The 56,206-nt window shown below is 71.9% G+C and carries 54 protein-coding genes, 1 tRNA gene and 2 riboswitches (2 of these 57 running past the window's edge); of the genes, 15 read left to right on the forward strand and 40 right to left on the reverse strand.

The window, feature by feature from the left end:
* The 9 genes from FCL41_RS15135 to FCL41_RS15175 all read right to left on the reverse strand — a co-directional run.
* On the reverse strand, nt 1-398 hold the beginning of the coding sequence (locus FCL41_RS15135) for a TolB family protein (RefSeq protein WP_137064849.1). Its footprint begins 1,441 nt before the window's first position; the window shows 398 of its 1,839 coding nt (coding positions 1-398); the start codon lies at nt 396-398; the stop codon falls past the left edge of the window.
* Between the two features lie 76 nt (nt 399-474).
* Nucleotides 475-1,251: a type III pantothenate kinase gene (locus FCL41_RS15140; RefSeq protein ID WP_137064848.1), complete on the reverse strand. Its 777-nt coding sequence runs from the start codon at nt 1,249-1,251 to the stop codon at nt 475-477.
* 17 nt (nt 1,252-1,268) lie between these two features.
* Nucleotides 1,269-2,216: a carboxylating nicotinate-nucleotide diphosphorylase gene (nadC, locus tag FCL41_RS15145; protein WP_137064847.1), complete on the reverse strand. Its 948-nt coding sequence runs from the start codon at nt 2,214-2,216 to the stop codon at nt 1,269-1,271.
* A gap of 1 nt (nt 2,217) precedes the next feature.
* The gene (locus tag FCL41_RS15150; protein WP_170970183.1) at nt 2,218-3,900 is read right to left on the reverse strand and encodes an L-aspartate oxidase; all 1,683 of its coding nucleotides are present in this window, start codon (nt 3,898-3,900) and stop codon (nt 2,218-2,220) included.
* A gap of 26 nt (nt 3,901-3,926) precedes the next feature.
* A complete protein-coding gene (panD, locus tag FCL41_RS15155; RefSeq protein WP_137064846.1) occupies nt 3,927-4,343 on the reverse strand; it encodes an aspartate 1-decarboxylase in 417 nt (138 codons plus the stop codon).
* Entirely contained in the window at nt 4,343-5,287 is a 945-nt protein-coding gene (gene panC, locus FCL41_RS15160) for a pantoate--beta-alanine ligase (protein WP_137064845.1), read from the reverse strand. Before panC ends, panD begins: the two co-directional genes overlap by 1 nt.
* A complete protein-coding gene (locus FCL41_RS15165) occupies nt 5,284-6,207 on the reverse strand; it encodes a Rossmann-like and DUF2520 domain-containing protein (protein WP_137064844.1) in 924 nt (307 codons plus the stop codon). Before FCL41_RS15165 ends, panC begins: the two co-directional genes overlap by 4 nt.
* Nucleotides 6,208-6,358: 151 nt before the next feature.
* Nucleotides 6,359-7,366 carry a hypothetical protein gene (locus tag FCL41_RS15170; RefSeq protein ID WP_239021668.1) on the reverse strand — a complete coding sequence of 336 codons (1,008 nt, stop codon included), beginning with the start codon at nt 7,364-7,366 and terminating at the stop codon, nt 6,359-6,361.
* Entirely contained in the window at nt 7,305-8,468 is a 1,164-nt protein-coding gene (locus FCL41_RS15175) for a sulfotransferase family protein (protein WP_239021669.1), read from the reverse strand. Before FCL41_RS15175 ends, FCL41_RS15170 begins: the two co-directional genes overlap by 62 nt.
* A 41-nt stretch (nt 8,469-8,509) precedes the next feature.
* On the opposite strand from FCL41_RS15175, the gene FCL41_RS15180 reads away from it, so the two are divergent.
* Complete coding sequence (locus tag FCL41_RS15180; RefSeq protein ID WP_137064842.1) at nt 8,510-9,625, forward strand: glycosyltransferase family 2 protein; 1,116 nt, start codon at nt 8,510-8,512, stop codon at nt 9,623-9,625.
* Nucleotides 9,626-9,709: 84 nt separating this feature from the next.
* Here FCL41_RS15180 and FCL41_RS15185 read toward each other — a convergent pair whose 3' ends face one another.
* From FCL41_RS15185 to dacB, 11 genes are all read right to left on the reverse strand, one after another.
* Complete coding sequence (locus FCL41_RS15185; protein ID WP_137064841.1) at nt 9,710-10,309, reverse strand: hypothetical protein; 600 nt, start codon at nt 10,307-10,309, stop codon at nt 9,710-9,712.
* Nucleotides 10,310-10,319: 10 nt separating this feature from the next.
* Nucleotides 10,320-10,838, reverse strand: coding sequence for a DUF3180 domain-containing protein (locus FCL41_RS15190; RefSeq protein ID WP_170970182.1), 519 nt, complete (start codon nt 10,836-10,838; stop codon nt 10,320-10,322).
* Nucleotides 10,835-11,404 carry a 2-amino-4-hydroxy-6-hydroxymethyldihydropteridine diphosphokinase gene (gene folK, locus FCL41_RS15195; RefSeq protein ID WP_137064839.1) on the reverse strand — a complete coding sequence of 190 codons (570 nt, stop codon included), beginning with the start codon at nt 11,402-11,404 and terminating at the stop codon, nt 10,835-10,837. Before folK ends, FCL41_RS15190 begins: the two co-directional genes overlap by 4 nt.
* A complete protein-coding gene (gene folB / locus FCL41_RS15200) occupies nt 11,401-11,772 on the reverse strand; it encodes a dihydroneopterin aldolase (protein WP_137064838.1) in 372 nt (123 codons plus the stop codon). Before folB ends, folK begins: the two co-directional genes overlap by 4 nt.
* A complete protein-coding gene (gene folP, locus FCL41_RS15205) occupies nt 11,769-12,641 on the reverse strand; it encodes a dihydropteroate synthase (protein ID WP_476739137.1) in 873 nt (290 codons plus the stop codon). The genes folB and folP overlap by 4 nt, the downstream gene beginning before the upstream one ends.
* Nucleotides 12,638-13,255 carry a GTP cyclohydrolase I FolE gene (gene folE / locus FCL41_RS15210; RefSeq protein ID WP_170970181.1) on the reverse strand — a complete coding sequence of 206 codons (618 nt, stop codon included), beginning with the start codon at nt 13,253-13,255 and terminating at the stop codon, nt 12,638-12,640. Before folE ends, folP begins: the two co-directional genes overlap by 4 nt.
* Nucleotides 13,252-15,333 (reverse strand): ATP-dependent zinc metalloprotease FtsH, encoded by a 2,082-nt coding sequence (gene ftsH / locus FCL41_RS15215; protein ID WP_138868072.1) that lies wholly within the window; start codon nt 15,331-15,333, stop codon nt 13,252-13,254. Before ftsH ends, folE begins: the two co-directional genes overlap by 4 nt.
* Before the next feature lie 169 nt (nt 15,334-15,502).
* Nucleotides 15,503-16,054 carry a hypoxanthine phosphoribosyltransferase gene (gene hpt / locus FCL41_RS15220; RefSeq protein ID WP_137064837.1) on the reverse strand — a complete coding sequence of 184 codons (552 nt, stop codon included), beginning with the start codon at nt 16,052-16,054 and terminating at the stop codon, nt 15,503-15,505.
* Between the two features lie 59 nt (nt 16,055-16,113).
* A complete protein-coding gene (tilS, locus tag FCL41_RS15225; RefSeq protein WP_137064836.1) occupies nt 16,114-17,088 on the reverse strand; it encodes a tRNA lysidine(34) synthetase TilS in 975 nt (324 codons plus the stop codon).
* 29 nt (nt 17,089-17,117) lie between these two features.
* A complete protein-coding gene (locus FCL41_RS15230) occupies nt 17,118-18,191 on the reverse strand; it encodes a zinc-dependent metalloprotease (protein ID WP_239021670.1) in 1,074 nt (357 codons plus the stop codon).
* A gap of 45 nt (nt 18,192-18,236) precedes the next feature.
* A complete protein-coding gene (gene dacB, locus FCL41_RS15235) occupies nt 18,237-19,619 on the reverse strand; it encodes a D-alanyl-D-alanine carboxypeptidase/D-alanyl-D-alanine endopeptidase (RefSeq protein ID WP_170970180.1) in 1,383 nt (460 codons plus the stop codon).
* A gap of 249 nt (nt 19,620-19,868) precedes the next feature.
* Between dacB and FCL41_RS15240 the strand changes: the two genes are divergently transcribed.
* Nucleotides 19,869-20,366, forward strand: coding sequence for an inorganic diphosphatase (locus FCL41_RS15240; protein ID WP_425325790.1), 498 nt, complete (start codon nt 19,869-19,871; stop codon nt 20,364-20,366).
* Nucleotides 20,367-20,428: 62 nt separating this feature from the next.
* Here the strand turns inward: FCL41_RS15240 and FCL41_RS15245 are convergent, their stop codons facing one another.
* The 8 genes from FCL41_RS15245 to FCL41_RS15280 form a co-directional block, all read right to left on the reverse strand.
* Nucleotides 20,429-20,983: a carboxymuconolactone decarboxylase family protein gene (locus FCL41_RS15245; RefSeq protein ID WP_137064834.1), complete on the reverse strand. Its 555-nt coding sequence runs from the start codon at nt 20,981-20,983 to the stop codon at nt 20,429-20,431.
* Complete coding sequence (locus FCL41_RS15250; RefSeq protein ID WP_137064833.1) at nt 20,980-21,864, reverse strand: SDR family oxidoreductase; 885 nt, start codon at nt 21,862-21,864, stop codon at nt 20,980-20,982. Before FCL41_RS15250 ends, FCL41_RS15245 begins: the two co-directional genes overlap by 4 nt.
* 45 nt (nt 21,865-21,909) lie before the next feature.
* Nucleotides 21,910-23,949, reverse strand: a complete 2,040-nt coding sequence (locus FCL41_RS15255) for an acyl-CoA dehydrogenase family protein (protein ID WP_137064832.1) — start codon at nt 23,947-23,949, stop codon at nt 21,910-21,912.
* A gap of 10 nt (nt 23,950-23,959) precedes the next feature.
* Entirely contained in the window at nt 23,960-25,333 is a 1,374-nt protein-coding gene (locus FCL41_RS17665) for a C40 family peptidase (protein ID WP_138868073.1), read from the reverse strand.
* Nucleotides 25,334-25,703: 370 nt separating this feature from the next.
* Nucleotides 25,704-26,786, reverse strand: coding sequence for a phosphatase PAP2 family protein (locus FCL41_RS15265; protein WP_239021671.1), 1,083 nt, complete (start codon nt 26,784-26,786; stop codon nt 25,704-25,706).
* Nucleotides 26,787-26,864: 78 nt separating this feature from the next.
* The gene (locus FCL41_RS15270) at nt 26,865-27,953 is read right to left on the reverse strand and encodes an ABC transporter ATP-binding protein (RefSeq protein ID WP_239021672.1); all 1,089 of its coding nucleotides are present in this window, start codon (nt 27,951-27,953) and stop codon (nt 26,865-26,867) included.
* Nucleotides 27,953-29,599, reverse strand: a complete 1,647-nt coding sequence (locus tag FCL41_RS15275) for an ABC transporter permease (protein WP_239021673.1) — start codon at nt 29,597-29,599, stop codon at nt 27,953-27,955. Before FCL41_RS15275 ends, FCL41_RS15270 begins: the two co-directional genes overlap by 1 nt.
* A 46-nt stretch (nt 29,600-29,645) precedes the next feature.
* The gene (locus FCL41_RS15280) at nt 29,646-30,704 is read right to left on the reverse strand and encodes a thiamine ABC transporter substrate-binding protein (protein ID WP_239021674.1); all 1,059 of its coding nucleotides are present in this window, start codon (nt 30,702-30,704) and stop codon (nt 29,646-29,648) included.
* Nucleotides 30,702-30,809, reverse strand: a riboswitch (TPP riboswitch). Its footprint overlaps the gene before it by 3 nt.
* Before the next feature lie 82 nt (nt 30,810-30,891).
* Between FCL41_RS15280 and FCL41_RS15285 the strand changes: the two genes are divergently transcribed.
* From FCL41_RS15285 to cls, 3 genes are all read left to right on the forward strand, one after another.
* The gene (locus FCL41_RS15285) at nt 30,892-31,845 is read left to right on the forward strand and encodes an alpha/beta hydrolase (protein ID WP_170970179.1); all 954 of its coding nucleotides are present in this window, start codon (nt 30,892-30,894) and stop codon (nt 31,843-31,845) included.
* A 79-nt stretch (nt 31,846-31,924) separates the two neighbouring features.
* Entirely contained in the window at nt 31,925-32,737 is an 813-nt protein-coding gene (locus tag FCL41_RS15290) for a hypothetical protein (RefSeq protein WP_137064827.1), read from the forward strand.
* A gap of 75 nt (nt 32,738-32,812) precedes the next feature.
* Complete coding sequence (gene cls, locus FCL41_RS15295) at nt 32,813-34,291, forward strand: cardiolipin synthase (RefSeq protein ID WP_239021675.1); 1,479 nt, start codon at nt 32,813-32,815, stop codon at nt 34,289-34,291.
* Between the two features lie 97 nt (nt 34,292-34,388).
* On the opposite strand, the gene FCL41_RS15300 is transcribed toward cls, so the two are convergent.
* Nucleotides 34,389-34,856, reverse strand: coding sequence for a hypothetical protein (locus FCL41_RS15300; RefSeq protein WP_137064825.1), 468 nt, complete (start codon nt 34,854-34,856; stop codon nt 34,389-34,391).
* 232 nt (nt 34,857-35,088) lie between these two features.
* On the opposite strand from FCL41_RS15300, the gene FCL41_RS15305 reads away from it, so the two are divergent.
* Genes FCL41_RS15305 through FCL41_RS15315 form a run of 3 tightly spaced genes read left to right on the forward strand, consistent with a single transcriptional unit; the run spans nt 35,089 to nt 37,775 of the window.
* Nucleotides 35,089-35,808 (forward strand): ATP-binding cassette domain-containing protein, encoded by a 720-nt coding sequence (locus FCL41_RS15305; RefSeq protein ID WP_170970178.1) that lies wholly within the window; start codon nt 35,089-35,091, stop codon nt 35,806-35,808.
* Nucleotides 35,809-37,143: a hypothetical protein gene (locus tag FCL41_RS15310; RefSeq protein ID WP_137064823.1), complete on the forward strand. Its 1,335-nt coding sequence runs from the start codon at nt 35,809-35,811 to the stop codon at nt 37,141-37,143.
* Nucleotides 37,140-37,775: a hypothetical protein gene (locus tag FCL41_RS15315; protein WP_137064822.1), complete on the forward strand. Its 636-nt coding sequence runs from the start codon at nt 37,140-37,142 to the stop codon at nt 37,773-37,775. The genes FCL41_RS15310 and FCL41_RS15315 overlap by 4 nt, the downstream gene beginning before the upstream one ends.
* A gap of 45 nt (nt 37,776-37,820) precedes the next feature.
* On the opposite strand, the gene FCL41_RS15320 is transcribed toward FCL41_RS15315, so the two are convergent.
* Together FCL41_RS15320 and FCL41_RS15325 are read right to left on the reverse strand one after the other, a co-directional pair.
* Nucleotides 37,821-40,364, reverse strand: coding sequence for a glycoside hydrolase family 65 protein (locus tag FCL41_RS15320; RefSeq protein ID WP_137064821.1), 2,544 nt, complete (start codon nt 40,362-40,364; stop codon nt 37,821-37,823).
* A complete protein-coding gene (locus tag FCL41_RS15325) occupies nt 40,364-41,131 on the reverse strand; it encodes an HAD family hydrolase (protein ID WP_137064820.1) in 768 nt (255 codons plus the stop codon). Before FCL41_RS15325 ends, FCL41_RS15320 begins: the two co-directional genes overlap by 1 nt.
* A 156-nt stretch (nt 41,132-41,287) precedes the next feature.
* On the opposite strand from FCL41_RS15325, the gene FCL41_RS15330 reads away from it, so the two are divergent.
* The 3 genes from FCL41_RS15330 to FCL41_RS15340 all read left to right on the forward strand — a co-directional run bounded on the left by FCL41_RS15330 (nt 41,288) and on the right by FCL41_RS15340 (nt 44,179).
* Entirely contained in the window at nt 41,288-42,889 is a 1,602-nt protein-coding gene (locus FCL41_RS15330) for a phytoene desaturase family protein (RefSeq protein WP_170970177.1), read from the forward strand.
* 74 nt (nt 42,890-42,963) lie between these two features.
* Nucleotides 42,964-43,767 (forward strand): SDR family NAD(P)-dependent oxidoreductase, encoded by an 804-nt coding sequence (locus FCL41_RS15335; protein ID WP_137064818.1) that lies wholly within the window; start codon nt 42,964-42,966, stop codon nt 43,765-43,767.
* A 21-nt stretch (nt 43,768-43,788) separates the two neighbouring features.
* Nucleotides 43,789-43,852: riboswitch (guanidine-III (ykkC-III) riboswitch) on the forward strand.
* A 12-nt stretch (nt 43,853-43,864) separates the two neighbouring features.
* Nucleotides 43,865-44,179 (forward strand): DMT family transporter, encoded by a 315-nt coding sequence (locus FCL41_RS15340; protein ID WP_137064817.1) that lies wholly within the window; start codon nt 43,865-43,867, stop codon nt 44,177-44,179.
* A 6-nt stretch (nt 44,180-44,185) separates the two neighbouring features.
* On the opposite strand, the gene FCL41_RS15345 is transcribed toward FCL41_RS15340, so the two are convergent.
* Nucleotides 44,186-44,635: a hypothetical protein gene (locus tag FCL41_RS15345; protein WP_175422355.1), complete on the reverse strand. Its 450-nt coding sequence runs from the start codon at nt 44,633-44,635 to the stop codon at nt 44,186-44,188.
* 46 nt (nt 44,636-44,681) lie between these two features.
* On the reverse strand, nt 44,682-48,059 hold the full coding sequence (locus tag FCL41_RS15350) for a pyruvate carboxylase (protein WP_137064816.1): 3,378 nt from the start codon (nt 48,057-48,059) through the stop codon (nt 44,682-44,684).
* 289 nt (nt 48,060-48,348) lie between these two features.
* Here FCL41_RS15350 and FCL41_RS15355 point away from each other — a divergent pair, with 289 nt between their 5' ends.
* Entirely contained in the window at nt 48,349-49,209 is an 861-nt protein-coding gene (locus FCL41_RS15355) for a hypothetical protein (RefSeq protein ID WP_137064815.1), read from the forward strand.
* A 92-nt stretch (nt 49,210-49,301) separates the two neighbouring features.
* Here FCL41_RS15355 and FCL41_RS15360 read toward each other — a convergent pair whose 3' ends face one another.
* Both FCL41_RS15360 and FCL41_RS15365 read right to left on the reverse strand, forming a co-directional pair.
* Complete coding sequence (locus FCL41_RS15360) at nt 49,302-49,943, reverse strand: TetR/AcrR family transcriptional regulator (RefSeq protein WP_137064814.1); 642 nt, start codon at nt 49,941-49,943, stop codon at nt 49,302-49,304.
* A 99-nt stretch (nt 49,944-50,042) separates the two neighbouring features.
* Nucleotides 50,043-50,423: an MmcQ/YjbR family DNA-binding protein gene (locus FCL41_RS15365; RefSeq protein ID WP_137064813.1), complete on the reverse strand. Its 381-nt coding sequence runs from the start codon at nt 50,421-50,423 to the stop codon at nt 50,043-50,045.
* 90 nt (nt 50,424-50,513) lie between these two features.
* Here FCL41_RS15365 and FCL41_RS15370 point away from each other — a divergent pair, with 90 nt between their 5' ends.
* Entirely contained in the window at nt 50,514-50,789 is a 276-nt protein-coding gene (locus FCL41_RS15370) for a glycine zipper domain-containing protein (protein ID WP_137064812.1), read from the forward strand.
* 18 nt (nt 50,790-50,807) lie between these two features.
* Here the strand turns inward: FCL41_RS15370 and FCL41_RS15375 are convergent.
* From FCL41_RS15375 to tmk, 4 genes are all read right to left on the reverse strand, one after another.
* Nucleotides 50,808-50,880, reverse strand: a tRNA-Thr gene (locus FCL41_RS15375).
* 115 nt (nt 50,881-50,995) lie between these two features.
* Nucleotides 50,996-52,555, reverse strand: coding sequence for an alpha/beta hydrolase (locus FCL41_RS15380; RefSeq protein ID WP_137064811.1), 1,560 nt, complete (start codon nt 52,553-52,555; stop codon nt 50,996-50,998).
* The gene (locus tag FCL41_RS15385) at nt 52,552-53,724 is read right to left on the reverse strand and encodes a DNA polymerase III subunit delta' (RefSeq protein ID WP_239021676.1); all 1,173 of its coding nucleotides are present in this window, start codon (nt 53,722-53,724) and stop codon (nt 52,552-52,554) included. Before FCL41_RS15385 ends, FCL41_RS15380 begins: the two co-directional genes overlap by 4 nt.
* Nucleotides 53,721-54,392, reverse strand: coding sequence for a dTMP kinase (gene tmk, locus FCL41_RS15390; RefSeq protein ID WP_137064810.1), 672 nt, complete (start codon nt 54,390-54,392; stop codon nt 53,721-53,723). Before tmk ends, FCL41_RS15385 begins: the two co-directional genes overlap by 4 nt.
* Nucleotides 54,393-54,474: 82 nt before the next feature.
* Here tmk and FCL41_RS15395 point away from each other — a divergent pair, with 82 nt between their 5' ends.
* Nucleotides 54,475-55,110, forward strand: a complete 636-nt coding sequence (locus FCL41_RS15395; RefSeq protein WP_137064809.1) for a class I SAM-dependent methyltransferase — start codon at nt 54,475-54,477, stop codon at nt 55,108-55,110.
* A gap of 7 nt (nt 55,111-55,117) precedes the next feature.
* Here FCL41_RS15395 and FCL41_RS15400 read toward each other — a convergent pair whose 3' ends face one another.
* A complete protein-coding gene (locus FCL41_RS15400) occupies nt 55,118-55,915 on the reverse strand; it encodes a hypothetical protein (protein ID WP_137064808.1) in 798 nt (265 codons plus the stop codon).
* 205 nt (nt 55,916-56,120) lie between these two features.
* Here FCL41_RS15400 and FCL41_RS15405 point away from each other — a divergent pair, with 205 nt between their 5' ends.
* A protein-coding gene (locus FCL41_RS15405) for a hypothetical protein (RefSeq protein WP_137064807.1) crosses the window boundary here: on the forward strand, nt 56,121-56,206 show its 5' end (the start). It continues 244 nt past the right edge of the window; the window shows 86 of its 330 coding nt (coding positions 1-86); its start codon is at nt 56,121-56,123; the stop codon falls past the right edge of the window.

A 56,206-nucleotide genomic window follows, 5' to 3' on the forward strand; every position in this document is an offset into this window, starting at 1 on the left:
AGGCGCACCTGGGCCTCGCCCTCGAAGGAGTCTCCGACCTCGCCGAGCACGTAGACGATGCGCTGGCCGTCGTCGCTGATGGAGAGGGTGCCGATCGGGGCGTCGCCGGCGACGAGCGGTGTCGTCACCCCGGTCGTCCGGTCGACGACGTAGAGCCGGTGGGTCGTGCCGGCGGCGCTGGTCGTGGTGCCGGTCCAGGCGATCCACCGGCCGTCGGCGCTGAGGTCCTGCCCCGAGGGGCTGCCTCCCTGGGTCACCCCGTCGGGCGGGGTGACCGGCACCGGGCCGGTGTCGGCGTGGGCCGGGGCGACGGTGGCCGGGGCGACGGCGGCCAGCGGTGCGGCGAGCAGCGCCCCCACGCCGAGGACGGACAGCCTGCGGACCCGACGACCGGTCATTGACCCTCCCCCAGTGGGGCGCCCAGTGGGCGCAACCCTTCCAGCATGCCGCGGCCGGGGCCGCGCCGCCAGAGGCTCAGCAGTTGCGCTCGTGCACCAGACGCAGGCCCTGCAGGGTCAGCCACGGCTCGTGGTCGGTGAAGCACTCGACCTCGTCGAGCAGCAGCGGCGCGTGGTGGCCCGTCGCGATCACCCGCACCTCCTCGGGTGACACGCCGAGCTCTCGGACCATCCGGGCGACCAGCCCGTCGACCTGGGCGGCGACGCCGAAGACCATGCCCGACTGGAGCGCCTCGACGGTGTTCTTCGCGATCGCCTGACGGGGACGCAGCAGCTCGACCTTGCGCAGCTGCGCACCGCGCCGGCCGAGGGCATCGAGCGAGATCTCGATGCCGGGCGCGATGGCGCCACCGACGTACTGGCCCTTGGGGTTGACCACGTCGTAGGTGATCGCCGTGCCGAAGTCGACCACGATGGCCGGACCTCCGTAGAGGTGGAGCGCGGCCAGGGAGTTGATGATGCGGTCGGCGCCCACCTCGCGGGGGTTGTCCATCAGCACCGGCACCCCGGTGCGTACGCCCGGCTCGACGACCACCGCACGCAGGTGCGCGAAGTGGGCGGCGAGCATCTCGCGCCACTCGTGCAGCACCGACGGCACGGTCGCACAGACGGCGATGCCGTCGACGTCGTCGAGGAGCCCTTCGTCGACGAGCAGGCCACGCACCAGCACCGACCACTCGTCGGCGGTACGCCGCTCGTCGGTGGCGACGCGCCAGTGCGCCACGACCTCCTCGCCGTCGAGGACACCGAGGCTGGTGTGGGAGTTGCCGATGTCGGCGGCCAGCAGCGTCATGGGGTCACTCCCCCCCCTCAGTCCTCGTCCAGGTCGAGCCCCAGGTCGAACACCTTCACCGAGTGGGTCAGCGCACCCACGGAGATGAAGTCGACGCCGGTCGCTCCCACCTCGCGGGCGCGCTCCAGGGTGAGTCCGCCCGAGGCCTCCAGCACAGCCCTACCGGCCGTCAGGCGCACGGCCTCGGCCATCGTCTCGTTGCTCATGTTGTCGAGCAGGATGCGCTCGCAGCCGACCTCCAGCAGGTCGCGCAGCTGGTCGAGGTCGGTCACCTCGACCTCCACAGGGAGGCCGGGGAACCGGGCCCGGATCGCCTCGAGGGCCGGCACGACGCCCCCGGCGGCGATCACGTGGTTGTCCTTGACCATCGCCATGTCGTTGAGGCCGAAGCGGTGGTTGACGCCGCCCCCCATCCGCACCGCGTACTTCTGCAGGGCACGCCAGCCCGGCAGCGTCTTGCGGGTGTCGAGGACCTGGGCGCCAGTGCCCTGGAGCGCGTCGACCCAGTGCATCGTCGCGGTGGAGACCCCCGACAGGTGCGAGGCGAAGTTGAGGGCGGTGCGCTCGGCGGTGAGGAGGCCGCGGGCGGGGCCGGAGACCCGCATCACGACGTCGCCCGCCTCCACGCGGGTGCCGTCGGGGACGCGGTCGGTGATGTCGACGGTGTCGCCCATGACGGCGTGGAAGACGAGGGCGGCCACGCCCAGGCCCGAGACGACGCCGGCCTCACGCGCACCGAAGACTCCCGAGGCCCGGGTCTCGTCGGCGATGGTGGCGGCGCTGGTCGTGTCGGTCTCGCCGGGTGGGACGTCCTCGAGCAGCGCCAGGGTGAGGTGGTTCCACAACGCCTCGACGTCGAGCCCGGCATCGGTCAGCTCGGCGACGAGGCCGGCCGGCACCTGGCCCAGGGTGATGGTGGGCAGGGTGACGGCGGGCAGCTCGGAGGCGGGGTTCGTTGTCGCCATCTCAGGCTCCCTTCACGACGGACGGATCGGTGGCCGGTGCGGCGACGAAGTGGGTGGTGGCGCGGCCGTCGACGAGGCGTACGTCGACGTGCCCCCCGCCGAAGCGGAGGTCGTCGCGCTCGGCGAAGTCGTCACGCCAGTGCGAGCCGCGGGTCTCCTCGCGCAGCAGCGCGGCGAGGGCGAGGGCGGTGCTGACGGCGACCAGGTTGGTGGTCTCCCAGGACGGCGTCGCCGGCGTGGCCGAACCCCGTTGGCCGAGCTCGGCGAGCACCTCGGCCGCGGCGACCAGGCCGGCGGCGGAGCGCAGCACGCCGACCAGGTCGGTCATCACGCCCTGCAGCTGGCTGCGAGCCTCGGGGTCGACGAGCCCGGGCACCCGGGCGTCCTCGACGGCGGGGGCCCAGGGTCGCAGCTCGGAGGGGAGCACCTCAGCGATCCGCCGCGAGAAGACGAGGCCCTCCAGCAGCGAGTTGGAGGCGAGACGGTTGGCGCCGTGCACGCCGGAGCAGGCGACCTCGCCGGTGGCGTAGAGGCCGGGGACGGACGTACGCCCCCACAGGTCGGTCGCGACCCCGCCCGAGGCGAAGTGGTGGGCCGGGGCGACCGGGATCAGGTCGGTGCTGGGGTCGACGCCGTGGAGGCGGCAGGTGGCGAGGATGGTCGGGAAGCGCTGCTCCCAGAACTCCGCGCCGAGGTGGCGGGCGTCGAGCCACATGTGCGGACGCCCGGTCTCCATCATCCGGCGGGTGATCGCCTTGGCGACGACGTCGCGCGGCGCCAGGTCGGCCAGCGGGTGCACCCCGGCCATCAGGCGGTTGCCCTCGAAGTCGACGAGGAAGGCGCCCTCGCCCCGGACGGCCTCGGAGATCAGGGGCTGCTGCCCCGTGGAGTCGGGGCCGAGGTACATCACCGTCGGGTGGAACTGGACGAACTCGAGGTCACGCAGCGCCGCGCCGGCCCGCAGCGCCAGGGCCATCCCGTCGCCGGTGGAGACGCTGGGGTTCGTGGAGGCGGAGAAGACCTGCCCGAAGCCGCCCGCGGCCAGGACCACGGCCCGGCAGCGCACCGCCCCGACGCCGTCGTGCTGCCCCTCGCCCATCACGTGCAGGGTCACGCCCGCGACCCCGCCGTCGGCGGCGAGCTGGAGGTCCAGGGCCAGGGCGTGCTGGATGACCTCGATCTCGGGAGCCGCGGCGACCGCGGCGATGAGGGCGCGCTGGATCTCCGCACCGGTGGCGTCACCGCCGGCGTGGGCGATCCGGTCGCGGTGGTGCCCGCCCTCACGGGTCAGCGACAGCTCTCCGTCGTGGTGGTCGAAGTTGGTGCCGAGCGAGATCAGCTCGCGCACCGCGTCCGGGCCCTCGGTGACGAGGACGCGTACGGCCTCGACGTCGCAGGCCCCCGCGCCGGCCACCAGGGTGTCGACCTCGTGCTCGGCCGGGGTGTCCCCCGGGCCCAGCGCCGCAGCGATGCCCCCCTGGGCCCACTGGGTCGAACCGGCGGCCAGCACGTCCTTGGTGACGAGCAGGACCTTGCCGACGCTGTCGCGCAGTCGCAGCGCAGCGGTGAGTCCGGCGATGCCCGAGCCGATGACCACCACGTCGGCCTCGGTGCTCCACCCCGGCTCGGGCGCGTCGAGGCGCCCGGGCAGCGCCGGGGCGAGGTGGGTCGAGGGAGGCGTCATCGCACTCGTGCCAGCTTGTCGATCGCTCAGTTGGCCACGAGGTCGCCGCGGACGAGGTCGTCCGCGCCGAACGTGTCCGCCGGGTCGGCCGAGGTGCCCATGATCCGGTTGTCCTTGTCGACGAAGACGACGTTCGGCTCGAACTCCTTCGCCTCGGCGGTCTCCATCTGGCCGTAGGCGATGAGGATCACCAGGTCGCCCGGGTGGACGAGGCGGGCGGCGGCACCGTTGATGCCGATGACGCCCGAGCCGCGCTCGCCGGCGATCGTGTAGGTCTCCAGACGCGCGCCGTTGTCGATGTCGACGATGTGCACGAGCTCGCCCGGGAGGATGTCGGAGGCCTCGAGGAGGTCCTCGTCGACGGTCACCGACCCCACGTAGTGCAGGTCTGCCTGGGTCACGGTGGCCCGGTGGATCTTGGACTTCATCATGGTGCGCAGCATCAGCTGTCTCCTTCAGTTGCGGCGGAAGCTGCGGCACGGGCGAGGTGACGCGGGACTCCCAGGACCAGGGGCATGTTGTCGATGAGTCGGGTGGCGCCGACGCGGGCGGCGACGAGCACCCGCGCGGGCGTCTCCTCGGTGATCTCCGCCGGCAACGGCGAGAGGTCGGGACGTCGGAACTCGAGGTAGTCGAGGTCCACGCCGTGCGCCTGGCGCAGCTCGGCACGCGCTGCCTCCACCGCGACGTCGAGGCCGTAGCGGGCCGCTTCCTGCGCGGCACGCAGGGTGTGGCTGAGCATCGCGGCGCGGCGGCGCTGCTCGGGGTCGAGGTAACGGTTGCGGCTGCTCAGCGCGAGGCCGTCGGGCTCACGCACCGTCTCGGCGCCGACGACCTCGACACCGGTGCAGAGGTTCTCGGCCATCTGCCGGATCAGCACGAGCTGCTGGTAGTCCTTCTGGCCGAGGACGGCGACGTCGGGACGCACCAGCCCGAACAGCTTGGCGACCACCGTCAGCACGCCACGGAAGTGGGTCGGGCGGCTCACGCCCTCCAGCTCGAGCGCCAACGGGCCGGGGTCGACGGTGATGGCCTCGTCGGTCTCACCGGCGCGCACGCCACCGGGGTAGACCTCGTCGGGCGACGGGGCGAAGACGACGTCGACGCCCTCGGCGGCGCAGACCTCCAGGTCGGCGTCGAGCGTGCGCGGGTAGCGGTCGAGGTCCTCGCCGGGCGCGAACTGCAACGGGTTGACGAAGATGCTCACCACGACGCGGCCGTTCGGGCCGACCTGGGCCCGCGCCTCACGCATGAGGCTGGCGTGGCCCTCGTGCAGGGCCCCCATGGTGGGGACGTAGGCCACGCGGGCGTCGCCTCGGCGGGCGTCGGCGAGCAGGCCGCTGAGCTCGGCGCGGCTGCGAGCCAGCGCCGGGGTGGGGTGGGTCATCGGATCTCCTGGTGCGGCGTACGTCCCTGGCCGCGGTCACTGCGCTCGGTGCCGGCCCGCTCGAGCATCGCCTGGATGCGGGAGGCGCGGATGGGCAGCAGTCGACCGTCGGTGACCACTCGGGCGAGGGTGGCGCGAGCGAGCGCGACGTACGAGTTGAGGGTCTGGGGTGCGTGGGCCGTGATGTCGGCCAGGTGGGCGGAGACGGTCTCGACGTCGCCGCGCACGATCGGCCCGGTGAGGGCCGAGTCGCCGGAGCGCAGCGAGTTGTCGAGGGCGGCCTCCAGCAGCGGGCGCAGTGTGCCGGCAGGATCGTCGGCGCCGGCGGCCCGCAGCATCTCCATGGCCTCGGTGACCACGGTGACGAGGTGGTTGGCGCCGTGCGCGAGGCCGGCGTGGTAGAGCGTGCGGTGCTGCTCGGGCACCCACATCGGGCTGCCCCCCAGGTCGGCGACGAGGCTCTCGGTGAGCTCGCGCTCGGCGGCCGGGGCGGTGACGCCGAAGACGCAGCCCGACAGCCGGGGCAGGTCGACGGCGGTGCCGGTGAAGGTCATCGCCGGGTGCAGGGCGATGGTGCGGGCGCCGACCGCGGTGGCGGGGGCGAGCACGGCGAGGCCGTGACGTCCCGACGTGTGGACGACGACCTGCCCGGGGCGTACGGCACCGGACGCGCAGAGCACGGTGACGACGTTGGCGAGCATGTCGTCGGGCACGGTGAGCAGCAGCAGGTCGCTCGCGCGAGCGACCTCGCTGGGCTTGGCCACCGGTACGCCGGGGAGCAGGGAGGAGATGCGCCGGCGCGAGGCGTCGGACTCACCCGCGGCCGCGACGACGTCGTGGCCCGCAGCGCGCAGGGCAGCGGAGAGGACGGCACCGACACGACCGGCGCCGACCACGCCCACCTTCAGGGTGGTGGTCATTCAAGGCCTCACGTTTCAGTCCCACCGACCATCCCCGTGGGGACCGGTGTGGGTACCAGACGATTTGCTCTGATGTTGCGGTCAACGTGAGCGTACGCCGCGTTGTTCCACCGCGGGAATCCAGCCCGCCTGTGACCTGCGCCACCGACCCTCAGGCCGGGCGGCGGTGGCGCGGGTCGTCGACCTTGAAGGGCCGCGGCGCGCGCGGCATCCACTCGTGCGTCACGTGGTCGACCACGTGGACTCCGGCGGGAGCGTCGATCTGCACCACGCCGGTCGGCACCCGGCCGTCACGCAGGGCGTGGAACACCTCCCACTCACGACGCTTGCGGTGGTTGCGCAGGCTGGTGGCGAACGACTCCGGGTCGCTCCAGTGGGCGAACTCGTCGCCGTCGAGCCACTTCAGCTCCACGCAGAGGCCCTGCGGCAGCTCCACCTGTCGGTAGGTCTCCGGCGTCGTGCGGATCTCCCACTCGGGCGCCTTCGTGTAGACGAAGTCGGGGCCGATCGGGAAGCCCCACTCCTCGGCGTTGCGCAACCCGAGGTCGAGGTAGGCGCGCTGGGGCGACTCGACGTAGAGACTGTGGCGCGGCAGCCGCACGACGGTCTGCGAGGAACCGACCTGCCACGAGAGCGACCTCATCGACAGCTCGCCCTCGCGGGTCAGCACCATGTCGCCGTCCCACTTCCACGAGTAGCGGGTGGAGACCTGCGCGAAGCACCAGTTGTAGAAGTAGGCCAGCGAGTGCACCGACCGCTCCGGGGTCGCGCGGTGCTCGGCCCCGGCTCGCGCCACGTCGAAGGGGTAGTGGGCCACGGTGAGCTTCGCCGAGTGGCCCTCGGCCGCGGCCACCCGAGCAGCCTCCACGGCGGTGCCGTCGGTGGAGCCGTTGTCGACGACCAGCACCTCGTCGACCGCCCGCAGCAGCGGCGGGAGGGCGTACGCGAGGTTCGGCGCCTCGTTCTTGACCCGCAGCACAGCGGTGGCCCCGCGGCGCAGGGGCTCGTCGCGCCGCCACGGCCAGGTCACGTCGAAGTCGGCGTGCCCCTCGAGGTTGCGGATGCCGTCGCCGGTGGCGAGGGGGTTCATCGGGGCGTCACTGACCCTCGCGCTGAGGGCCCTGCGCGTCGCGCCCACGGTCCTGCGCGTCGCGCTCACGGCCCAGCGCCTTGCGGACCCCACGGCGTACGCCGGCAGGGATCTTCGCGCGGACGTCGTGCGGCACGAGGTCGACCAGGGAGTGGGGGGCGGCAGGCGCCGGCTCCACCACCGCGGCCTGGCGGGCGCGGACCTTGCGCGCCTCGTCGCCGCGGGCCGCGACGGCCGTGGAGCGCGCGATGGCCTCGGACTCCTCGTAGAGGTCGGTGTAGGCCTCGCGCAGCTGGTCGAGGACCGCGTGGGCGGCCGGGGTGTCCTCGGCCGGGTCGGTGAGCAGGTTGAGCTGGTCCCAGGTCTCCTGGGTGAGCTCGTGCAGACGCTTAGGCAGCCCGAGGTCGGCGAGCGTGACGGTGACCCGGCGCAGGTTGGGGTCGACGAAGCGGTGCACCGCGCGGATGTTCTCGGAGTCGGCGTGCAGCACCGCGCGCAGGTCGAGGTGCTCGGCCATGTCGGTGGTGGTGCGGACCCAGTCGGTGAGCAGGTCGGCGTAGCGCACGAAGGTCCGGCCACCGCCCTGCTCGTCGCTGCGGGTGGCGCGCTCGGTGTGGAGCAGCATGTTGACCCAGCCGGCGGCCAGGTGGGCCGAGCCGAGCTTGTTGGCGTAGTACTTCTGCTTGGAGCCGACCACCTCGGCGGGCGGGCGCAGCATGGTGGCGAAGACCGGATCGGCGCCCACGCGCAGCGCGCCGACGCGCCACAGGCCGAGGAACCAGCTCAGGCGCGGGTCCTTGACGACCAGCTCGGGCGCGACGGCGAAGTGGCTCTCCAGCCAGTCGGCGACCTTGATCCGGGCGGGCTCGCGGGCCTCGACCCGGCCGGTGTCCAGCCACGCCGAGGGGCGGGCGTCGCTGACCTGCACGTTGACCTCGGCCAGCCAGCGGTCGTGCTGCTCGACGCACCACTTCGGCTCGCCGAACCCCTTGGGGTTCGACTCGTCGGCGACGACCTCGGGCTGCGGGACGTGCATGCCCAGGATCGAGACGATGCCGGCGAGCGTGCTGGTGCCGCTGCGGCCTGCGCCGGCGACGAAGAGGACCTTGCGAGGGGTGGCGCCCTCGTCCTCGGTCGGGTCGATCGGGCGAGAAGTCGGAGCCTGCGTCACAGTCGGGGAGCCTACTGCATGGCACCCCTAGACTCGCCGCCATGAAGTGGCTCCGGAAACGTCGTCCCACGGTCGGGGTGGTCGTCCCCGCCTGGGGCGTGGAGCGGTGGCTGCCGGCCACCCTCGACAGCCTGATCGCCCAGAGCCACACGTCGTGGCAGGCGGTGGTCGTCGACGACGGCTCCCCTGACCGTTCCGGCGAGATCGCCGAGGCGTACGCGGCCCGCGACTCCCGGATCAGCGTGCTGCACACCCAGAACGGCGGGCTCGGCGCTGCTCGCAACCGAGGCGCGGCCGTGGTCGAGGGCGACTACCTCGCCTTCGTCGACTCCGACGACGTGCTCCCGCCGGACTCGTTCGCCACCTCGGTCGCGACGCTGGAGGCGTCCGGGTCGGACTTCGTGGCTGCCTGCCTGCTGCGCGTCGAGGCCGAGCCACCCACCGGCCGCGGCGTGGCGGTGCCCCCGTGGATGGCCCGCATGCACGCTCCTGCGCTGACCGGCGCCCGGATCGCCGAGCGGCCCGAGATCCTCGGTGACGTCTTCGCGCACAACAAGATGTTCCGCCGCTCCTTCTGGGACCGCGAGCGCCTCGCGTGGCCCGAAGGGGTCCGCTACGAGGACCAGCCCACGACGACGCGGGCCTTCCTCGCCGGCCGCTTCGACGTCTCCCCCGCCGTCGTCTACCACTGGCAGATCCGCACCGACGGCACCTCCATCACCCAGCAACGCTCCTCGCTCGCCGACCTGGCCGACCGCTGGACGACCAAGCGGATGGCGCTCGACTCGGTCGTGGCCCATGGCGACGACGACGTCACCCGGGTCTTCATGACCCGGGTCCTGCCGGGTGACCTGTGGGTCTACCTGCACGCGGTGCCGGGCTGCTCCGACGCGTGGTGGGCCTCGTTGCGCGAGGGGATCGTCTCCCTCTGGGGCCCCGACGGCCTGGGCGACTCGATCCTCTCCCCCGCCATGCGGCTGGCGGCCTGGCTGGTGACGCAGGACCGCCGCGAGGACGCCACCCGGTTCGTGACGTACGTCCTCGGCCTCGACGGGCGGCCGGTGCCGCGTACGCCCGACGGCGCCGCCCTGGACGTGCCGGGCGACGTCCTCGCACCCGGCTCGGTGCCGCCCGAGCGGCTCCGGCTCACCCGCTGACGCAGCGCCTACTCACACGCTGAGCTGGCCCCGAGCACGACGACGCCCCCGGAGCCGGGGCTCCGGGGGCGTCGCGACGACTTCTCAGGCGCGCTTGCGCACGTCCTTGGTGGCCTCGATCTTCCAGGCCTCCAGCTCGGCGCGCAGGGCGTCGATCTGGACCTCGAGCTCGGCGACCGCGACGATCGCGTCGGCGGCGCGGCTCTCGCTCTCCTCCAGGGAGGAGGTGAGGCGCTCGACGGTCGACTCGGCGAGGTCGGCGCGGCGAGCCTCGCCGTTCATCTTGAGGGTGGAGGTGGCGGCCCGCTCGAGGGCCTTGCCGAGCTCGACCTCGAGGTGACCGATGACTTCCTCACGCTCGGCGATGCGCGCACGCATCGACTGGGCGAAGGCGACGTTCTCCGCGGTGCGGCGGGCGGTGATGTCGCGGTACGCCTCGGCCTGGCGGGCGCGGTCGGCCGCGGCGTCGCGGCGGGTCTGGGCCAGCTCGGACCAGGTGATCCGGGTGGAGGCGGCGCCCAGGGCGACGGCCGTGAAGGCCGACAGGAGGACCAGCATGAACTGGCCGGTGACGGTCGCACCCAGGACGAGGGCGGCCGCGAGCACGAGCAGTCCGGCGGCGACGGTGATGCGAGTGGAGCGCTGGCGTCGGCGGGCGCTGGAACGGGGCGACGGGGAAGTCATGACCCTCAGGTTAGAGATGAGGGTCAGACTTCGGGACGCGACACGCCCATTCGAGGAACTTGCCTGCGACGAGAACGGCCGCGGCACCCCCCGCAGCAGCCATGGCGACCCCCACACGACCGAGCAGCAGGTCGGGGTGGGAGTCGAACCAGGTCACGCCGTAGCCGACGTAGCCTCCGGCCAGCAGTGCCCCCACGAGCGTGGCGGCGCGGGCCAGCACGAGCCGGTTGACCATCCGATGGGGGTCGAGGGTCGCCCCACTGCTCCGGACGGCACGGCGCGTCTGCACCGCCACCCCCGCCAGCACGGCGGCCAGGAAGACCAGGGCCGCCACCTGGAGCCAGGAGACCGGTGCCGCGTCGTCGAGCAGGTCCACCAGGTCGCGGGTGGCCCACCCGAGGATGGCGCCCACGACGGCGGTGGCCGTCAGGGGGCCGGGGCCCAGGGGCGAGAGGTGCTTCGGCGACAGGTCCTGCTGCCCCTCCTCGTCATCGGGAGGGGGATCGAGGGGGTGGCGGTCGCGGCTCACGGGAGTTCGAGGGCGATGTCCTCGCGCTTGACCACCCCGGTCGTGTCGACCTTCTCCAGGAGCTCGGCGACGGGGCCGTGGTCGAGGAGCACGGCGTCGGACTCGAGCTCGTGCCACGGCACGAGGACGAAGCCGCGCTCGGCAGCACGCGGGTGGGGAAGCACGAGGGTGTCGTCGTTGGCGCGACGGTCGCCGACCTGGATCAGGTCGATGTCGAGCGTACGAGGGGCGTTGCGGACGTCGGTGCGCTCACGGTCGAAGGCGACCTCGACGGTGAGGGCCCGCTCCATGAGGCGGTGGGCCGGGAGCGTGGTGTCCAGCAGCACGACGGCGTTGAGGTAGTTCTTCGACCCCTCGGGGGCGCCGACCGGCTCGGTCTCGTAGACGGAGGAGACGCTGGTGAGCCACACGTCGGGGGTGTCGGCCAGCGCGTTGACCGCACCCTGGAGGGCGTCGAGCCTGTCGCCGAGGTTGGACCCGATGGAGACGACGACGCGGCGGATCGGATGCATCTCCCCGGTCAGGGCGTCGGCGTCGATGATGTGGGGATTCGGCGTCTCAGTCACGTCTGTGTCCTCTTGTGTCTCGTGATGCTCAGGGTCACGTCCTTGAACGTGGCTTCAATCGGCGCATCCGGTTTGTGCACGACCACTCGGACCCATTCAACACGTTCACCGGTGAGGGCCACGTCGGCAATCCTCTGGGCGAGCGTCTCGATGAGGTCCACGGGGTCGTTCTCGACCGCTTCCTTGACGCGGTCGACCAGAAGACCGTAGTGCTCGGTGTCGGCGAGGTCGTCACTGGCCGCCGCCGGACGGGTGTCGATGCCCAGCGTCAGGTCGATGACGAAGACCTGTCCCTCGCGGCGCTCGAAGTCGAAGACACCGTGGTGGCCGAAGCACTCGATGCCGGTGACGGTCAGCTCGTCGGTCATGCGTCCTCCTGCACTCGCCGGCCCTGCGCGGCGGCCAGACGGCGCCACACGGCCAGCGCGTCGGTCGTCGCGCGTACGTCGTGGACCCGCACGCCCCACACCCCGCGCTGGGCCAGCAGCAGCGACAGCGCCACGCCGGCGTGCTCGCGCTCCGGGATCGGTCGGGGGCCGTCAGGGCCCGCCAGCAGCGACCCCAGGAAGCTCTTGCGGGAGGCTCCCACGAGCACCGGGAATCCGAGCGCCTCGACCTCCTCGAGACCACCCAGGAGCTCCCAGTTCTGCTCGCCGTCCTTGGCGAAGCCGAGGCCGGGGTCGAGGACGAGCTGCTCCGCTCGTACGCCGGCGGCCAACGCCGCGTCGACGCGGGCGCCCAGCTCCTGGCACACGCCGGCGACGACACCGTCGGCGTAGTGGGTGAAGCGCTGCATCTGCTCGGCATGGGCACGCCAGTGCATCGCCACGTAGACGGCACCGCTCTGTGCCACGACGTCGAGGATCTCCGGATCGGCCAGCCCGCCGGAGACGTCGTTGACCACCACGGCGCCGGCAGCGACCGATGCGGCCGCCACCTCGGCCCGCATGGTGTCGACGGAGACGGCCACGCCACGCGAGGCGAGCTCGCTGATGACCGGGACGACCCGGTCGAGCTCCTCGGCCAGCACGGGACGGGTCGCGCCCGGACGGGTCGACTCCCCGCCCACGTCCAGGAGGTCGGCGCCGTCGGCGATCAGGCGCGTGGCGTGCTCGACGGCGAGGTCGGTGCTGGCCCAACGCCCTCCGTCCGAGAAGGAGTCGGGGGTGACGTTGACGATGCCCATCACCACCGGGCCCGGTCGGCTCGGCTCGGGCAGGGCGAAGGGCTGGGTCACCGCGTCCCGGACCGGATCAGGGCCATCGCCTCCGAGCGCGTCGCGACGTCACGCATCTGGCCGCGGACCGCAGAGGTGATGGTGCGGGCGCCGGCCTTGCGGACGCCACGCATGGTCATGCAGAGGTGCTCGGCCTCGACCACCACGATGACGCCGCGGGCCTCGAGGATCTCGGTCATGGCGTCGGCGATCTGCGTGGTGAGCCGCTCCTGCACCTGGGGGCGCTTGGAGTAGACGTCGACCAGGCGAGCCAGCTTGGACAGCCCCGTGATCTTGCCGCTGGTCGCCGGGATGTAGCCCACGTGGGCCACGCCGGTGAACGGGACGAGGTGGTGCTCGCACATCGACCACAGCTCGATGTCGCGGACCAGGACCATCTCGTCGTGCCCCAGGTCGAAGGTCGTCGTCAGGACGTCCTCGGCGCGCTGGTGCAGCCCGACGGTGAGCTCTTCGTACGCCCGGGCGACACGCGCCGGGGTGTCGCGCAGCCCTTCACGCTCCACGTCCTCCCCCATCGCGGCGAGGAGCTCGCGCACGGCGGCCTCGGCCCGGGGGTGGTCGAAGGCAGGGACGTCGGCCGGGTCGCGCTCGGTCACGGCGACGGGGTCGGTCACTGCTGCTCCGTCGGGGTGGTGGGCGGACCGGGCGGGGTGGTGGGCGGCGCGGGGTTGACGCTCGGGTCGCCGTGGACGTCGCCACCGGGACCGGGCGGGGTGATCACGGCACCGGCGGAGCGCTCCTGCGCGACGGCCGCGGCCTGGGCGGCGTCGCGGTCACGCACGTGCTGCGGGACCTCCACGGGCGGCAGCTGCGAGGGGACGCGACGCTCCGAACCGGTCCACGCCGGGCGCGCGGGGCGGCGGCGCAGGGGCTCGAAGATCTCGGCGACCTCGGCCTTGTCGAGGGTCTCCTTGTCCATCAGCGCCAGCACCAGGGCGTCGAGGACGTCACGGTTGTCGTCGAGGATGTCGAACGCCTCGTGGTGGGCGTTGTCGAGCAGCCCGCGGACCTCGGCGTCGACCTGTGCGGCGACGGCCTCGGAGTAGTCGCGGCTGTGGCCCATGTCGCGGCCCAGGAACGGCTCGGAGTTGTTGCTGCCGAGCTTCACCGCGCCGAGCGTCTCGGTCATCCCGTACTGGGTCACCATGGCGCGAGCCACGTTGGTGGCCTTCTCGATGTCGTTGCCGGCGCCGGTGGTCGGGTCGTGGAAGACCAGCTCCTCGGCCGCGCGGCCTCCCAGCATGTAGGCGAGCTTGTCGAGCATCTCGCTGCGGGTCTGGGAGTACTTGTCCTCGTCGGGCAGGACCATCGTGTAGCCGAGCGCGCGACCGCGCGGGAGGATCGTGACCTTGTGGACCGGGTCGGTGCCGGGCAGGGCCGCGGCGACCAGGGCGTGGCCGCCCTCGTGGTAGGCGGTGACGAGCTTCTCGTGCTCGCTCATCAGGCGGGTACGACGCTGCGGGCCCGCGATGACGCGGTCGATGGCCTCGTCGAGGGCCGCGTTGGTGATCAGCTTCTCGCCGTTGCGGGCGGTCAGCAGCGCCGCCTCGTTGAGCACGTTGGCCAGGTCGGCACCGGTGAAGCCGGGCGTACGCCGCGCGACCGACAGCAGGTCGATGTCCTCGGAGATCGGCTTGCCGCGCGAGTGGACCTTGAGGATCTTGTAGCGGCCGTCGAGGTTGGGTGCGTCGACCTGGATCTGGCGGTCGAAGCGGCCCGGACGCAGCAGGGCGGGGTCGAGCACGTCGGGTCGGTTGGTCGCGGCGATCAGGATGACGCCGCCGCGCACGTCGAAGCCGTCCATCTCGACGAGGAGCTGGTTGAGGGTCTGCTCACGCTCGTCGTGTCCACCGCCCATGCCGGCACCGCGGTGGCGACCGACGGCGTCGATCTCGTCGATGAAGACGATCGCGGGCGCGTTCTCCTTGGCCTGCTCGAAGAGGTCGCGCACGCGGGAGGCACCCACGCCGACGAACATCTCGACGAAGTCCGAGCCGGAGATCGAGTAGAAGGGCACGCCCGCCTCGCCGGCGACGGCGCGCGCGAGCAGGGTCTTGCCGGTGCCGGGAGGGCCGTAGAGCAGGACGCCCTTGGGGATCTTGGCGCCGACGGCCTGGAACTTGGCGGGCTCGGCGAGGAACTCCTTGATCTCGCTGAGCTCCTCGAGGGCCTCCTCCGCGCCGGCGACGTCGGCGAAGGTGGTCTTCGGCATGTCCTTGGTGATGAGCTTGGCCTTGGACTTGGCGAACTGCATGACGCCGCGGCCGCCACCGCCCTGGGCCTGGTTCATCAGGAAGATGAAGAGGAGCACGATCAGGGCGAACGGCAGGAGGGTGATCAGCAACGAGCCGAGGACGCTCGGCTGCGGCACCTCGGTGTTGTACTCCTTGATGTTGCCCTCGGCGAGCTGCTTCTGGACCGCACGCTCGATGTCGTCCTGCGTGCCCGTCAGCCAGTAGGCCGTGACCTTGTCGTTGTCCTTGCGCACGCCCTTGTCGAGCGTCGCCTGGATCTCCTGGTCGCCGTCGACGAAGGTGATCTCGTCGACCTCACCCTTCTCGATGTACTCGTTCATCTGCGAGGTGGTGATCTCGTCGTACCCGTCACTGGGCGCGAGGAACTGGATGGCGAGCAGCACACCGAACGCCGCCAGGACGACCCACAACCACGGGCCCTTGAAAATGCGCTTCACAGGCTTCGAAAATGCGCTTCACAGGCTTCTTTCCACTCCAGGATCGACCGACCAGCAGACGCCGACGACGCTACACGCCGCCACCCACACGTGGGCCGACGCAGCCAGCACTCGCCGCCGAGCGGTCATTCTCGCAGGCGGGGCGAAACGCGGGTTGCCGTGGTCAGGATCAGGAGTAGACGTGCGGCGCGAGCGTGCCGATGTCGCGCAGGTTGCGGTACTTCTCCTTGTAGTCGAGCCCGTAGCCGACGACGAACTCGTTGGGGATGTCCCACCCGACGTACTTCGGCTCGACGGGCATCGACAGCGCCTCGGGCTTGCGCAGGAGGGTGGCGATCTCGATCGAGGCGGGGCCGCGGGTGCCGAGGCTGTTGACCAGCCACGACAGGGTGAGGCCGGTGTCGATGATCTCGTCGACGATCAGCACGTGGCGGCCCGAGATGTCGGTGTCGAGGTCCTTGAGGATCCGCACGACGCCCGACGACTTGGTGCCGGAGCCGTAGGACGAGATGGCCATCCAGTCCATCTCCACGTGACGCGGCAGGGCACGAGCCAGGTCCGCCATCACCATCACGGCACCGCGCAGCACGCCGACCATGAGGATGTCCCGACCCTCGTAGTCCTCGTGGATCTGGAGGGCCATCTCTGCGAGTCTGCGCTGGATCTGCTCCTCCGTGAAGAGGATGTTGACCAGATCGTTCTCAACGTGGGAGGACTCCATGGGCGAGACGATACATGCCACTTCCGGCGCGGTTTCGAGCGCGGGAGGGGCTTCCGCCGTCACCTCGGGGCAGGCTCGAACACGACCTCGCCGTCACGCCTCAGCGCACGCAGGTGACCGGGCAGGTCGATCCACTTCTGGCCCCGCCAGGCGGTGACGAGCTCCTCGGTCGCGAGCACGTGGGCGTGGAAGAGCTCGGCGTCGATCGCCCCCGCGCGCACCGCCGCGGCGCGCAGCACGCGACGGCGTACGGCGGCGGGCAGGCCTCCCAGGCCCGTGGCGAGGAGGGCGTCGGGACGGGCCAGCCACTCCTCGGCGATCTCGTCGAGCGCCTCCATGTCGACGCGCAACGAGTCGGCGGTGCGCGCCAGCGTCTCGGCGACGCCCGGGCCCAGCTGCTGCTCCAGCACCGGCAGGACGTCCCTGCGCACCCGCGAGCGCAGGAAGCGGGGGTCGGCGTTGTGCGGGTCGGACCAGAACGTGATGCCCTCGGCGACGCAGGCCGCCTCGGTCTGCGCCCGGCGTACGTCGAGCAACGGGCGGCGGTAGCGGTCGAACTCGCGACGCATCCCCGCGACCGAACGGCCCCCGCTGCCCCGGGTCAGTCCCAGCAGGACGGTCTCGGCCTGGTCGTCGAGCGTGTGGCCCAGCAGCACCGCCGCGGCCCCGACGCGCTCGGCCACCTGGTCGAGCACGGCGTAGCGGGCCTGACGGGCAGCGGCCTCGGGGCCCTGCCCCTCCCCGGAGACGGTGACGGTGACGGCGTAGGTCTCGTCCGCACCCAGGGCGCTCATCTGGCTGACGGTGTGGCGGGCCTGGTCGCGGGACCCCTCCTGGAGGCCGTGGTCGACGGTCACCCCGACCACCCGGTCGCCGGTGCTGCGCGCCTCGAAGACGCAGGCCGACAGCAGGGCCAGGGAGTCCGCTCCCCCGCTGCAGGCGACGAGGACGACGCGGTCGTCCTCGGGAGGCAGTGCCGCCAGCACCCGGCGTACGCCCAGGCGCACCGCCGCGACCGCAGGGTGCAGAGTCATCGCAGAGTCATCGCAGGGTCATCGCAGGGTCATCCGTGCACGCGGGCGACCCAGGCGGCCGGGTCGTGGATCTCCGCCTTGGTGGGCAGGTGCTCCGGCCCCTCCCACACGGCGTTGAAGCCGTCCATCCCGACGGTCTCGACGACCTGGCGGACGAAGACGGCACCGTCGCGGTACTGCGCCATCTTGGCCTCGAGGCCGAGGAGGCGACGGACCAGGCGGTCGAGCGATCCGGTGCCGCCGCGACGCTGGGTGAACTTGCGGCGGATCTCGGCCACCGAGGGGATGACCGAAGGGCCGACGCCGTCCATCACCACGTCGGCGTGGCCCTCCAGCAACGACATGACGGCGGTGACGCGCTCCAGGAGCTCGCGCTGCTCGGGGCTGCTGAGCACCTCCACCAGGCTCCCGCTGCCCTCGCCGCGGGCCACCTCGGCGGCGCGCTTGAGCACGTCGCCGATGACCAGCTGGGGGTCGACCGTGCCGGTGACCTCGCCGATCAGGCTGCGCAGGTGGTCGCGCATCCACGGCACGGCCGTGAACTGCACGCGGTGGGTCTCCTCGTGGAGGCAGACCCAGAGCCGGAAGTCGCTCGGGTCGACCTGGAGCTCACGTTCGATGTGGACGACGTTGGGAGCGACCAGCAGCAGCCGGCCTGCCGGACCGTGGAAGGGGTCGAACTGGCCGAGCACCTTGGAGGAGAGGAAGCCGAGCACGGCGCCGACCTCGGCGCCGGTGACGCGCGAGCCGACGGCGTGGGTGAGGCTGCCCTGCTTCGGCGCGCCGCGCTTCTCGGTCAGCTTCGAGACGACCGGGTCCATCAGCGTCGCGAACGACTCGGTGTTGGCCGTGATCCATCCGGTGCGGTCGACGACGAGCACGGGGGCGCGGTCGTCCTGGGCCTTCAGGCCGGTGAAACCGTGGACCAGCGTCGTGGAACGGGCCGCCCCCGCCCGCAGCTCGGCCACGACCTCGGCGGCCTGGGTCGCGTCGATCGTCGGCGGCGCCGGAGCGGCTCGCGTGCCCACCCGGGCCGCGAACTCCCAGTCGATCATCTGGCCGGAGCCGTGTGCGCCCTGGCTCTCGCCCTCGGTGTGCCTCATGGCGCGACACTAGCCAACCGCGCCCAGCGGCGAGGCGTCCACGCCTCAGTTGGTCGAGCCCGCCCCGCAGGAGCAGTCGGCCAGCGCGGCGGCGGCCTCGTCCAGGGCGGCACGGGCGGCGAGGCTCTTCTCCGGAGCAACCCGGTCGGCGCCGACGACGAAGATCATCGGCGTGCCGTCGGCCCCGGTCACGATCCCGGCCAGGGCGTGGACGCCGGTCAGGGTGCCCGTCTTGGCGCGCACCCGGCCCAGACCACCCTCCTGGTCGTCGAAGCGCGACGTGAGCGACCCCGTGAAGCCGGCCACCGGGAGGCCCTCGATCGCCGCCCGCAGGTCGGGGTTGTCGGGCGAGGAGGCGGCCCGGATGACGTCGACGAGCGTGCGCACGGCGAAGCGGTTGTCGCGCGAGAGGCCCGAGCCGTCGTACTGCTTCCACCCGGTCAGGTCGACGGCGAGGCTGCTCAGCGCCTCGCCCACGGCGCGGGTGCCGGCCTCACTGCTGGCCTCCCCGAGCGCGACCCGTCCCACGTGGCGCAGGATGACCTCGGTGGTCTCGTTGTCGGAGACGTCGAGCAGGCGCTGCACGATCTGGTCGACCGGCGCGGAGGTGACCGAGGCGATCTTCTCGGCGCGTGGCTGCGCCCGTCCCGCCCGGACCCGGTTGACCTTGATCCCCTCGCGACGCAGGGCGCGGGCGAAGACCCCGGCGGCGGCGCGGGCGGGGTCGTCGACCCGGCCCCAGCCGCTGGGGTCGTGGCCCGAGTCCACCCACAGCGCGCTGATCGGGGCGACGACCTGGTCGGGGACGTACGAGGGCTCCCAGTGCGGGTTGACGGCGGGGCCGGTGAAGAGGGAGTCGTCGTAGGAGAGCCGGACGCGGGCCCGGCCGCGCTGGCGCAGGCCCTCGGCGGTGCGCTCGGCGAGGGTCTCCACGTCGGCGCGCGCCGGCCAGGCCTTGGGGTCGGGCTTGCTCGCCAGGAGCGGGTCGCCGCCCCCGACGAGCACGATCTCGCCGACCCCTCCCTCGACGACGGTGGTGTCGAAGGTGGCGCCGGGGCCGAGCGTACGCAGCGCCGCGACGGCCGTGAGCAGCTTGGTGGTCGAGGCGGGGAGCAGCGGGTCCTTGCCGCGCGCGAACACCGGCTCGGACCCGTCCAGGGCAGCGACCGCCGCGACGACGTGGGGCCCGAGGTCCGGGTCCCGGAGACGGGGAGCGAGCGCTCGTCGCACGGCGGCGGCGTCGAGGGGGGTCGGGGCAGCGGGCTCGGCGACCGGCTCGGCCTCCTCGACCCGCGGCAGGTCGAGGCCTCCCGGCAGGGCCACGGCGGCGGGGTCGTCGAGGGGGTCGCCGCCCTTCCACCCCAGGTGGGCGGGACCCCAGCGGTACTCGTCGGCGGCGACCGCACCGCCCAGCAGGGCGGCCACCATCAGGAAGGGAAGGACCAGTGCAACCCGACCTGGGCCGCGGCGCGGGGCGCGCTCCCGCGTAGGATGCTCTGCGTCACGTCGCGCCACTGATGGTCCTCCCGAATGTGTGTGCTGGCCCATTGTGCGCGACACTGACCGGCGGCAGTAAGCCGGCGGCGTCCCACGACGCTGCCGAGTGCCAGGGGGATCACCGCGGACACGTGGCCCCGACAAGTCTTTCAGGCAACACACGATGACGAGGTGAATGCGGTGCTGGAGTTCGACGTGCTGGTCGAGATCCCCAAGGGTGAGCGCAACAAGTACGAGGTCGACCACGAGTCCGGGCGCCTGCGCCTCGACCGGATGCTGTTCACCTCGACGGCCTACCCGACCGACTACGGCTACATCGAGAACACCCTGGGCCAGGACGGCGACCCGCTCGACGCCATGGTCATCCTCCAGTCCCCCACCTTCCCGGGCTGCCTGATCAAGTGCCGCGCGATCGGCATGTTCCGCATGACCGACGAGGCCGGCGGCGACGACAAGGTCCTCTGCGTGCCGTCCTCGGACCCGCGCCTGGAGCACCTGCGCGACATCAACCACGTCTCCAAGTTCGACCGCCTGGAGATCCAGCACTTCTTCGAGGTCTACAAGGACCTCGAGCCCGGCAAGTCCGTCGAGGGTGCTGACTGGGTCGGCCGCGCCGAGGCCGAGGCCGAGGTCCGCGCCTCCTTCGAGCGCGCGAAGAACACCCCCGGCTTCCACTGAGCCACGCGTCCTCCGACTGCCCCGTACGCCTCGGCGTGCGGGGCAGTCGCCATTTCCGGCCCTCATTCCCGGTCGCGGTCCGGCTGCACCCGCAGCGTGCCCAGCGTCTGAGCGAGCATCTGGTAGTGCCCGACCAGCAGGAGCAGCTCGATGCAGGTGCGCTCGTCGAGCTGCTGGCGCAAGCGTGACCAGGTGGCGTCGCTGAGGTCGTGGTCACGGTGCAGCTCGTCGGTGACCTCCAGGAGCAGGCGCTCGCGCCGGCTCCAGCCTTCGGCGCTCGGACCAGCCACCACCCGCTCCAGCTCGACCGGCCCGATGCCCGCGCGCGCACCGAGGCGCGCATGGTGGGTGAACTCGTAGTCCGACCCCGTCAGCGTCGCCACCCGCAGGATCACCAGCTCGGTCTCGCGCCGCGGCAGCCGACCGCCCGGCATCAGTCGCCCGGCGAAGTGCAGCCATCCCCAGAAGAGTCCTCGGTGGCGACCCAGCGTCAGGAAGATCGCGGGGGGCTCGGTCCCGGTCACCCGGCCTGCGACCCGGGAGAGCCCCGCGACCACGGGTCCGACCTCGCGCCAGCCGCCGGGGGCGATGCGCGGCGTACGCTGCGTGGCCCTCACTCCGCCCGCCTGGCAAGACCGACCTCGGGCAGCGCGCGGTTGGCCCCCGCGCTCATCGCCCTCATGGCGAGCACGTAGACGGCCGGCAGGTGGCGCTGCAGCCAGTGGATGACGCGGATGTCGGGCGAGGTGTAGACCCAGTACCGGTTGCGTCGCACCCCGGCCAGGATCGACTCGGCCGCCTGCGTCGGCGTGACCGCCCGGGCCCGGAAGCGTGCGTGCAACCGCTCGAACCGAGGGGTCGCCTTGTCGATGCCCGCGATGGTGACGGTCTCGGTCAGCGGCGTGGCCACCCCGCCCGGGCAGACGAGGCTGACGCCGATCCCGTGGCGGGCCAGGTCGAAGCGCAGCACCTCGGAGACGCCGCGCAGCCCGAACTTGCTGGCGCTGTAGGCCGCGTGCCACGGCATCCCGATGATCCCCGCGGCCGACGACACGTTGACCAGGTGACCACCGCGTCCCGCTTCCACCATCGGCGGCACCAGCGTCTCGATGACGTGGACAGGACCCATCAGGTTGACGTCGACCAGCCGTTGCCAGTGGTGGTGCTCCAGGCTCTGCACGGTGCCCCAGGTGGAGATGCCAGCGATGTTCATGACCACGTCCATGGGCCCCGAGGTCGCGGTGACCTCCGCGGCGACCCGGCGCACCGCTGCGAGGTCCGAGACGTCGGCCGGGGCGGCGTACGCCACGGTGCCGCCCCGCTGCCGGATGCCCGTCACGACCTCGTCGAGCCGGGAGCCGTCCAGGTCGGTCAGGTGCAGCACGGCTCCCTGCGCGCCGGCCATCTCGGCGGTGGCGCGGCCGATCCCGCTGGCGGCGCCGGTGAGGAAGACGTTGAGCCCGGACAGGTCGCGCAGGCGGCGTGGTCGTCGTGCCATCACGGCAGTGTGGCAGAGATCACGCCGCCTGACTCCCCCTGGCGCTCAGCCGATCAGCGACTCGGCGCGCAGCAGCTCGCGCGGCACGGCGAACGCGTCGACCAGGTCGCCCGCGATCGGGCGAACCTTGCGGCACAGCACGTTGACCTCGGCAGTGATTGCCTTGGAGCGCTGGACCGTGAGTCGTCCGTGCTCCATGAACCAGGCGCGGTCGGCCTCGATCGTGGAGAGCGCGTGCAGGTCGCAGAGCAGGTGGAGGGCGACCTTCTCGTCCCCCTCCTCCATCGTCTCCAGCTTGTCGACGAAGGCCTCCAGCACCAGACGCTCGACGTGGGCGCGGGCGGTGGCGATGACGTGGTCCTGCACCGACGAGAAGACGTCGCCACCGTTGCCGCCGCGGTCGACCTGGCCCTTGATGCGCCGCGCGACCCCGCCGATCATGTGCTCCTCGCGGAAGCGCAGCATGGCGAGCTGGTAGTCGGGGTCGAGCAGGCCGGCCTCGGAGTCCCAGTCGTCCTCGCTGCCACCGGGAAGGGCGTCCTTGATGCGCTCGAGCAGCTTGTGGACGTTGGTCTTCTCCAGCACCGTGTCGACCGCCATCCCGGCGACGAAGCGGACCATGCCGAACTGGTCCATGTCGGCGAAGCCCGACGAGTAGTCGGTGAGCAGGCCCTTGGCGACCAGCTGGAGCAGGACGTGGTTGTCACCCTCGAAGGTGGTGAAGACGTCGGTGTCGGCCTTGAGCGCGGCGAACCGGTTCTCGGCCAGGTAGCCCGCGCCACCACACGCCTCGCGACACTCCTGGATCACCCGCGTCGCGTGCCACGTGCCCAGGGCCTTCGTGCCCGCGGCGCGCGACTCCAGCAGCTTGCGCGACTTCTCGTCGGCGTCAGGCGAGGAGAAGACCTCGTGCAGGTCGGCGGCGACGACCTCCTGGGCGAAGTGCAGGGCGTACGTCCTGGCGAGCAGCGGCAGCAGTCGGCGCTGGTGCATGCCGTAGTCGAGGAGCAGCTGCTCGGTGCCCTCCTCGCCGGCCTCGAACTGGCGGCGACGGTCGGCATACTTCACCGCGACCGTCATCGCCACCTTCGCGGCGTTGATGCCGGCGCCGCCGACGCTGACCCGGCCCTGGACGAGCGTGCCGAGCATGGTGAAGAAGCGGCGGCCCTGCGACTCGATGTCGCTCGAGTAGATGCCCTCGGGGCTGACCGAGGCGAAACGGTCGAGCATGTTGGCGCGTGGCACGCGCACGCCGTCGAACCAGAGGCGACCGTTGTCGACGCCGTTGAGGCCGAGCTTGGTGCCGCAGTCCTCGATGCGCACGCCCGGGGCAGGCTCCCCGTCGACCCGGATCGGGACGACGATCGCGTGCACGCCGTGCTGCTCACCGGCGACCTCGAGCTGGGCGAAGACGACGGCCAGCTCACCGTGGCGAGCGGCGTTGCCGATGTAGTCCTTGCGTGCCGCGTCGTGCGGGGTGGTGAGGACGAACTCCTCGGTGGTCGGGTCGTAGACCGCAGTGGTCTCGATGTCGGCCACGTTGGAGCCGTGGCCGCTCTCGGTCATCGCGAAGCAGCCGAGCAGGCGGCCCGACGCGATGTCGGCGATCCACCGGTCGTGGTGCGCCTTGGTGCCGAGCTGGAGGATGGCTCCCCCGAAGAGCCCGAACTGCACACCGACCTTGGTCAGCACCGAGAGGTCACCGAAGGCGAGGGTCTCGAAGGCGGCGATCGAGGCACCGATGTCGCCGCCACCGCCGTACTCCTTCGGCAGGCCCATGGCCGTGGCACCCGTGCCGGCCAGCTCGACGACGACGTCGCGCACGCGGTCGCGGTAGTCGTCCTTGCCCAGGTCGTCAGCCTCGGCGAGCAGGTCGGCATGGTCGACGAGCCGCTTGCGGACCTCCTCGCGCACCTCGGCGTGGGGACCGTCGAGGAAGCGGGTCAGCGAGGGGACGTCGATCGACAGCCGGCCCGACGGCGGGTGGACGTCGGCGAGCGGGTCGGGGATCGACTCCCGGGGCGCATCAGCGGAGTCGCCGGTGCTGCCAGCAGGTGAGGAGGAGGAAGCGGTGTCGGCCGTCATGAGCGAGAGGCTACCGGCGGGGCGCACACCCCAAACCCGGTTGTGACCGCCCCGACACCGCGGTCAGGGACGCGTGAAGAAGTTGGGACTGCGCCAGTAGTACATCGACTCCCTGACCACCGGGGCGTCCGGTGCGCGGAGCGTGGATGATCTGGCCGTCACCGACGTAGAGCGCGACGTGGAAGATCGTGTCCGGGTTGCTCGTGTTGGACCAGAAGACCAGGTCACCCTTGCGCAGGTTGCTCGCCTTGATCGGGGTGGTGGCGCGGTACTGGCCGACCGACCAGTGCGGCAGCGACTTGCCGCCGGCGGCCCAAGCCTTCATCGTCAGGCCCGAGCAGTCCCAGGAGTTGGGCCCGGCAGCGCCCCAGACGTAGGGCTCGCCGAGCTGGGCAGCGGCATAGTTGGCCGCCGCGGCGGCACCCTTGGCGGGCGCCGGGGCTGGCACCGGAGCGGGGTCCGGCTTGGGCTGGGGCTTCGGCGCAGGCGCCGGCGCCGGCGTCGGCCTGGGCTCGTCACTGGGCGCGGGCTTCGGCTCGGGCTTCGGCGAGGGCGTCGGCTGGGGCGTCGGCTGGGGAGCGGGCGCCGGGTCGGGCTGGCGCTCCTGCTCACGCTGCTGCTCACGGCGACGGGCCTCCTCGGCCTCCTCGGCCGCCTTCGCCTCGAGCGCCTGCTGCCGACGGGTGGCCAGCTCGACGCTGATCCCCTCGAGGGTGGCCAGCTCGGCGATCAGCTCGGTCTTGCGGGCCGCAATCGCCTCGGCCTCGGCGAGGGCAGTGGTGGCGGCGCCGGCTGCGGCGTCGCGCAGCGTGCGCGACTTCTTCTCGAGCGCGGCGGCCTCCGCCTCGGCGGTCTCGGCCTGGCGCGAGGAGAGCTCCGCGACCGTGGCGGAGGCCCGGAACTGGTCGTAGCGACCCTCCAGGGCGCCGACCGCGTTGTCCATGGTGACCCGCTGCTGCACGAAGGCCTGGATGCCGTCGGACTCGAGCACCGCCGCGACACCGGCGATCTCGGGCGACGACTGGTAGGAGCGCACGAGGGCGTCGCCGTACGCGCGCTGCTGACGGCGTACGCCGGTCGCGGCGGCGTCGGCGGCGGCACGCGCGTCCATCGCTGCGGCCTTCGCCTCCTCGAGCTGCCACAGCGCACCGTTGTAGGCCTCGGCCGCCTGGGCGGCGGCGACCGCCGAGGTCTCGAGACGCGCGTTGGCGACGGCAAGGTCAGCCTTCACACCGGCGACGGCACGGGCCTTGCTCCGGGCCGCTGACTCCGCGGCCTCGACCTCGCCCTGCGAGGGCGGCTCGTCGGCCCAGGAGACGGCCCCGGTGAGTCCGGAGACCAGCGCGACGGCGAGACCGGCTGCGAGCGTGTGGCGCAGGCGCACTGGGTTCCCTTCGGGTGGTCACGGGTGTGGGCCGGACCGGGCGACGGGGGCGGCGGAGGCGACTCCGCCGCGCGCACCGTCAGCCGGTTCACAGCAGCACCTCAGGCGGCTTCCCCACCGCCCGAGGCACATCCGGAACGTTAGTGCTCATCCGTCACATTGGAAACAGTTTTCACAGAAAAACTTAAAAACTCCGGCGTGTCGGCTTGACTGATTACACGATTGTCATTCCGAACTACACGGTTGTCATTCACACCCCCGGGTGGCTGACGCGACGTCCCTCACCGACACTCCCGCCCGGGAGCCCGCCGAAATGCGCAGCGCCCCGACACCGAGTGTCGGGGCGCTGCAGACGCGGCTGGGGACGAGGTCAGGTCTCGCGTGACCTGACCGTGGCTGGTTCGGGCTCGGGCGGCTCGACGTCGGAGACCTCACCGAGGGCCTCCCGCAGGGCCTTCTTGGAGAACTTCTGCCCGGCGGCCCAGCCACCCACGGCGAAGGAGACCAGCGCGATGGCGATGCCGGCGATGTCGTCGGCCACGTAGTGCCAACCGAAGTAGAGGGTCGCCACGATCGTCACGCCGAAGTTCGACCAGGCGAGGATCTTCACCCAGCGGTTGCGCACCGTGTACTGGATCATCAGGGCCCACAGCAGCGTCACGCCGGTGTGCAGGCTCGCAAACGCAGCCACCGACTGCACCCTCCTGGGGTCGCCGTCGTGGAGCACCGACTTGCGTCCGTAGAAGAGCGAGTCCATCAGCTCGCTGGTCCCGGTGTTGGGCAGGTCGGTGAAGAGCCAGTGGTAGCGGAAGCCGGGGCCGAGGCTCGGCAGGCAGTAGTACATGGCCGTGCCCAGGGTCCAGACCAGCACCTGGGAGGTGATGAACCAGTAGCCGAAGCGCAGGTTGCGCGACCACACCAGGTAGACGGCAACCATGATCGCGACCAGCGGCAGGAAGGCGACGTAGACCGTGGAGAGGAAGTGCGCCGAGATGCCGGTGCCGAAGATCGAGTGGAGCACCGACGCCGGCTCGTGGCCGAAGAACATGGCCCGGTCGAGCACGTGCAGCTCACGGTCGTACTTGGTCTCACCCATCACGAACGGCAGGTAGGACTTGATGTTGCGGTAGCTCACGTAGGTCACGTAGAAGCACCCGATGCCCACGACCACGAGGATCCAGCGGGCCTTGGTCCAGTGCGTGGTCCACCGGTTCTTGATGGCCGCCCACCCGGTCCTCGGTCGCGCACGGCCGACCCAGAAGTACTGGGGGACCATGTCTGCGCCGAGCGCCGCGAGCACCAGCAGGGGAAGCCGAAGGAAGCTCGGACCGAGGAAGCCCTCGGGGTCGATGAACTTGCGGTCCAGCACCGTGGACATGACGAGGGCGGTGATGCCCATGAGGGCGGTCGTCCCGATCAGGACGACGTGAGCGCGGCGATACACGCGCGCCATCGTATCCATCGGCCGGTCACGGCCACCCGGCGCGCGTCGGGAGCGTGACGCATCCCGCACTGCGCGTGGTGTGCGGTGTCACCCCGTGGGCTCGGGCGCCGTCGCCATCCTCGTCGCGTCGACCGAGAGTCGTACGCTCGCACCCACCGCGAGCGGGCGCCCCAGCGGCGCCACGGCGTCGACGACCCCGACCTCGTCGAGCTCGACCTGCAGCCGCAGCTGCTCGGGCGTCGAGGTCACGGCCAGCACCCGCCCGCCCAGGGGTCCGACGTCGTCGACGTGGAGCGCCGAGCGACGCAGGGCGATCCACCGCGTCGGCCCCACCCCGGCGGCGCGGCAGAGCACCTCGGCCGCCTCCCCGGTGCGGACGCCCGCGTAGCCCAGGAACGTGGCAGTCGGCGGGGTCGCCGGGTGCGCCCAGAGGTCGGCGATCGGGCCGTGCTGGACCACCTGCCCGTCGAACATCACCGCCATCGTGTCGGCGACGGCGAAGGCTTCGTCGTGGTCGTGGGTCACCATCACCGCGGTCGTGCCGGCGGCGCGCAGGATCTCGCGCAGGTCGGCGGCCAGGCTCTCGCGCAGCGTGGCGTCGAGGGCGGAGAGTGGCTCGTCGAGCAGCAGCAGTCGCGGTGCGACCGCCAGCGCGCGGGCGAGCGCGACCCGCTGCCGCTCACCGCCCGACAGGGTCGCAGGGCTGCGGTCGCCGTAGCCAGCCAGTCCGACGATCCCGAGCAGCTCGTCCACGCGGGCGGCGACCTCGACGCGCGGTCGGCGCCGCAGCCTGAGGGGATAACCGACGTTGCGGGCGACCGAGAGGTGGCCGAAGAGCTGCCCGTCCTGGAACATCAGGGCGAAGCCGCGCTTGTGGGTGGGCACCCCCGCCAGGTCGGCCCCGTCGAAGACGATCCGTCCTCCGGTCAACGGTTCCAGCCCGGCCAGGGCGCGCAGCAGCGTCGACTTGCCGCACCCTGAGGGGCCCAGCACCGCCAGGACCTCGCCGCGCGCCACCGCCAGGGAGACGTCCCGCACCGCGGGGACGCCGGCGTACGCGACGTCGACCTGCTCGAGGCGCAGGAGCTCGCCCCCGCGCTCGTCGCTGCCCGTCACGCTGCCCGTCATCTCGGCGCTCTCCTCATCCGTCACAGTCTCGGTCACAGGATCGGTCATCACATGGCTCCCAGGCTCGGCACCCGCAGCTGCTCCACGGCCAGCATGACCAACGCGGTGGTGGCGGCGAGCACCACCGAGGCGGCCAGCGCCATGCCGTAGTTCATCTCGCCCGGGTGGCCCAGCAGCCGGAAGATCACCACCGGCAGCGTGGGTGCCTCGTCGCGCACCAGGAAGCTCGTCGCCCCGAACTCTCCGAGCGACGCGGCGAAGGCGAAGCCGCTGGCCGCGAGCAACGGCTTCCAGACCACCGGCACCTCGACGGTCAGCCAGGTCCGCCAGGCCCCGGCGCCCAACGACGCCGCCGCCTGGCGCTGCCGGTCGTCGATGCCGGCGAGCACCGGCACCAGCGTCCGGACCACCAGCGGCAGGGCGACCAGCGCCTGGGCGATCGGCACCAGCAGGGGCGAGTCGCGCAGGTCCAGCGGGCCGGAGTCGAGCGTCACCAGGAGGCCGAAGCCCAGGGTCACCGCAGAGACCCCCAGGGGCAGCATGAAGACGGCGTCGAGCGCACTGCGTACGCGCCGCTCGGCCGGCGAGTGCGACCGCCGGGTCACCACCACCGCGAGCAGCAGCCCCAGCCCCAGCGCCATCCAGGTCGCGTCCACGGCAATGCGCAGCGACGAGGCCAGCGCATCGGTGACGGGCACCAGCAGCGCCTGGTCGCTGCCGCGACCGGCCAGGGCCCGGTAGTTGTCCAGGCTCCACTCCCCGCCGACACGCAGCGAGCCCTGCACCAGGGTGATGATCGGCAGGGCCACGAAGGCCAGCGTCAGCGCGGTCACGGCCAGGGCCGGGGCGTCGGCCGGGCGCACGCGGCGCGGGGCGGACGTACGCCGTGCCACCGGCGCCCCGGGGGCGCGGAAGCGGGCCGTCAGCGCCAGCAGAACGACGACCACGACGAGCTGCAGGACCGAGAGGGCCGCTGCGGCGCGCAGGTCGAAGAGCGAGGTGGTGAGCAGGTAGATCTCGGTCTCCACGGTGGCCCACCGCACCCCGCCCAGCGTCAGCACGACGCCGAACGAGGTGGCGCAGAAGAGGAAGACCACCGAGGTCGCGCTCACCACCGAGCCGCGCAGCGCCGGCCACGTGACGGTGGTGAGCACCTGGAAGGGCGTCGCGCCCAACGCCGCGGCGGCCTCACCAGGACGCGGGTCCAGCGACTCCCACGCTGCGCCCACGGTGCGGATCACCACGGCGGCGTTGAAGAAGGCCAGGCCCAGCACCACCGCGACCGGCCCCTGCTCCCAGCCCAGGAAGCCCAGCGGTCCGCCCTCGCCCAGGACGTCGCGGAAGGCCACGCCGACCACGATGGTCGGCAGCACGAACGGCACCAGCAGCACGGCGCGGACCAGCCGGCGCGCGGGGAGGTCGAGTCGGGAGAGGACGTACGCCGAGGGGAGGCCCAGCAGCAACGACAGCACCGTGCCCGCGGTCGCGGAGGCCAGGGTGAAGCCGAGCACCCGCCCCACCCGGGGTCGGGCCAGCACCTCCAGCACGCCGAGCGGGTCGAAGGTGCCGTCGACGACGAAGCCGCGACCCACCATGCCCGCGACGGGCAGCAGGAAGAAGAGCGTGAGCACGACCAGCGGCCCGGCCGCCAGCGCGGCCAGGCCAGCCAGCCTGCCCAGCTTCGCTCGGTCCACCGTCGGTCGGTCCAGCGCTCGACGCACCATCAGCACGGACCGGGCCTCAGCGGGTGACGACGTCGGTCCACTCCTCGAGCCAGGTGTCGCGGTTGGCCGCGATCTCCGCCGGGGCGACCTCCCAGGCGTCGTCGGGCTCGGGGGCGTTGGCGCTCCACTCCTGGGGCACGCTGACCTCACCGCTGACGGGGCGGACGTACATCGAGCCCGGCAGCGCGGCCTGCACCTCGGGGCCGAGCAGGAACTCGACGAGCTCCTGGGCGCCCTCGGGGTTCTTCGCGCCCTTCAGCACGCCGGCGTACTCGACCTGGCGGAAGCAGGTGTCGAGCAGGGCGGCGGTGGTGGAGCGACCTCCGGGACCGTCCAGGGTGAAGGCGGGCGAGGAGTCGTAGGAGAGCACGACCGGGCGGGTGCCCTTCTCCCCTCCGGCGCTGAACTCGCCGTAGTAGGCCTCTGTCCAGCCGTCGACGATCTTGAGGCCGTTGTCGAGCAGGTCGCGCCAGTAGTCGTCCCACTTCTCACCGAAGGCGGCGCGGGTGGCGAGCAGGAAGGCCATGCCGGGCGAGGAGCTGGAGGCGCTCGAGACCGCGGTGAGGTCCTCGTACGCCGGCTTGGCGAGGTCCTCCAGGGAGGAGGGCGCCTCGAGCTTCCGCTTCGCGAACCACGCCGAGTCGACGTTGATGCAGACGCTCGCCTGGTCGACGGGCGCGAGCAGGTCGCCCCCCTCGGCCAGGGCGAACCGCTCGGCCCCCTCGGGCAGCTCGGCGTCGTAGGGCTCGAAGACCCCGGCGTCGAGCACGCGGGAGGCGAAGGTGTTGTCGATCCCGAAGGCGACGTCACCCGAGGGGTTGTCGGCGGAGAGCGCGAGCTTGGTGGCCAGGGCCCCGGCGTCGCTGGAGGCGCGCACCACCAGCTCCAGGCCGGTCTCGTCCTCGAAGGCGTCGACCACCTCGTCGGGCAGGGCGAACGACTCGTGGGTGACCAGGACGACCTGGTCGGCGCGGTCGGCCTTCTCCGAGTCGCCGCCGATCAGGCTGCAGCCGGTGAGGGCCAGGACCATCGTGGTGGTGGCGGCGAGCGCCGGGATCCGCCTACGGGCAGGCACGGACATCTTCTGACTCCCTTCGCCGGTATTAACCGGAGCAGGTTCGTAGGGTCTGCGGCTGGTCCGCACTCTCAGCCCGTGTCACGGGCTCCCCTGTCTGACGCGCACACCATACGCCTGTGGGACACGTCGTGGTTCGTGCGTCCGGTGGCCGACGCGTCACCGCCTCTCCCCTAGGTTCGGGGTCGTGCCCCTCTTCCCCGCTGGATCGCCGAGCCTGCTGCACCAGGTGGTCGCGACAGTGCTCCCGCGGGTGCGGCGCGCTCGCGACCTCGACGACGCGGCCCTGGAGCGCCGCCGCATCGTCACCTGGCAGCAGACGCAGGAGCCCGGGTTGCCGACCCGGCTGGTGCCCGGGTTCTCGCGGCGCTTCGACGTCGAGGTCGACACCTGCACGGGCTTTCCGACGTACGTCCTCACGCCACGCGACGTGCCCGTCACCCGCACCGTCCTGTACGGCCACGGTGGCGGCTTCGTGAAGCCGATCGACGTCTTCCACGTCCGCTACACCGCGATCCTCGCGCGGCGTCTCGGCGCCCGGATCGTCATGCCTGACTACCCCCTCGCCCCGACCCACACATGGCGCGACTCCCACGACGACCTCGTCGACCTCGCGGTGGCCTGGGCCGAGCACGCCGACGCCACCGGCGAGCGTCCCCTGACCCTGATGGGCGACTCGGCCGGGGGCGGGCTGGTGCTGGCGCTCGCGCAGACGATGCGTGACCGCGTACGCCGTGACGGGTCCGGCGCCGTGGCCGGGTCGATGGTGCTGCACGCGCCCTGGGCCGACCTCACCTCCACGGCCCCGGGCACCGAGGAGTTCGCGCTGCGCGACCCGTGGCTCTTCCTCTCCAAGATCCGGCTCTACGCGGAGTGGTGGGCGGGCTCGCCCGACGACCTCGTCCGGCCCGAGGTCTCCCCCGCCCTGGCCGACCTGTCGGACCTGCCCCCGACGCTGATGCTCCACGGCACCCGCGACACCCTCGCCGCGGCCTGCCGCCTCCTGGTGCGCCGGGCCGAGGAAGCCGGGTGGGACCTGACGAGCGTCGAGGAGCACGACCTCCTCCACGTCTACAGCCTCTTCCCGGTCATCCCGGAGGGACGGCGCGCGATGCGCCAGGTGCTCGAGTTCCTGGCGTGAGCCCGGCTCGTCCTTGTGCCACCCATGCGGTCGGCGCACACTGGGGCGAGGTGATCCTTCGCCCCTCGGAGGTGACTCGATGGACACCCTCCTGACCGACTCCCGCGCCACGCACCAGCTCCTCGAGAAGCAGCTCGCGCGAGCCCGAGGGGCTCATCCCTCCGGCGACCCGGACCGGCCCCGCGACCAGTACCCGCCGGTCGACACCTTCCTGGCGACCGCGAGCCGGCACCTCGGCGCCACCGCCGCGGTACTGGTCCCGGCAGCCAACAAGCGCCTTCCCGACGGCTCCACCCGGACGAAGGCCTACCTCGCCCAGACGCGGCAGCTGGCGATGGCCATGGCCCAGGTGAAGGCCAAGCTCTACGGCTCCGCCTATGCGGTGAACAGCAGCTGGAAGGCCATCTGGGACGCCGTCGAGGCCGAGCTCGACGCCCTGGAACCGCTGGAGGACGACCTGGCCCACGAGCTCGACGAGCACCACCGCGAGGGCGAGTCGGACCTCCTGGTCGAGCTCCACCGGGCCGAGCTCCACTCCCCGACCCGACCGCACCCCTACATCCCGCAGCAGGGAGTGCCGGGCAAGGTGGCACGCTCCGTCGCGCGTCGCGTCGACGCCTTCTGGGACACCGCCGAGGGCCGGATGATCCCCGAGCCGATCCACCACCACGACCGCCGCGGCCAGGGGTTGCTGGTCCAGTACCTGCTCGCCGACCCCCACCTCGAGAGCTGGCCGGTGGCTCCGGAGGACCTGGCGGCGATGGACGTGGACGACCTCGAGCGAACCGTGCAGGACATGCATCGCCAGCTCTCCGCCGACCCGGATCGTCGGTCCGAGGCGCACGTGTCCGGCGAGCCCGCGCCCGAGGACGGGGAGGACCCGTCCCGCTGACCCACCGGCACCGTCCACGGTCGGCCCAGCTCGCCACGGGTCGCGCCACCGTGCGTCATCCCTATGCTGCGACCTGTGGACTACTCCGACGCCTCCCTCGTCGCGGCAGTGGCCGGCGCCGTGGTCGTGGCCATCTCGATCTCCATGCGCGTCGCGGCGCTGGGCATCATCCCGGGCAACCGCAGACCCTCCACCGGCATGGCCTGGCTGCTGCTGGTACTGCTCAACCCGATGGTCGGGTTCATCGGCTTCCTCTTCTTCGGCTCCAACCAGGTGGGCCGCAAGCGGCACCGACGCCTGGAGGAGATCACCGCGCGGATCCGCGAAGGCACCCGCGACCTGCCGCCGCCGGCCTCCGTCGGCTCGTTCTCGCCGGCCGTACGCTCCGCGGTCACCCTCAACCGGACCCTCGGCGCCCTGCCGCTGCACGACGACAACGACGTCCTCCTGCTCCCCGACTACGGCGCCGCCATCGGCACGATGACCCAGGCGGTGCGTGAGGCACGGGAGACGGTCCACGTCGAGTTCTACATCATGGCGTTGGACGAGGTCACCCGTCCGTTCCTCGACGCACTCGTCGAGGCGACCGAGCGCGGCGTGACGGTGCGCCTGCTCTTCGACCACCTCGGCTCCCGTCGGATCCCGGGCTACCGAGGACTCCTGTCCTACCTCCGTTCCAGCCGGATCCACTGGCGTCCGATGCTGCCGATCAAGCCGCTCAGGGGCGCCTTCCGCCGCCCCGACCTGCGCAACCACCGCAAGCTGCTGGTCGTCGACGGCGAGATCGGCTTCACCGGCTCGCTCAACCTCACCGAGCCGGGCTACAACAAGCCCAGGAACCACCGGCTCGGTCGTGAGTGGGTGGAGCTGATGGTGCGGGTCGAGGGGCCGATCGTGGCGTCGCTCGAGGTCGTCTTCGCCGGTGACTGGTGGCTGGAGACCGACGAGGAGCTCCAGGTCGTCGGTCACCGGCCGACCGGTCGGGCCCCCGAGTCGTTGCACCAGGTGCCGTGCCACCTCGTGCCGAGCGGACCGGGCTACCCCAGCGAGAACAACCTGCGCCTCTTCACCACCCTGATCTACGCCGCCCAGCACCGACTCTCGATCACCAGCCCCTACTTCGTCCCCGACGAGTCGCTGCTGTACGCCGTGACCACGGCCGCCCAGCGCGGCGTCGAGGTGGAGCTCTTCGTCTCCGAGCAGTCCGACCAGTTCATGGTCGGCCACGCGCAGGCCTCGTACTACCGCGCGCTGCTGGAGGCCGGCGTACGCATCCACCGCTACCCCGCGCCGTACGTGCTGCACGCCAAGCACTTCACCGTCGACGAGGAGGTCGCCGTCGTGGGCTCCAGCAACATGGACCAGCGGTCGTTCTCGCTGAACTACGAGCTGTCGCTGATGATGGTCCACCCGGGCGTCGTCGCGGCCGTGCGCGAGGTGGAGGACACCTACCGCGCGCTGTCGAAGGAGCTCACCCTCGACGAGTGGGACCGGCGCAGCGTCGGCGCCAAGTACGTCGACAACGTGATGCGGCTGACCAGCGCGCTGCAGTGAGCCGAGCGCGGCCCCCCTGACCCATGTGCGCGGCCCTTTGAGGTCACCAGGTGACCCAAAGGGGCCGCGTTGATGGGCAGCAGGGGCCGGACAGGCGTCAGGCGAGCCCGAGGGTGGTGGCCAGGTCCTTCTTCAGCAGGGCGACGACGCGGTCCCACTCCTCCGGTCCACGACCCTCGGCGGCGGCCTCGAGGCGGTGGCCGTAGCCGGCGAACCGACGCATCCGGGCGGCCAGACGTACGACCGCCTCGGCGACGGCGGCCTGGTCGTCGCCCCAGTGGGTCACCACGTCGTGGGTCTGGGCGACCAGCTCACGGGCGCCGACCTTCTCCAGCTCCGCGGTCACGCCGCGGGCGTGCTCGGCGCGGCCGGCGTCGGTCACGACCCAGGCGTCCGGGCCGTTGCCCCACTTCGCGGTGCCAGCCGCGGCCATGTCCATCAGCTCGGCCTCGCAGTCGGAGTCCGGGAGCTCGCTGACGTAGGAGAGCTCGTCCAGGTCGGTCTCCTCGAGCAGCGCGAGGTAGGTGAGGACCTGGAGGTGGATGTCGGTCAGGTGTTGCGTCACGCCCGACACGGTAACCGCGCGACCGGGGCGGGCACGCCGAGGGTTGCCCTTTGCCCGAGCGGGCACCTGCAAGGTCACCCACGCGCCGGACGATGACGGGGATGGTCATTGACCCGCTTCGACCAGCATTCCTCGCTAACGTCATCCAGAGCCCGAGCAACCAGAGGATGCGACAGTGCTTGACGGAGCGAGGAGCACGACACCGGAACGCTGCACCTTCGGTGTTGACGAAGTGACGGTCCAGTACGACGACCGCACCGCTCTCGACGAGGTGAGCTGCGCGCTGGAGCCGGGAGTCACTGTCCTCCTCGGGCGCAACGGCGCGGGCAAGTCGACCCTGTGCCGGGTCCTGGCCAGCGCCGAGCAACCCACCCGGGGGCGCGTCCTGGGACCCGAGGGTCCGGTCACCGACCTACGCTCCCACCGGGCCCGGGTGGGGTGGCTGCCCCAGACCCCGCCCGTGGCTGCGCACATGCGCGCCGGCGACTACCTGGACTACGCCGCGTGGCTGAAAGGGATCTCCCGCAGGGACAGGCCCCGCGCGGTGGCCGAGGCCCTGGAGCGTACGGGTCTGGGTGCACGGCGCGGCTCACGGATCGGGACGCTGTCGGGCGGGATGGTCCGGCGGCTCGGAATCGCCCAGGCGATCGTGCACCGACCGTCGCTGCTCGTGCTCGACGAGCCGACCGTGGGCCTGGATCCGGAGCAGCGTGTGCAGTTCTACGCGACCCTGCGCGGCGCGCTGGACGCCGACACGGTGACCCTCCTCTCCACCCACCTGCTCGAGGACGTGGGCGAGCTGGCCGAACGGGTGCTCGTGCTGGACGCAGGCAGGATGCGCTTTGCCGGCGCCCTCGAGACGTTCCTTGCCACGGTGCCCGCGTCACCCGACGGGGACGGGCGGATCAGGCGCGCCTTCATGGCGCAGCTCACGGACGAGGGCGCGGCGTAGGTGTTCCTGATCTCTCCCTCGTTGGGCCTGCGAGTCCTCGTCCCGACCGTCGCTGCCTGCGCCTTCTACCTGCTTGCTGATCTCCACGCATGGGTCGGCCTGTGGGCCTACACGGCCACCACGCTCAACATGGCCCTGCTCTTCGGCCTCCCCGCCGTCGCGGGCGGAAGCGCCTGGGTGGGATCGACTCTTCGACGTGCCGGGGTCCTGACCATGGCGCGCCAGACGGCCCGCTCGCGGACGTGGGTGGAGCTGCGCCTCTTCGCCGAGCTCGCACTCCACGTGGTGTCGGCCGTCGTGCTGGTGAGCCTCGGGGCCTGGCTCACGACGGCCCGCCTCGCCGTCACCGGGGGGCCGGACCTGCAGGGGCTGGCGGCCAGGGCGGCGATCTGCCTCGCTCTCGCCGCAGTGGGCTATGCACTGGGCCGTCGGTGGCCGGCGCTGACAGTGGTGCCTCTTGCGGTCATCGGGCCCTACGTGGCGGTGGGGGTCTGTCTCTACCTGGACACCGACCTCCTCGCAGCGGTGACTCCGTTGGACGATCGATTCACCCCCTTCTCCCGCGACCTTCCCCTGGTGCACGCCGTCCAGGCCGGTGCGTGGCTGCTGGCAGCGGTTGGCGTCGTGGCGCTCCTGGCCGCCAACCGCACCTTGGCCTTCGCTGCTGCCTCGTGCGCAGGCGTGACCGCTTCCCTCCTGGTCCTGGTCGAACCCGCGGACCGCGTGCACGTCCCCGAGGCCGCAGCCCCGACGTGCGTCGACGGAGCCACAGCCAGGGTCTGCCTGCCGTTGGCCACGAGCTATCTCGCACGGCCCCTCGCCCAGGACGTCGACGACGTGATCCGGACGCTGCCCGGGCTGGCTCCTGCCTCCGCGGGCTGGGTCGAGGAGTACGTCGAGTGGGGCGCCACCCCGCAGGCGAGCTGGCAGCGGGTCTCCGACCGGACCGTGGCCGACGGGTACGACGTCACCTGGATCCCCGAGGCCGTCCAGGTGGGCATGGCCACCGGCGTGGACCACGGTCAGGTCCGGCTGGCCCTGGTCTCGCACCTCTTCGCGACCTGGACCATCGGGCGGGGGGAGGGAGGGACCAGCGCCAACGAGGCGCTCTTCCGGTGGGCCGTCACCGAGCTGGGCCTCCCGACCGAGGGAGACGACCTCCATGGGACGCTCGGTGTCGAGGACCTCGAGCCACCGAGCGATGACCACGCTCGCGAGATGGAGTGGTTCACCGCCCTCTCCCCGGAGGAGCGGAGCGCCTTCTTCGCGGAGCACGCCCGAGCGATCCGGTCCGGCACCCTCTCCTGGTCCGCCTTCGAGAAGGCGCCGGGATGAGGCCGTTCCTGGCCGTACGACGCCTGGACGACGGCTGGTGGCTCGGCGCCATGGGGCTGTCGTGGTTGGCACTCGCGCTCTTCAGCTGGGCTGCCCTCCCGTTGATGTTCCCCTTCGAGGACCCGCGGACCTTCGTGAGCAGCGGGACCGTGGTGGGCCTCGTCCTCCCGTTGGCCCTGATGAGCGCCGTGCTCGTCGAGGGACCGCCCGCCCTGGTGGCCACGTCCAGCAGGAGGCTCGGGGCCAGTCGCACCGCCTGGAGCTGCGGCTACGTGCTCGTCGCCGGTGCGCTCGCCTCGCTCGGGGCGGCCTCGTTCGGGCTCCCGGTCGGCATCCTGGCGGCGGACGCCCTGCTCGTCGCCACGCTCAACGTGACGGGGGTGGCGCTGCTCGGGACAACCCGTGGGTGGATCCCGGGAGCCGCGGTCGTGCTGCTGGTGAGCGTCCCGGGCCTGGTCCCGTGGAGCAGCAACTGGCTCTACCGCGTCGACCGGGCGACCGGGGTGCTCGCGGTCTCGGCGCTCGTCGGGGTGGTCGCCGTCGCCCTCTTCGTACGCTTCGGGGCGCTCGGCGCCTGCCAGCGGGCCGGGCGGCTGGGGACCGCGGCCCAGCAGAACGATCCCGTCGGCTGAGAGCGGCCGACGCCGGGGCGCTCGCCCCGGCACCGGCCCCCGCGCTCAGTGGTCGACGGGGCTGCTCTCGGGGCCTGCCCACGCGGCGTACGGGTCCTGGTGCTCGGGCGTGATGACCGGGTCGGGTACGCCCGCGGTGATGCGGGTGCCGTCGGATCGGACGCCGCCCGTGTGCGGGATCTTGTCCATCAGACCGTCGATCCTCTCGCCCTGGCCGTCGAGCGGGACCACGACCTCTTCCCCTGTGGTCACCGTGATCCGCTTGCCGCGCACGCTGAGGTCGATCGGCCCTTCCCCCTCGACGATCGAGAACGTGATCGCGTCCTGGGAGAGGTCCACGGCGAGCCGCGAGCCGTGCCAGGCGAGGCGGAACCGCATGCGGTTCCAGTCGACCGGCAGGCGCGGGTCGAACGAGAGCCGCCCCTCGTAGTCACGCATTCCGCCGAAGCCGCAGACCAGCGCACTCCACACGCCACCGGCCGACGCCACGTGGATGCCGTCGACGGTGTTGTTGTGCAGGTCGCCCAGGTCGGTGTTCAGCGCGTGCCAGAAGTACTCCATCGCCGCCTGGTGGTAGCCGACCTCCGCCGCGACGATCGACTGCACGACCGCCGACAACGTCGAGTCACCCGTGGTGATCGGGTCGTAGTACTCGAAGTCGGCCTTCTTCTCCTCGGGCGTGAAGAGGTCGCCGTGCAGGAAGAGCGCCAGCACCACGTCTGCCTGCTTGAGCACCTGGAAGCGGTAGATGACCAGCGGGTGGTAGTGCAGGAGCAGCGGACGCAGGTCCGTCGGCGTACGGGAGAGGTCCCACACCTCACGGTCGAGGAAGAAGTCGTCCTGCGGGTGGATGCCCAGACCGTCGTCGAACGGCACGTGCATCCCCTCGGCGCACTTCATCCACTCCTCGACCTCGTCGGGCTGCACGTGCAGTCGGTGCACCAGCGCACGGTGCGCGGCGGGGTTGGCCTTGCGCATCCGTTCGACCACGAGGGCCGCGGCGCGCAGGTTGTAGCGCGCCATGAGGTTGGTGAAGAGGTTGTTGTTGACGACCGTGGTGTATTCGTCGGGGCCGGTGACGCCGTGGATGTGGAAGCTCGGGTTGCCGTTGCTGCGCCAGAAGCCGAGGTCGCGCCACATGCGGGCGGTCTCGACGAGCAGGTCGACGCCCTCCTCGGCGAGGAACTCGAAGTCCCCGCTGGCGGTGACGTACTTCATCAGCGCGTAGACCACGTCGCCGTTGATGTGCATCTGCGCCGACCCGGCGGCGTAGTAGGCCGAGGCCTCCTCGCCGTTGATGGTGCGCCACGGGAAGAGCGCGCCGCTCTGCGCCATCTCGGCGGCGCGGATGCGCGCGGCCGGCAGCATCCGGCGACGGAAGTGGAGCGCATTGCGCGCCATGCCCGGCTGGGTGTAGGTCAGGAACGGGACCACGTAGATCTCGGTGTCCCAGAAGTAGTGCCCCTCGTAGCCGCTGCCCGTGACGCCCTTGGCCGCGATGCCGCCGCCGTCGGTGCGCCCGGCCGCCTGCGCCAGGCAGAAGAGGTTGAAGCGGATCGCCTGCTGCAACGCCGGCTCGGCCTCGACGACCACGTCGGAGTGGCGCCAGTACTGCTCGAACCACTCGGCCTGCTCGGCCTCGAGGTGGTCGAGGCCGTGGCGCAGCGCCCGGTCGAGCGTACGGTCGCAACGGTCGGAGAGCTCGTTGACCGGCACCTCCTTGGAGGTGTGGTAGGCGACGTACTTCTCCAGCCGGGCGCACTCGCCCTCGGGCAGGTCGAAGCGGTAGACCGTCTTGGCCTGGTCCTCGGCAGCACGCAGCACCACGTCGGGCTCGACGCCACCGCTGAAGTGGTGCTCCACGGCTGCGGCGATCGTCATGCCGGAACGGTGGCACTGGTAGCCGAGCAGGAGCCGGCCGTCATGGCTGCCGTGGGCCCGCGGCACCAGCACCCGCCCCTCGAACGCACCCGCCTTGCGCGGGTCGCTCATGCCACCCACCGGCGTCTCGGCCGCGCGGAAGTCGTCAAGGCCGTCCTGGCGGTTGATCAGCTGCGAGGAGATCACCACGGGAGCGGAGCCGGTGAGCATGGTGACCTCGAAGCTCATCACCGCAAGGTGGCGCTGCTCCATCGAGACCATGCGCGTCGAGTCGACCTGCACGCGCTTGCCCGACGGCGTACGCCAGACCAGCGTGCGGCGCAGCATGCCCTCGCGCATGTCGAGGACGCGCTCGTAGGACTCCAGCTCCGAGACGCCGAGCACCAGCGGCTCGTCGTCGACGTAGAGCTTGATCACCTTGGCGTCGGGGACGTTGACGATCGTCTGACCGGTGCGCGCGAAGCCGAAGGCGGCCTCGGCGTGCCGGATCTCCCAGGTCTCGTGGAAGCCGTTGACGAAGGTGCCGTGGACGACCGCCTCACGCCCCTCCTCCGGGTTGCCACGCATGCCGAGGTAGCCGTTGGCGACCGAGAAGAGCGTCTCGCCCGCTCCGACGCCCTTCGGCTCGTACGAGAGCTCGCGCAGCCGCCACTCGTCCACCGGGTAGCGGTCGCGGTCCAGGGGGTGGTGCACCTTGTCTCGGGCCATCAGATGCCTCCCTCGGAGGTGGGGACGAGCTCGGCGAGGTCGGAGACGACCAGGTCGGCCCCCGCTCCGAGAAGGGCGTCAGCACCGACGCCGCGGTCGACGCCGATGACGAGGCCGAAGTGGCCGGCGGCACCGGCGCGTACGCCCGAGACCGCGTCCTCGAGGACGACGCTGCGCTCGACCGGGGCGCCCAGCACCTCGGCAGCGTGCACGAACGTGTCGGCGGAGGGCTTGCCGGGCAGGCCCAGCTCCTCGGCCACGGCGCCGGAGACGACGGTGATGAAGCGGTCGGAGAGGCCGGCGGCGGCCAGGACGGCCGGAGCGTTGCGGGAGGAGGAGACGACGGCCAGGGGGATGCCGAGGCCGCGCAGGTGGTCGAGCAGGGCGACCGAACCGGGGAAGGGGTCGACGCCGTCGCGCTCGAGCACCTCGTTGAAGGCGACGTCCTTGTGGTTGCCGAGGCCGCACACGGTCAACGCGTCGCCCGGGTCGGTGCTCTGGCCCTCCGGCAGCGTGATGCCGCGGGAGGTCAGGAAGTCACGCACGCCGTCGTAGCGCGGCTTGCCGTCGACGTGGGCGAAGTAGTCACCGGGCTCGTAGGGCGAGCGATCACCCCCACCGGGAGCGTCGGGAAGGGCCAGGAAGGCGTTGAACGTGTCGGACCAGGCCCGCATGTGCACCTCCGCCGTCGGCGTCACCACGCCGTCGAGGTCGAAGAGCACCGCGGCGTGGTCGGTCCACCGGACATCGATCGCTGAAGCGGTCATTGTGCGAGCCTAGGCCGCACATCCCTGCGTACGCGAGCGGAGGACGCAGCTAACACTGTGATGACCGCCGCACACCACCCTTCGCATCCGTCTGCGCACCCCCGACCGGTTGACCTACAGTCGGCGCGGCAGACCAAATCTCGAGGAGCGAGCGCGATGACGCTGAGCGCGGACCTACGCATCGGCGACCCCGTCGCAGCGCCCCACTGGGACGCGATCGTCATCGGCGCTGGCCTGGGCGGCCTCTCCACCGCGGCGTTCCTGGCCCGCGAGGGGCAACGGGTCCTGGTGCTGGAGCAGCACGAGGTGGTCGGGGGCAGCAGCCAGAGCTTCCGGCGTGGCGACGACGAGTTCGACGTCGGCCTGCACCGGGTCGGCGAGTGCGAGCCGGGTGGGCGCACGCGGACGCTGCTCGCGGCCCTCGGTGTGGACCAGCACGTCGAGTGGCTCCCGGTCGGCCCCGACGCCTCCACGATCACCCTCCCCGACCTCACGGTCCGCGTGCCCGTCGGCTGGGACGCCTACGAGCAACGACTGGCCGAGACCTTCCCCGCCGAGGCCGACGGCGTACGCCGCTGCGTCACCGTCCTGCGCGACGTCGCCGCCGACCTGCGGGTCCCCCGTCCGGGCGGCGCGTGGGCCAAGCTGACCGGCCCCCGGTCGACGCGGAAGTGGGCCGGGCGCTCCCTGACGGACCTCTTCGACTCCTGCGGCCTGGGCGCGAGCGCGCGGGCCGTCGTCGCGGCCGAGGGCGGCAGCTATGCCGCTCCCCCGTCGGCCACGCCCGTGTCGGTGCACGCGGGCTTTCTCGACCACTTCCTCACCTCAGGTGCCTGGTATCCACGCGGCGGCGGCCAGGTCCTGCCCGAGCGCCTGGCGCAGGCGGTGCGGGACCACGGCGGCGAGGTACACACCGGGGTGCAGGTCGACCGAGTGATGGTCGAGCACGGTCGCGCGATCGGGGTGACGCTGGTCGACGGCGAGGAGTTGCGCGCCGACGCGGTGGTCTCCAACGCCGACCCGAGGCGTACGTGGCTCGCCCTGGTCGGGCGCGAGCACCTGCCGAAGCGGCTCCTCCAGCAGGCCGAGGCGATGGAGCCGGCCCTGCCGTTCTTCACGCTCCACCTGGTGCTCGACCTCGACCTGCGCGGCACGTGGGACGGATCCACCCGGTGGGTCCACCCCGAGACCGACGTGGAGGGCGTGTACGCCGAGCTGCGGGCTGGTCGCCTGCCGCGGCGGGTGCCGGTGATGATGACCTCGCGCACGCTCAAGGACCCCGAAGGCGCCCGGCCCGGCCGCAGCGTCCTGGAGCTCGTGAGCCCGGCGCCGCGCGAGCACCATGCCTGGGGCCTGCGGGCGGGCGGCCCGGCGGCCGGCGAGCGCTACTCCACCAACCCCGACTACCTGGCCGCGAAGCAGCACATGGTCGACGCCGTCCTCGCCACCGCCGAGACGGTGATCCCCGGACTGCGCGACCACGTGCTCCACTGCGAGGCCTCGACCCCGGTCACCCACGAACGCCACACGCTCGCCTCGGGCGGCTCCGCCCTGGGCCTGGCCGTGACGGGTGGCCAGGTCGGCGACCGGCGCCCCGACGTCACCTCACCGGTGCGCGGACTCTTCCTGACCGGATCAGGCACCCGGCACCTGCCCGGCGTGGTCAACACGCTGCGAGGCGGAGCGGCCACGGCAGGAGCCGTGCTCGGTCGCGACCTGCTGGCCGAGATCGCCCAGGGCTCCGTCGCCCGGAAATGACGCCGAGGGGCCCGACGGCGGGTGACGGCAGGTCCGGCCTTCTGCGGGCGGCTGCGTGGCCGTAGCGTGAGGTCATGGAGATCAACGGCAAGGTCATCGTCGTCACTGGTGGGGGCAACGGCATCGGCCGCGAGGTCGTGCTGGAGCTGCTGCGTCGCGGAGCCCGGGTGGCCGCGGTCGACCTACGCGCCGCCGCACTCGCCGAGACCGCCGCGCTCGCGGGAGCCGGCGACCGGCTCACCAGCCACGAGGTCGACGTCTCCGACGCGGCCGCCGTCGAGCGCATGGCCAACGAGGTGCTCGCCGCCCACGGCACGGTCGACGGCCTCGCCAACGTGGCGGGGATCATCCAGAAGTTCGTGCCCTTCAAGGACCTCGACCTCGACACGATGCAGAAGGTCGTCGACGTCAACCTGTGGGGCGTCGTGCACACCTGCCGGGCCTTCCTGCCGCACCTGGTCCAACGCCCCGAGGCGAGCTTGGTCAACGTCTCGAGCATGGGGGCGCTGGTGCCGGTCCCCGGCCAGTCGCTCTACGGCGCGAGCAAGGCCGCGGTCAAGCTGCTGACCGAGGGGCTCTACGCCGAGCTGCGTACGACCTCGGTGGCGGTGACGGTGGTCTTCCCTGGCGCGGTCAGCACGGGGATCGCCGACAACTCCGACGCCGCTGTGCCCGGCCGCGACGCCAGCAACAGCGACGCCGCAGCCAAGCTGACCTCGGCCCCCGACGCCGGTCGGATGATCGTGGAGGCGATGGAGAAGGGGCAGCCACGGCTGAGGATCGGCTCCGACGCCACCATGCTGGACCGCCTGTCGCGCCTGGCGCCGACGCGGGCGATCGAGCTGGTCGCCAAGCGGATGGCCGGCCTGGTGAGCTGAGACTCGTTGCTAGCCTTGGCAGCGGCGTCAGGATCCTGACCCCCGGACGAGGGAGCCGTACCCGGAACGCGACAAGACGGCCACCGAGAGGTGCGTCATGGCGTGGTTGGTGCTGGTGGTCTCCGGGATGCTGGAGGCGGTCTGGGCGTTGGCCCTGGGCAAGTCGGAGGGGTTCACGCGACCGGTGCCGACGGCGGTCTTCGGCGTCGCCGTCACGCTGAGCATGGTGGGGTTGGCCTACGCGATGCGGACGCTCCCGGTCGGCACCGCGTACGCGGTCTGGGTCGGCATCGGCGCCTCCCTCACGGTGGCGTGGTCGATGGCGACCGGCGACGAGCCGTTCAGCGTCGTCAAGCTGTTGCTGATCGCGGGCCTCATCGGGTGCGTCATCGGGCTGAAGCTGGCCCACTGACACCACTCAGTTGAAGCCTTCGAGCCCTTCGAGCGAGTCGGGCACGACGATGTCGTCCAACGGGTCGGCCTCGCCCGACGTCAGTCCGTCGGGGTCGCGCCGCACCGGCAGGTGCTTCAGGGCCTCGGTCGTGAGCGCGACCTGCAGCGCGACGGTCGCCTTGCGGCGCAGCTTGCCACCGGCGTCGCCGACGACCGACTCAACGGCCTCGGTGACCTGCTCGGGGGTGAAGGTGGCGCGCGTGCCGGCGGCGACCTCGACGTCGGGCAGCGCGATCAGCACCGGGATGAGCTGGCTGCCGAGGCCGTCGATGAGCTGGTAGCGCTCGAACTTGTCCATCGTGCTCCACAGCTGCTCGACGTCGACCTTCTTCTTGCGGACGTCCTTGCGGGCTGCCAGCACCGACTTGGCGACACCGTGGATCGCCTGGGTCAGCTCGTGCTCGGTGAATCGCATGGGGACAGTCTCGCTCATCGGTGGTGGGGCCGGAGCCGGCACCGGGTCAGGCGCGGACCACCAGCACCAGGTCACCGCCCTGGACGGGCCGCGTCCCGGTGATCGCGACCCGCTCGACCACCCCTGCCAGCGGGGCGGTGATGGAGGCCTCCATCTTCATCGCCTCGATCGTCGCCACGGTGGCCCCGGCCTCGACGGTGTCGCCCTCCTGGACGTTGACGGTCACGGTGCCGTCGAAGGGGGCCGCGACGTGACCGGGCTGGGAGGTGTCGGCCTTCTCGGTGGCCGCCACCTCGGACTCCACCGACAGGTCGCGCACCGGCACCGGACGCAGCTGGCCGTTGATGGTCGCCATCACGGTCCGGATGCCCCGCTCGTCGGGCTCGCCGATCGCCTCGAGGCCGAAGATCAGCCGACGCCCGGGCGCGATCTCGACGACGTGCTCCTCGCCGGGGCGCAGCCCGTAGAGGTACTCCGGCGTCGGCATCCGCGAGAGGTCACCGAACTGCTCGCGGGACTCGCGGAAGTCACGCGTGGGGCCGGGGAAGAGCAGCTCGTTGAGCGTCTCCCGGCGCTGGTTGACCAGGCCCACGGCCTGCTCCTGCGTGAGGGACTCCGCCGGCCGCTTCCAGGTGCGCCCCTCGAGCGCCTTCGTCCGGAAGGGCTCGGGCCACCCACCGGGAGGGTCGCCCAGCTCACCGTGCAGGAAGCCGACCACCGAGTCCGGGATGTCGTAGTTGCCGGGGTTCTCCTCGAAGTCGCGCCAGTCCGCGCCCACCGCCACCAGGTGCAGCGCCAGGTCGCCGATCACCTTCGACGACGGGGTCACCTTCGGCACGTTGCCCAGGATGTCGTTGGCCGCGGCGTACATCTCCTCGACCGCCTCGAACCTCTCCCCCAGCCCGAGCGCGATCGCCTGCTGACGCAGGTTGGAGAGCTGGCCGCCGGGGATCTCGTGGCGGTAGACGCGCCCGGTGGGCGCGGGCAGTCCCGACTCGAAGGGCGCGTAGACGCGGCGCGTGGCCTCCCAGTAGGGCTCGAGCGCGTTCACGGCTGCCAGCGACAGCCCCGTCTCACGCTCGGAGTGGTCGGTGGCAGCGACCAGGGCGGAGAGGGGCGGCTGGGAGGTGGTGCCGGCCATCGCCGAGCAGGCCGCGTCGACGGCGTCCACGCCGGCGTCGATCGCCGCGAGCAGCGTGCCCAGCTGGCCGCCGGTGGTGTCGTGGGTGTGCAGGTGGACGGGCAGGTCGAAGCGCTCGCGCAGCGCGGTGACCAGCCTGCGGGCCGCGGGCGCGCGGAGCAGGCCGGCCATGTCCTTGACGGCGAGCACGTGGGCGCCTGCGTCCACGATCTGCTCGGCGAGCCGCAGGTAGTAGTCCAACGTGTAGAGCCGCTCGCCCGGGTCGGAGAGGTCGCCGGTGTAGCAGAGCGCCACCTCCGCCACCGTCGTCCCGGTCTCCCGGACCGCACGGATGGCCGGGCGCATCTGCTCGACGTCGTTGAGCGCGTCGAAGATGCGGAAGACGTCGATGCCGGTCGCCGCTGCCTCGGCGACGAACGCGTCGGCCACCTCAGGCGGGTAGGGCGTGTAGCCGACGGTGTTGCGCCCGCGCAGCAGCATCTGGAGGTTGACGTTGGGCACCGCCTCGCGCAGCGCGGCGAGGCGCTCCCACGGATCCTCGGCGAGGAAGCGCAGTGCCACGTCGTACGTCGCCCCGCCCCAGCACTCCAGCGACCAGAGCTGCGGCGTGGTGCGGGCGACGTGCCCGGCGACGTCGACGAGGTCCTTCGTACGCACCCGCGTGGCGAGCAGCGACTGGTGCGCGTCGCGGAAGGTGGTGTCGGTGACCCCGACGCGCGTCTGGGCGCGCAACGCGGCGGCGAACCCTTCGGGGCCGAGCTGGAGCAGCTCCTGGCGGCTGCCGTTGGGCACCTCACCGGGCTCGAGCGGGGGCAGCTTCTCGGAGGCGGCGACCGTCACCGGCGCGGGGCCGTGGGGCTGGTTGACGGTGACGTCGGCCAGGAAGGCCAGCATCTTGGATCCACGGTCACCGCTGCGACGCGCGTGCAGGAGGTGCGGGTGGGTCTCGATGAAGGCGGTGCTGAGGCGGCCCGCGGCGAAGTCGGGGTCGGCCAGCACGGCCTGGAGGAACGGGATGTTGGAGGCGACGCCGCGGATGCGGAACTCCGCCACCGCGCGGCGCGCCTTCTCCAGCGCCTTCTCGAAGTCGGGTCCGCGACAGGTGAGCTTGGCCAGCAGCGAGTCGAAGTGGGCGTTGACCTCGGCGCCGGTGTAGGTCGTGCCACCGTCGACGCGTACGCCGGGCCCACCGGGCGAACGGTAGGTCGTGATCTTGCCGGTGTCGGGCCGGAAGTCGTTGGAGGGGTCCTCGGTGGTGATCCGGCACTGCAGCGCGGCGCCGCGCAGCCGGATGCGGTCCTGCCACAGGCCGAGGTCGGCGAGGGTGGCCCCGGCCGCGATCCGCAGCTGCGCCTGGACGAGGTCGACGTCGGTGACCTCCTCGGTGACCGTGTGCTCGACCTGGATGCGCGGATTCATCTCGATGAAGACGTAGCGCCCCGTCGGGTCGAGCAGGAACTCCACGGTGCCCGCGTTGCGGTAGCCGATGGCTCGGGCGAAACGCACCGCGTCGGAGCAGATCCGGTCCCGGAGGTCGGGGTCGAGGTGGGGCGCGGGGGCGATCTCGACCACCTTCTGGTGGCGCCGCTGCACCGAGCAGTCGCGCTCGTAGAGGTGGATGACCTCGCCCGTGGCGTCGGCCAGGATCTGCACCTCGATGTGGCGCGGGTCGACCACGGCCTGCTCGATGAAGACCGTCGGGTCGCCGAAGGCCGCCTCGCCCTCACGCATGCAGATCTCGATCGCCTCGCGCAGCGCGGAGCGGTCGTCGACGCGCCGCATCCCGCGGCCACCGCCACCGGCGACGGCCTTCACGAAGAGCGGCATCTCGATGCCCTCGGCCGCCGTCACCAGCGCGTCGACGTCGGTGGAGGGCTCGACCGACGCGAGCGTCGGGACGCCGGCCTCCCGGGCCGCGGCGATCGCGCGGGCCTTGTTCCCGGTCAGCGTGAGCACGTCGGCGTCGGGCCCGATGAACGTGATCCCGGCCGCGGTGCACGCCTCGGCGAGCTCGGGGTTCTCCGAGAGGAAGCCGTAGCCGGGGTAGACGGCGTCAGCGCCGCAGCGCACCGCCACGTCGACGATCGCGTCGGCGTCGAGGTAGGCGCGTACGGGGTGGCCCACCTCGCCGATCTGGTAGGCCTCGTCGGCGCGGAGCCGGTGCTCGGAGCCGCGGTCCTCGTAGGGGAAGACGGCGACGGTGCGCGCGCCCACCTCGTACGCCGCGCGGAACGCCCGGATGGCGATCTCGCCGCGGTTGGCCACCAGGATCTTGTTGAACATGGGTCACCTTCCGTCGCGTCCGGGCCGACGCAGTGCCCCGACCGGGCCGGATGTCACATCCGATCACACGCCGGAGCGGGCGTCGAGCCCCTCTCGCCACGCTGCGACGTGGCGCCCGGAGGCTCACCGGTCGACGCCGCAGGACGTGTGTCAGGCCGGTTTCGACTGGACCGGGTGCGTGAACATCGTGTGAGAACACTCGACGTGGTGCCACGTGCCCCTCCACGCTGTGGCACAGGACCTGACCCTTCTCGGCGGGCCCGGACCGACTCGCCTCCCCGGAGGAACCATGACCGACCCCATCCCCACGCCCGTTCGATCCGTGGGCAACGCCTTCTCGCTCGGTGTCGACGGCAACGTCGCGGGCGACCCGATGCACGGCCTGCTCGCCGCCCAGCTGCGCTACGTGGCCCGCCTGGCCTCGGGCATGGGGGAGACGCTCGGCCTGGGCCGACTCGTCTCCGTCTCCACCACCGGCACCTGCGCGGTCTCGGCGCAGATCGGCTGGGACGTCGGCGGCGACTGCATCCTGCGTGGCCACGTCTTCCCGCCACTGGCGCCACCCCTGCACCCGCCGGCCTTCGGACTGGTCGCCGACGGCGCCTCCCCCGACGAGGCCGCGCTCGCCTGCCTGGCCCTGGCCCACGAGGTGCCCGGGCTGGAGTGGGGCGTGCTCGTGCGCCGGGACCGCAGCGTCATGGCGAGCGTCGGTGAGCCGCACCTCGACGCGATGCCGGAGGTGGGCGTACGCAGCCTCGGCGTGCTGGCCGGACTCGACGAGCGCTACCGCGAGACCTGCGTGTGGTTCGGCTTCGAGCACCGCACCGTCGTCGTCTCCCCGATGGACCACGGCTGCGTGGTGCTGTGCGTGACGCAGGCGGACACCACCGCCCTGGTCGACGACCTCATGCGGGTGCGGGCGACCCTCCGCCCCATCGACCTCGACCGGGTCACGCCACTGGCCGCCCCCTTCCGTCCCGCCGAGGCCGAGGAGGTGCTCGACGAGGCAGAGGAACCGATCGACGACGACTGGGCCTGGGAACCGGACGTCGCTCCGCTCACCGGGGCACGTTTCGCGGGAGCCGTCTTCTCCGAACGCCCCCGCAAGCCCCGGGAGGGCCGCTGGTTCCGGCGTTCACAGGCGTCGTGAGGTCATGACGGTCCCCGGGTGGTCGGTGGGAGGCAACCCGGGGACCGGCGTGACTGGGGACCTCAGGAATGGGGAGCTCAGGACTGGGTGGCTCAGGGCTGGGCGGCCTGGGCGTGGAGCTGCCCGGCGACCTGCTCGATCTGCCTCACCGCGTCGATGAAGGCCTGCTCACCGATGACGGTGTCGCCTCCCCCCTGGAGGATCGCGATCGCCGACTGGAGCGCGCTGCCGATCACCGAGACGACCACGATCGCCTCGTTCAGCAGCGGGATGTCGGCGAGGAGGCGACGTGAGGGGTCGGCGTCGAGCCAGACGTACAGCAGTCCGGTCAGGTCGGTCGACAGCGCGACGTAGGGGGCCAGCAGCATCGCCGCGGTGTCAGGCTGCTCCATGCCGAGCCGCGAGCGTCCGGCCGCCACCTCGGCGTTGACCGTCGCCTGGCCCACGGAGCGCAGCGCGACCTGGTAGATGGCCCGCAGGACCGACGCCTCGGCGCGCTCCTCCATGAGGGCCCAGGCCTCCTCGAAGGGGATCATCTTGAGCGGGCGGCCGAAGATCGCGGCCTCACGGTTGGGCATGTAGTTGAAGAAGGTGCTGCGCGAGATGTCGGCACCCTCGCAGATCTCGGGCACCGTCACGTTGGCGTGCCCCTTCTCGAGGGCAAGGCGGACTGCCGTCTGCTCAATCGCGTTTTCGGTGGCTCGCTTCTTGCGTGCGCGAAGCCCTTCAACCATGGTTCATCCCTCGCCCGAGTGCAGGTCCGCGTGGAACCTTACACAGGCACGTCGCCATGCCCATCGGGTGTCAGGCCGCCCACCGCGCCCTGCGTGAGGTCAGTGGTGGGGTCGCTCGACGAGCGCAGCCAGGGTCGGCGGGGCCTGGAGGCAGTAGGAGTCGGTGAGCAGCTCGGCGAGCTCGTCCCAGTCGGTCGAGTCGTCGATCGTCATGCCGATCACGTTCTCCCCCCAGCCGCCGCGGAAGTACGGGTCGCCCAGGTGCTGGAAGGCCGAGACTTCGTCGGGCTCGCCACGGAAGGTGACCCGGAAGAGCTGGTCCTCTCCTCCGAACACGTGGGCCACGGTGTTGCCCCGCACCCGCCAACGCACTCCCACCCAGGCAGGCTCTTCGTGCACCTCGGGCAGCGCGAGCAGCACGGCACGGATGCGTTGGAGGTACGCCGGTGGCACCGGCGGTCGTTGCACCTTGCGAGCCATGGGAGCACCTTGGCACAGGGCGCCGACATCGTGCCGAGGCCCGGGGCGCAGTCCCACCGCGCCTCCCCCTTCCGTGCCACAGTGGGGCGCATGACTGACGGACCGGAGAAGAAGGACCAGCAGGGCGAACACGTGGCCATGGGCATTGCTCTGAGCCTGCCGATCGGCGTCGCCCTCTCGCTCATGATGGACAACTGGGCGATGGTCGGCGTCGGCTTCGCCTTCGGGGCGGCGTTCGGGGCGGCGTTCGGGGCGATGCCGGCCTCCTCCGACAAGGACGCGAAGAGCGACGCGAGCGACCAGCAGGAGCTCCGCACTGACGGCCCCGGCGACCCCGGCGAAATGGGTGAAGGCCCCGGTCAGTGACCGGGGCCTTCACGTCCGAGCCGCCTGTCGGAATCGAACCGACGACCTAGTCATTACGAGTGACTCGCTCTACCGACTGAGCTAAGGCGGCGTGGCGTTCGCTGTTTCCCACGGACGGATCCGAGGGACGGACGAGCAACCTCGGGAGAGTATACGGACGGGGGTCCGCGGGCGCGGAATCGCCACCCTCCGCGGACGGCCGGAGCTCAGCAGGAGACCCCGTCCTCGGGGACCTTCCCGTTGAGCAGGTAGTCCTCGATCACCTCGTCGACGCAGTTGTTGCCCGCGTTGTACGCGGTGTGGCCGTCACCGTCGCGACGCACCAGGACGCCCGAGTCGAGCTGGTCGGCCAACTCCTCGGCCCACACCATCGGGGTGGCGGGGTCGCGGGTCGTGCCGACGACCAGGATGGGCGCGGCGCCCTTCCCGTCGATCACCAGCTCCTCCGCGGCGGCCTTCCCGTCGAATCCGGCGCAGCCGGTGAGGCCCCAGGCGAAGACCTTGCCGAAGGTCGGGGAGACCTTCTCGAACTCCGCGAACCGGGCGGGGACCTCGGAGGCGGGCACGAACTCGGGGTCGTCGAGGCAGTTGATCGCCACGATCGCCTCGAGGCTGTTGTCGCGGTAGCCGTCGGCGTCGCGCGAGGTGTAGAGGTCGGCCGTCTCCAGCAGGCCCGACCCGTCGCCGTCCAGGGCCTTCGCGAGCGCAAGGTCGAGCATCGGCCAGTAGGCGCGGTTGTAGAGCGGCATCACCACGCCGTAGAAGGCGAGTCCGGCGGTCAGCTTGCGGTCGCCCTGGCCGGGCAGGGGCTTGCGGGAGATGCGCTCGATCAGGTCGGAGATCGTCGCCATGCCCTCGTCGACGCTGTCGCCGAGGCGGCAGTCGCCACTGTCGACGCAGTTCTTGACGTAGGCGCGCAGCGCGGTCTCGAAGCCGCCGGCCTGGACGAGGCTCTTCTCCAGGGTGTCCGCCGAGACGTCGACGGCACCGTCGAGCACGAAGTGGCCGACGCGCTCGGGGAAGAGCTCGGCGTACGTCGCTCCCAGCGCCGTGCCGTAGGAGGCACCGAAGTAGTCCAAACTGCTCTGGCCCAGCGCGGCACGCAGCACGTCCATGTCACGGGCGACCTCGACGGTGCTCACGTGGTCGACCAGCGCTCCGGACTTCTCGCGGCAGCCGGCGAAGAAGGCCCGGTTGGACTCCTGCAGCTGCTTCACCCCGGCCGGGGTGTCGGGCGCCGGGTCGGCAGCCACGTAGGCGTCGAGGTCGGCGTCGGAGAGGCAGTCGATCGGGCTGCTGGCGCCGGTGCCACGCGGGTCGAAGCCCACGATGTCGAAGTGGTCGAGGATCGGCTTGCGGAAGACGTTCTGCGCAGCGGCGGCATATTCCGTGCCGGGCGCACCGGGACCACCCGGGTTGACCACCAGGGATCCGATGCGCTCGCCGGTGGCGGCGTCCCGCTTGAGCAGCCGCAGCTCGATCTGCTCCCCCTCGGGGTCGGCGTAGTCGAGCGGCACCTTCAGCCAGCCGCAGTCGAAGCCGCCGCCGCAGTCCTGCCAGGCGATGAGCTGCGAGTAGAAGGGTGCGAGGCCGGCCTCCGGGGGCGACGTCACGTCGTCACCGCTGGTCTCGTCGTCCTCCAGGCGCTCCGGCGAGGAACCGCCCAGCGAGCTCGAGTCCCACAGCGCCTTGAGCCCGACGCCCACGCCGACGGCGGAGCCCAGGAGCAGGGCCACCACCGCGACGATCGCCACGATCTTCTTCATCGCCTCTCACCTTCCAGCCGCAGCGCGACCATCATGGCCTCCAGGGCCGTCTCGGGCTTCACGTTGAAGTCCAGCATCTGCTCGCGCGCGGTGAAGATCGCCTCGATCCGGCGCAGGTGCTCCTCCGGGGACGACCGCCGGGCGAGCTGGGCGATGTCGGCCCTGATCTCCTCGTTGACCAGCTCGGAGCTGGCTCCCACCCCGAACGCGATCGCGTCTCGGTAGACCGAGACCAGGTCCATCAGGGCACGGTCGACCACGTCGAGCAGCCGACGCTTGGCACGCCGCTTCTGTCCGGCCTCGAGCTCCTTGAGGGCGGGGGCGTACTCGCGGGGGCGCTTGCCGCGTCCCTCGACGCCGTACGACCGGTCGAGGTCGGACTTCTCGCGCGCCTCGACGATCGCGCTCTGGGCCTCGGTCTCCTGCTTGGCGACCTCGACGAGGTTGCCGGCCGCATTCATGCAGGAGCCCAGCGAGGTCAGCTTGGCGGGCCACCGGACGACCTCGGCGCGGCGGTTGCGAGTGCCCTCGTCGCGAGCGAGTGCCCGGGCCCGGCCGATGTGGCCCTGGCTCGCGCGGGCCGCGTGGGCGGCGATCGTGGGAGGGACGCCGTCGATGCGCACCAGGAAGTCGCTCACCTGGGCAGCGGTCGGGGTGGTGAGCGTGACGAGGCGGCAGCGCGAGCGGATCGTGACGAGCACGTCCTCCGCGGTCGGCGCGCAGAGCAGCCAGACCGTGCGGCTGTTGGGCTCCTCGATCGCCTTGAGCAGCGCGTTGAAGCCGTGGTCGTTGAGCCGGTCGGCGTCCTCGATGAGGACCACCTGCCACCGCTGGCCGTTGGGAGAGAGCGCGGCCTTGCGCACGAGGTCGCGCACCTCCTTGACCGCGATCACCAGGGCGTCGGTGCGCACCGCGGTGACGTCGGCGTGCGTGCCCCCCATGACCGTGCGGCAGGAGTGGCACTCGTGGCAGCCACCCTGCTCGCACTGGAGCGCGGCGGCGAAGGCGAGCGCGGCGTTGGAGCGCCCGGAGCCGGGCGGGCCGGTGAAGAGCCAGGCGTGGGTCATGCCGTCGCCGCGGGCGGCGCGGTCGAGGGTGGAGATCACGTGGCGCTGGCCGACGAGGGTGTCCCAGATGGGGGCGGGTCGGGTCTCGGGCTGGACGCTCACGGCGCCACCGCCGCATCGATGCCGGCCACGGCGTGCGGGAGGAGCGGAGCCACCCGCGCCCGGATGGCCGCGTGGATCTCCTCGATGGAGTCACGCGCCGACAGCACGAGGTAGTGGTCGGGATCGGCCGCGGCGAGGGAGAGGAACTTGTCGCGCACCCGCTCGTGGAAGTCCAACGACTCCCCCTCCATGCGGTCGCGGGCCTCGAAGCGGCCCAGCCCTGCCTCCGGCGGGAGGTCGAGCACGACGGTCAGGTGGGGGCGCAGTCCGCCCGTCGCCCAGCGCATGACCTCCTCGACCTCGTCGACGTCGAGCGCCCGGCCGGCACCCTGGTAGGCCAGCGCCGAGTCGACGTAGCGGTCGGTGATCACCACCTCGCCGCGCTCCAGGGCGGGGCGCACCACGGCGTCGACGTGCTCGGCCTTGTCGGCCGCGTACGCCAGTGCCTCGGTGCGCGGGGAGAGGTCACCGGTCTCGGGCGAGAGCACGATGCGGCGGAACTCCTCCCCGACCTTGGTGCCGCCGGGCTGACGGGTGAGCAGGGCGCGGTGGCCCAGCCCCGTGACCCAGTCGAGCAGCAGTCGCGACTGCGTGGACTTGCCGCCCCCGTCGCCCCCCTCGAAGCAGACGAAGAGGCCGGAGTCGGCGTAGACGGCAGGTGAAGTCACGCCCACACCCTACGGGCGCAGACCCACAGTTCTGGCAGTTGCTCAGCCCCTCACGGCAGCGCCGAGGCCCTAGGGTGGGCGGATGGGGTGGTGGACGAACCGCGTGGTGCCGCGGCTGACGGACGCGACGTTGTCCGCGCCCGAGATCTCCGAGCTGCGCGCCCAGGTCTGCGCGCCCCTGACCGGCCGGGTGGTCGAGGTCGGCTTCGGCTCGGGCCTCAACCTGCCCCACCTGCCGGCCGCGGTCACCGCTGTCGACGCGGTCGAACCGTCGGACCTGGCATGGGAGCGCTCGGCCGATCGACGACGCGGCGCGGGACTGCCCGTGGTCAGGATCGACCTCGACGGCCAGGCCATGTCGGCGCCTGACGCGACGTACGACAGCGCGCTCGTCACGTTCTCGCTCTGCACCATCCCCGACCCTTCGCTCGCGCTCACCGAGGTACGCCGCGTGCTCCGCCCCGGCGGCCTGCTCGCCTTCGCGGAGCACGGCCTCTCCCCCGACGCAGGCGTGGCCCGCTGGCAGCGGCGACTCGACCCCATCGAGAAGCGGGTCGCGGGCGGCTGCCACCTGACCCGCGACATCCCGGCCCTCGTACGCGGCGCCGGGTTCGACGTCGTCACGCTCGAGCAGCGGATGCTGGTCGAGGGGCCCGCGGCCACGGCCCCGTGGGGCTACGGGTTCGTGGGGGCGGCGCAGGCGGGCGCGGCGCTCTGACCCGGGGTCAGAGGGCGGAGGAGATCAGCCAGGTCAGCGAGGCCGTCAGCAGGAGCGAGGCAAGGCCGCCCATTCTTCGCTGCGGAGTGGACGGTGGGAGCAGACCGGTCGCCCCGCTGAACAGCAGGAACGCGGGCACACCGATCGGCCACGCCAGCAGGACCGGCCAGGCCCACGCCCAACGGGTCAGGCGCCAGGGCTGCGGACCGACGACCAGCCGGGTCAGGGTGCCCAGTCCGGCCACCAGGCCGCCCAGGAGCATCGCCCAGGACGGGACCGACCACTCGATCCCGAAGAGCTGCGTGGAGCCGCCGGCACTGTGCCGCCCCTCCCCTGCGACGACGCTCACGTCGGGCTGCACTTCCTCCCAGTGGCCCTGCAGCGAGTCGGGCGCCACCACCACCGGCCTGGCCCGGCGGTCGTCGCTCTGGGCCTTGCGGGCCTGCGCCTCGGACGAGGCGACGACGTACTGGGTGTGTCGACGCAGCAGTCCTTCGCGCCAGCTCACCGTGACGAAGCGATAGCCGTTCGTCGGAGGCATGGTCACCGAGTCGAGGCGCCCACCGGAGAGGCTCTCGACCTCCACGGTGGTCACCACGCCTTCGCGGGCGTCGGACTCCAGCTTCTTCATCAGGTCGTACTGGGAAGCGGCGCCCGACCCCTGGGCCAGGCACGCCGCGAACGAGACGACGAAGACGATCAGCAGGACCCATCCGGCCACGAAGTTGAAGACGGCGGCGCCGTTCCTGCGCGGCTGCTCCCCGCCCACCTCGACGGGAAGTGGCTCCTCGAGAGTGTCCTGCATCGTGCCCCCAGCGCTACGGGCCCGCCGGCGCGCGCCACGGACCGGACCCTAACGCGCCCGGTCCCCCGGTGTTCACCGGTTCGCCACCCGGCCAGAGGACTTTTCATCTCCCCGAAACAAGGGAGAAGCATCGCGGTCGCATCCGAGGCGCAGGCTGTGACGCAGACGGTGACCAGCATCGTCCCCGCACCGAGAGGAGCCAGCCATGATGTACTCCGCCAAGGCAGTCTTCACCGAACGACGCTCCGGCGTCGCCAACATGGTGGCCGGCATCACCGGCCAGGGCATGGC

The organism is Nocardioides jishulii, from assembly GCF_006007965.1.
Lineage (GTDB): Bacteria > Actinomycetota > Actinomycetes > Propionibacteriales > Nocardioidaceae > Nocardioides > Nocardioides jishulii.

Coding starts and splice junctions, on each gene's coding strand:
- FCL41_RS15315 (WP_137064822.1), top strand. CDS start 37,140: ATGAGGCCGTTCCTGGCCGTACGACGCCTGGACGACGGCTGGTGGCTC.
- FCL41_RS15250 (WP_137064833.1), bottom strand. CDS start 21,864: ATGGCACGACGACCACGCCGCCTGCGCGACCTGTCCGGGCTCAACGTC.
- FCL41_RS15360 (WP_137064814.1), bottom strand. CDS start 49,943: ATGGTTGAAGGGCTTCGCGCACGCAAGAAGCGAGCCACCGAAAACGCG.
- FCL41_RS15400 (WP_137064808.1), bottom strand. CDS start 55,915: ATGCAGGACACTCTCGAGGAGCCACTTCCCGTCGAGGTGGGCGGGGAG.
- FCL41_RS15330 (WP_170970177.1), top strand. CDS start 41,288: ATGACGCTGAGCGCGGACCTACGCATCGGCGACCCCGTCGCAGCGCCC.
- FCL41_RS15140 (WP_137064848.1), bottom strand. CDS start 1,251: ATGACGCTGCTGGCCGCCGACATCGGCAACTCCCACACCAGCCTCGGT.
- FCL41_RS15180 (WP_137064842.1), top strand. CDS start 8,510: ATGAAGTGGCTCCGGAAACGTCGTCCCACGGTCGGGGTGGTCGTCCCC.
- FCL41_RS15230 (WP_239021670.1), bottom strand. CDS start 18,191: ATGAGGCACACCGAGGGCGAGAGCCAGGGCGCACACGGCTCCGGCCAG.
- FCL41_RS15380 (WP_137064811.1), bottom strand. CDS start 52,555: ATGAAGAAGATCGTGGCGATCGTCGCGGTGGTGGCCCTGCTCCTGGGC.
- FCL41_RS15185 (WP_137064841.1), bottom strand. CDS start 10,309: ATGACTTCCCCGTCGCCCCGTTCCAGCGCCCGCCGACGCCAGCGCTCC.
- nadC (WP_137064847.1), bottom strand. CDS start 2,216: ATGGCGACAACGAACCCCGCCTCCGAGCTGCCCGCCGTCACCCTGCCC.
- FCL41_RS15370 (WP_137064812.1), top strand. CDS start 50,514: ATGACTGACGGACCGGAGAAGAAGGACCAGCAGGGCGAACACGTGGCC.
- FCL41_RS15335 (WP_137064818.1), top strand. CDS start 42,964: ATGGAGATCAACGGCAAGGTCATCGTCGTCACTGGTGGGGGCAACGGC.
- FCL41_RS15270 (WP_239021672.1), bottom strand. CDS start 27,953: ATGACCGATCCTGTGACCGAGACTGTGACGGATGAGGAGAGCGCCGAG.
- FCL41_RS15255 (WP_137064832.1), bottom strand. CDS start 23,949: ATGACGGCCGACACCGCTTCCTCCTCCTCACCTGCTGGCAGCACCGGC.
- FCL41_RS15265 (WP_239021671.1), bottom strand. CDS start 26,786: ATGGCGCGCGTGTATCGCCGCGCTCACGTCGTCCTGATCGGGACGACC.
- dacB (WP_170970180.1), bottom strand. CDS start 19,619: ATGGTGGCCGCCCTGCTGGGCGGTGCGGTCGCCGCCGACGAGTACCGC.
- FCL41_RS15345 (WP_175422355.1), bottom strand. CDS start 44,635: ATGCGATTCACCGAGCACGAGCTGACCCAGGCGATCCACGGTGTCGCC.
- FCL41_RS15395 (WP_137064809.1), top strand. CDS start 54,475: ATGGGGTGGTGGACGAACCGCGTGGTGCCGCGGCTGACGGACGCGACG.
- FCL41_RS15320 (WP_137064821.1), bottom strand. CDS start 40,364: ATGGCCCGAGACAAGGTGCACCACCCCCTGGACCGCGACCGCTACCCG.
- FCL41_RS15150 (WP_170970183.1), bottom strand. CDS start 3,900: ATGACGCCTCCCTCGACCCACCTCGCCCCGGCGCTGCCCGGGCGCCTC.
- tilS (WP_137064836.1), bottom strand. CDS start 17,088: ATGACTCTGCACCCTGCGGTCGCGGCGGTGCGCCTGGGCGTACGCCGG.
- FCL41_RS15165 (WP_137064844.1), bottom strand. CDS start 6,207: ATGACCACCACCCTGAAGGTGGGCGTGGTCGGCGCCGGTCGTGTCGGT.
- FCL41_RS15355 (WP_137064815.1), top strand. CDS start 48,349: ATGACCGACCCCATCCCCACGCCCGTTCGATCCGTGGGCAACGCCTTC.
- FCL41_RS15365 (WP_137064813.1), bottom strand. CDS start 50,423: ATGGCTCGCAAGGTGCAACGACCGCCGGTGCCACCGGCGTACCTCCAA.
- FCL41_RS15290 (WP_137064827.1), top strand. CDS start 31,925: ATGGACACCCTCCTGACCGACTCCCGCGCCACGCACCAGCTCCTCGAG.
- panD (WP_137064846.1), bottom strand. CDS start 4,343: ATGCTGCGCACCATGATGAAGTCCAAGATCCACCGGGCCACCGTGACC.
- folB (WP_137064838.1), bottom strand. CDS start 11,772: ATGACCGACGAGCTGACCGTCACCGGCATCGAGTGCTTCGGCCACCAC.
- FCL41_RS15340 (WP_137064817.1), top strand. CDS start 43,865: ATGGCGTGGTTGGTGCTGGTGGTCTCCGGGATGCTGGAGGCGGTCTGG.
- panC (WP_137064845.1), bottom strand. CDS start 5,287: ATGACCCACCCCACCCCGGCGCTGGCTCGCAGCCGCGCCGAGCTCAGC.
- hpt (WP_137064837.1), bottom strand. CDS start 16,054: ATGGAGTCCTCCCACGTTGAGAACGATCTGGTCAACATCCTCTTCACG.
- FCL41_RS15325 (WP_137064820.1), bottom strand. CDS start 41,131: ATGACCGCTTCAGCGATCGATGTCCGGTGGACCGACCACGCCGCGGTG.
- FCL41_RS15350 (WP_137064816.1), bottom strand. CDS start 48,059: ATGTTCAACAAGATCCTGGTGGCCAACCGCGGCGAGATCGCCATCCGG.